General features: G+C 61.2%; 44 protein-coding genes and 3 pseudogenes. 28 read left to right on the plus strand and 19 right to left on the minus strand.

Features of this window, described 5'->3' with window-relative positions:
- The 4 genes and pseudogenes from ACI3K3_RS15895 to ACI3K3_RS15910 all read left to right on the plus strand — a co-directional run.
- Positions 1–132 (plus strand): annotated as a pseudogene (locus ACI3K3_RS15895) (IS110 family transposase); the annotation flags it as partial.
- Positions 133–416: 284 nt separating this feature from the next.
- Positions 417–892: pseudogene (locus tag ACI3K3_RS15900) on the plus strand (IS630 family transposase); the annotation flags it as partial.
- Between the two features lie 239 nt (positions 893–1,131).
- Complete coding sequence (locus ACI3K3_RS15905) at positions 1,132–1,938, plus strand: SDR family NAD(P)-dependent oxidoreductase (RefSeq protein WP_404915338.1); 807 nt, start codon at positions 1,132–1,134, stop codon at positions 1,936–1,938.
- 58 nt (positions 1,939–1,996) lie between these two features.
- A complete protein-coding gene (locus ACI3K3_RS15910; protein ID WP_404915340.1) occupies positions 1,997–3,043 on the plus strand; it encodes a hypothetical protein in 1,047 nt (348 codons plus the stop codon).
- A gap of 489 nt (positions 3,044–3,532) precedes the next feature.
- On the opposite strand, the gene ACI3K3_RS15915 is transcribed toward ACI3K3_RS15910, so the two are convergent.
- The 3 genes from ACI3K3_RS15915 to ACI3K3_RS15925 all read right to left on the minus strand — a co-directional run bounded on the left by ACI3K3_RS15915 (position 3,533) and on the right by ACI3K3_RS15925 (position 9,845).
- A complete protein-coding gene (locus tag ACI3K3_RS15915) occupies positions 3,533–6,100 on the minus strand; it encodes a beta-glucosidase (protein WP_404915342.1) in 2,568 nt (855 codons plus the stop codon).
- Between the two features lie 217 nt (positions 6,101–6,317).
- Positions 6,318–7,292 (minus strand): hypothetical protein, encoded by a 975-nt coding sequence (locus ACI3K3_RS15920; RefSeq protein WP_404915344.1) that lies wholly within the window; start codon positions 7,290–7,292, stop codon positions 6,318–6,320.
- Between the two features lie 3 nt (positions 7,293–7,295).
- On the minus strand, positions 7,296–9,845 hold the full coding sequence (locus ACI3K3_RS15925; protein ID WP_404915346.1) for a TonB-dependent receptor: 2,550 nt from the start codon (positions 9,843–9,845) through the stop codon (positions 7,296–7,298).
- Between the two features lie 239 nt (positions 9,846–10,084).
- Here ACI3K3_RS15925 and ACI3K3_RS15930 point away from each other — a divergent pair, with 239 nt between their 5' ends.
- On the plus strand, positions 10,085–10,687 hold the full coding sequence (locus tag ACI3K3_RS15930) for a TetR/AcrR family transcriptional regulator (protein ID WP_404915348.1): 603 nt from the start codon (positions 10,085–10,087) through the stop codon (positions 10,685–10,687).
- Between the two features lie 42 nt (positions 10,688–10,729).
- Here the strand turns inward: ACI3K3_RS15930 and ACI3K3_RS15935 are convergent, their stop codons facing one another.
- The gene (locus ACI3K3_RS15935; RefSeq protein WP_404915350.1) at positions 10,730–11,989 is read right to left on the minus strand and encodes an MFS transporter; all 1,260 of its coding nucleotides are present in this window, start codon (positions 11,987–11,989) and stop codon (positions 10,730–10,732) included.
- Between the two features lie 616 nt (positions 11,990–12,605).
- On the opposite strand from ACI3K3_RS15935, the gene ACI3K3_RS15940 reads away from it, so the two are divergent.
- From ACI3K3_RS15940 to ACI3K3_RS15955, 4 genes are all read left to right on the plus strand, one after another.
- Positions 12,606–13,481: an SDR family NAD(P)-dependent oxidoreductase gene (locus tag ACI3K3_RS15940; RefSeq protein WP_404915352.1), complete on the plus strand. Its 876-nt coding sequence runs from the start codon at positions 12,606–12,608 to the stop codon at positions 13,479–13,481.
- Between the two features lie 100 nt (positions 13,482–13,581).
- Positions 13,582–14,928 carry a hypothetical protein gene (locus ACI3K3_RS15945; protein WP_404915354.1) on the plus strand — a complete coding sequence of 449 codons (1,347 nt, stop codon included), beginning with the start codon at positions 13,582–13,584 and terminating at the stop codon, positions 14,926–14,928.
- Positions 14,929–14,944: 16 nt separating this feature from the next.
- Complete coding sequence (locus ACI3K3_RS15950; protein ID WP_404915356.1) at positions 14,945–16,375, plus strand: acyl-CoA reductase; 1,431 nt, start codon at positions 14,945–14,947, stop codon at positions 16,373–16,375.
- A 134-nt stretch (positions 16,376–16,509) separates the two neighbouring features.
- Entirely contained in the window at positions 16,510–17,037 is a 528-nt protein-coding gene (locus ACI3K3_RS15955) for a TetR/AcrR family transcriptional regulator (RefSeq protein WP_404915358.1), read from the plus strand.
- A gap of 537 nt (positions 17,038–17,574) precedes the next feature.
- Here the strand turns inward: ACI3K3_RS15955 and ACI3K3_RS15960 are convergent.
- A complete protein-coding gene (locus ACI3K3_RS15960; protein WP_404915360.1) occupies positions 17,575–18,774 on the minus strand; it encodes a LacI family DNA-binding transcriptional regulator in 1,200 nt (399 codons plus the stop codon).
- Positions 18,775–18,853: 79 nt separating this feature from the next.
- On the opposite strand from ACI3K3_RS15960, the gene ACI3K3_RS15965 reads away from it, so the two are divergent.
- From ACI3K3_RS15965 to ACI3K3_RS16030, 14 genes and pseudogenes are all read left to right on the plus strand, one after another.
- A complete protein-coding gene (locus ACI3K3_RS15965) occupies positions 18,854–20,167 on the plus strand; it encodes a carbohydrate porin (protein WP_404915362.1) in 1,314 nt (437 codons plus the stop codon).
- A 292-nt stretch (positions 20,168–20,459) separates the two neighbouring features.
- A complete protein-coding gene (locus ACI3K3_RS15970) occupies positions 20,460–21,185 on the plus strand; it encodes a gluconate 2-dehydrogenase subunit 3 family protein (protein ID WP_404915364.1) in 726 nt (241 codons plus the stop codon).
- Between the two features lie 51 nt (positions 21,186–21,236).
- Complete coding sequence (locus ACI3K3_RS15975) at positions 21,237–23,006, plus strand: GMC family oxidoreductase (protein WP_404915366.1); 1,770 nt, start codon at positions 21,237–21,239, stop codon at positions 23,004–23,006.
- 12 nt (positions 23,007–23,018) lie between these two features.
- The gene (locus ACI3K3_RS15980) at positions 23,019–24,362 is read left to right on the plus strand and encodes a c-type cytochrome (protein ID WP_404915368.1); all 1,344 of its coding nucleotides are present in this window, start codon (positions 23,019–23,021) and stop codon (positions 24,360–24,362) included.
- Positions 24,363–24,608: 246 nt separating this feature from the next.
- Positions 24,609–25,691, plus strand: a complete 1,083-nt coding sequence (locus tag ACI3K3_RS15985) for a PLP-dependent cysteine synthase family protein (protein ID WP_404915438.1) — start codon at positions 24,609–24,611, stop codon at positions 25,689–25,691.
- A 29-nt stretch (positions 25,692–25,720) separates the two neighbouring features.
- Complete coding sequence (locus tag ACI3K3_RS15990; RefSeq protein ID WP_404915370.1) at positions 25,721–27,100, plus strand: TldD/PmbA family protein; 1,380 nt, start codon at positions 25,721–25,723, stop codon at positions 27,098–27,100.
- A gap of 39 nt (positions 27,101–27,139) precedes the next feature.
- Positions 27,140–28,201, plus strand: a pseudogene (locus tag ACI3K3_RS15995) (metallopeptidase TldD-related protein); the annotation flags it as partial.
- Between the two features lie 40 nt (positions 28,202–28,241).
- Positions 28,242–28,601 carry a metallopeptidase TldD-related protein gene (locus ACI3K3_RS16000; protein WP_404915372.1) on the plus strand — a complete coding sequence of 120 codons (360 nt, stop codon included), beginning with the start codon at positions 28,242–28,244 and terminating at the stop codon, positions 28,599–28,601.
- Positions 28,602–28,835: 234 nt separating this feature from the next.
- Positions 28,836–31,145 (plus strand): TonB-dependent siderophore receptor, encoded by a 2,310-nt coding sequence (locus tag ACI3K3_RS16005; RefSeq protein WP_404915374.1) that lies wholly within the window; start codon positions 28,836–28,838, stop codon positions 31,143–31,145.
- Between the two features lie 4 nt (positions 31,146–31,149).
- Complete coding sequence (locus ACI3K3_RS16010) at positions 31,150–32,973, plus strand: ABC transporter ATP-binding protein/permease (RefSeq protein ID WP_404915376.1); 1,824 nt, start codon at positions 31,150–31,152, stop codon at positions 32,971–32,973.
- On the plus strand, positions 32,970–33,305 hold the full coding sequence (gene trxA, locus ACI3K3_RS16015) for a thioredoxin (RefSeq protein WP_404915378.1): 336 nt from the start codon (positions 32,970–32,972) through the stop codon (positions 33,303–33,305). Before ACI3K3_RS16010 ends, trxA begins: the two co-directional genes overlap by 4 nt.
- Positions 33,302–34,165, plus strand: coding sequence for a hypothetical protein (locus tag ACI3K3_RS16020; protein ID WP_404915380.1), 864 nt, complete (start codon positions 33,302–33,304; stop codon positions 34,163–34,165). The genes trxA and ACI3K3_RS16020 overlap by 4 nt, the downstream gene beginning before the upstream one ends.
- 46 nt (positions 34,166–34,211) lie before the next feature.
- Positions 34,212–35,165 (plus strand): helix-turn-helix transcriptional regulator, encoded by a 954-nt coding sequence (locus ACI3K3_RS16025; protein WP_404915382.1) that lies wholly within the window; start codon positions 34,212–34,214, stop codon positions 35,163–35,165.
- A gap of 123 nt (positions 35,166–35,288) precedes the next feature.
- The gene (locus ACI3K3_RS16030) at positions 35,289–37,304 is read left to right on the plus strand and encodes a M3 family metallopeptidase (RefSeq protein ID WP_404915384.1); all 2,016 of its coding nucleotides are present in this window, start codon (positions 35,289–35,291) and stop codon (positions 37,302–37,304) included.
- Between the two features lie 48 nt (positions 37,305–37,352).
- Here ACI3K3_RS16030 and ACI3K3_RS16035 read toward each other — a convergent pair whose 3' ends face one another.
- Both ACI3K3_RS16035 and ACI3K3_RS16040 read right to left on the minus strand, forming a co-directional pair.
- The gene (locus ACI3K3_RS16035) at positions 37,353–37,694 is read right to left on the minus strand and encodes a gamma-glutamylcyclotransferase (RefSeq protein WP_404915386.1); all 342 of its coding nucleotides are present in this window, start codon (positions 37,692–37,694) and stop codon (positions 37,353–37,355) included.
- Positions 37,695–37,777: 83 nt separating this feature from the next.
- The gene (locus ACI3K3_RS16040; protein ID WP_404915388.1) at positions 37,778–38,224 is read right to left on the minus strand and encodes a hypothetical protein; all 447 of its coding nucleotides are present in this window, start codon (positions 38,222–38,224) and stop codon (positions 37,778–37,780) included.
- Positions 38,225–38,353: 129 nt separating this feature from the next.
- On the opposite strand from ACI3K3_RS16040, the gene istA reads away from it, so the two are divergent.
- The 3 genes from istA to ACI3K3_RS16055 all read left to right on the plus strand — a co-directional run bounded on the left by istA (position 38,354) and on the right by ACI3K3_RS16055 (position 41,811).
- Positions 38,354–39,874 (plus strand): IS21 family transposase, encoded by a 1,521-nt coding sequence (istA, locus tag ACI3K3_RS16045; protein WP_404915390.1) that lies wholly within the window; start codon positions 38,354–38,356, stop codon positions 39,872–39,874.
- Positions 39,864–40,643: an IS21-like element helper ATPase IstB gene (gene istB / locus ACI3K3_RS16050; protein WP_404915392.1), complete on the plus strand. Its 780-nt coding sequence runs from the start codon at positions 39,864–39,866 to the stop codon at positions 40,641–40,643. The genes istA and istB overlap by 11 nt, the downstream gene beginning before the upstream one ends.
- 214 nt (positions 40,644–40,857) lie before the next feature.
- The gene (locus ACI3K3_RS16055) at positions 40,858–41,811 is read left to right on the plus strand and encodes a LysR family transcriptional regulator (protein ID WP_404915394.1); all 954 of its coding nucleotides are present in this window, start codon (positions 40,858–40,860) and stop codon (positions 41,809–41,811) included.
- A 218-nt stretch (positions 41,812–42,029) separates the two neighbouring features.
- Here the strand turns inward: ACI3K3_RS16055 and ACI3K3_RS16060 are convergent, their stop codons facing one another.
- From ACI3K3_RS16060 to ACI3K3_RS16085, 6 genes are all read right to left on the minus strand, one after another.
- On the minus strand, positions 42,030–44,021 hold the full coding sequence (locus tag ACI3K3_RS16060) for a TolB family protein (protein WP_404915396.1): 1,992 nt from the start codon (positions 44,019–44,021) through the stop codon (positions 42,030–42,032).
- A gap of 646 nt (positions 44,022–44,667) precedes the next feature.
- Positions 44,668–45,291, minus strand: coding sequence for a TetR/AcrR family transcriptional regulator (locus ACI3K3_RS16065; protein ID WP_404915398.1), 624 nt, complete (start codon positions 45,289–45,291; stop codon positions 44,668–44,670).
- Between the two features lie 73 nt (positions 45,292–45,364).
- Complete coding sequence (locus ACI3K3_RS16070; protein ID WP_404915400.1) at positions 45,365–46,789, minus strand: hypothetical protein; 1,425 nt, start codon at positions 46,787–46,789, stop codon at positions 45,365–45,367.
- 266 nt (positions 46,790–47,055) lie between these two features.
- Positions 47,056–47,553 carry a VOC family protein gene (locus ACI3K3_RS16075; protein ID WP_404915402.1) on the minus strand — a complete coding sequence of 166 codons (498 nt, stop codon included), beginning with the start codon at positions 47,551–47,553 and terminating at the stop codon, positions 47,056–47,058.
- A complete protein-coding gene (locus tag ACI3K3_RS16080) occupies positions 47,550–48,896 on the minus strand; it encodes a DUF1552 domain-containing protein (RefSeq protein ID WP_404915404.1) in 1,347 nt (448 codons plus the stop codon). The genes ACI3K3_RS16075 and ACI3K3_RS16080 overlap by 4 nt, the downstream gene beginning before the upstream one ends.
- 26 nt (positions 48,897–48,922) lie before the next feature.
- On the minus strand, positions 48,923–50,638 hold the full coding sequence (locus ACI3K3_RS16085) for a DUF1592 domain-containing protein (RefSeq protein ID WP_404915406.1): 1,716 nt from the start codon (positions 50,636–50,638) through the stop codon (positions 48,923–48,925).
- 199 nt (positions 50,639–50,837) lie between these two features.
- Between ACI3K3_RS16085 and ACI3K3_RS16090 the strand changes: the two genes are divergently transcribed.
- Entirely contained in the window at positions 50,838–51,353 is a 516-nt protein-coding gene (locus ACI3K3_RS16090) for a c-type cytochrome (protein ID WP_404915408.1), read from the plus strand.
- Between the two features lie 22 nt (positions 51,354–51,375).
- On the opposite strand, the gene ACI3K3_RS16095 is transcribed toward ACI3K3_RS16090, so the two are convergent.
- From ACI3K3_RS16095 to ACI3K3_RS16120, 6 genes are all read right to left on the minus strand, one after another.
- A complete protein-coding gene (locus ACI3K3_RS16095; RefSeq protein ID WP_404915410.1) occupies positions 51,376–51,915 on the minus strand; it encodes a TetR/AcrR family transcriptional regulator in 540 nt (179 codons plus the stop codon).
- Positions 51,916–52,020: 105 nt separating this feature from the next.
- The gene (locus ACI3K3_RS16100; RefSeq protein WP_404915412.1) at positions 52,021–52,674 is read right to left on the minus strand and encodes a cytochrome b/b6 domain-containing protein; all 654 of its coding nucleotides are present in this window, start codon (positions 52,672–52,674) and stop codon (positions 52,021–52,023) included.
- Between the two features lie 5 nt (positions 52,675–52,679).
- Positions 52,680–52,982 carry a high-potential iron-sulfur protein gene (locus ACI3K3_RS16105; protein ID WP_404915414.1) on the minus strand — a complete coding sequence of 101 codons (303 nt, stop codon included), beginning with the start codon at positions 52,980–52,982 and terminating at the stop codon, positions 52,680–52,682.
- Between the two features lie 11 nt (positions 52,983–52,993).
- Positions 52,994–53,449: a c-type cytochrome gene (locus tag ACI3K3_RS16110; protein WP_404915416.1), complete on the minus strand. Its 456-nt coding sequence runs from the start codon at positions 53,447–53,449 to the stop codon at positions 52,994–52,996.
- 47 nt (positions 53,450–53,496) lie between these two features.
- Complete coding sequence (locus ACI3K3_RS16115; protein ID WP_404915418.1) at positions 53,497–54,459, minus strand: sugar phosphate isomerase/epimerase family protein; 963 nt, start codon at positions 54,457–54,459, stop codon at positions 53,497–53,499.
- Between the two features lie 68 nt (positions 54,460–54,527).
- Entirely contained in the window at positions 54,528–56,948 is a 2,421-nt protein-coding gene (locus ACI3K3_RS16120; RefSeq protein ID WP_404915420.1) for a TonB-dependent receptor, read from the minus strand.
- Between the two features lie 392 nt (positions 56,949–57,340).
- Here ACI3K3_RS16120 and ACI3K3_RS16125 point away from each other — a divergent pair, with 392 nt between their 5' ends.
- Positions 57,341–57,664, plus strand: a complete 324-nt coding sequence (locus ACI3K3_RS16125) for a hypothetical protein (protein ID WP_404915422.1) — start codon at positions 57,341–57,343, stop codon at positions 57,662–57,664.
- Positions 57,665–57,671 lie beyond the last annotated feature (7 nt).

Genomic DNA, 57,671 nt, shown 5'->3' on the forward strand with positions numbered 1-57,671 from the left:
CGCGTCGGTAAGCTGCAGGGTCGAACGCGCCGGATCGCGATCGTCGCAATGGCGCGCAAGTTGTTGATCGCGCTCTGGCGCTTCACCGAGACCGGAGAAATCCCGGTCGGAAGCACGCTCAGAGCCGTATAGGAATCGCCGCAGGGAAGCCGTGGCGATGCGAGGAGCACGACCGTCTTCGTCAATGGTTACACCAGACTGCCGCGTGGCAGGTTGGTCGTGTTCGATCGGGGCCTTGCCTCGTGCATGAGGCATTATGGTTACGGGTTCCAGATCGGACCCGACCGCATGTAAGGTTACGCAGCCAAGGCTGCTGCACAGTGCCGCCCCAACTCGCTTGCAGAACGATAAATGTATCGCATCAACGGGATGAACGACATGCCGCCATAGCCTTGACAATCGAACCCTCATGTAAAGACGAGGCCCGGATCGGTCAAAAAACGCAGATCACCCGGCGCTGGGCCAAGCGCGGAACAAGACCCGTCGCGCTCCGTGATCTGCGCCGGGCTTCGGCATGGATCTTTGGAGCGATCTGTCCCGCAGAAGGCAAAGGCGCCGCGCTGGTCATGCCTCGTTGCAACGGCGAAGCAATGGACATGCATCTCGCCGAAATCAGCAGCCAGGTCGCACCCGGCGCTCGGCTGGATGGCACATGTCCGGCAAACTCGACATTCCGGCCAACATCACCCTCTTGCCGCTGCCGCCCAAATGTCCCGAACTCAATCCGGTCGAAAACGTGTGGCAGTTCATGCGCGATAATTGGCTCTCCAACCGCATCTTCTCGTCCTACGACAACGTCGTCGATCACTGCTGCCACGCCTGGAACCGCCTCATCGATCAGCCATGGCGCATCATGTCCATCGGCTTGCGCCAGTGGGCATATGGGTCGTGATCAGGGAGTCTTGGTATAAACGCCTCACATCGCTCCGAAAGATCGAAGAACCCGGATTTCGGGCCGTCGCTGTCCTTTGGTGTTGCTCCGAGGCGGTGAATCTCCTCACCCCCGTCGACACCACCGGTTTTCGAGGTTTCCAGTCAATATCGGTCCCCATATGGGAAGTGACCGCTCGCTTCATCTGAACCAGTAGGTCTCTTCAACACCCGGCAGACAGGGTGAAGCGGAGAAATGCCTTGGACCTGGAACTGGATGGACGGCGAACCCTCGTAACCGGCAGCAGCAGCGGCATCGGGGAGGGGATAGCCCGCGTGTTGGCACGGGAAGGCTGCAAGGTCGTCGTGCATGGACGGCATCGGGAACGCGCCGAGAAAGTGGCTGCGGAAATCGGCGCCGCAGGTGTCGCGCTAGGCGATCTGTCGACCGATGCCGGCGCCCAACGGGTGCATGAGCAGGCCGTCGCCGCCCTGGGCGGTCCGATAGAAATCCTGGTGAACAACGCCGGAGGCAGTTCTACCGACAGCACCACGCGGCCTCCGCTGGACGTGAAGATCGAAGAGTGGCTGGACAGCTATAACGGCAATACGCTCTCTTCGGTGCGCTTGGCCTTGCTGGCCGCGCCATCGATGGTCGAGGCGGGTTGGGGAAGACTGATCCAGATCTCCAGCGCGGTATCGCTTCAGCCCAACGGGTTGGGACCGGACTATTCGGGCGCGAAGGCCGCGCTCAACAACTTCACGGTCAGCCTTGCCGGCTCGCTGCGCAATTCGGGCGTGACCGTGAATACGGTGACGCCCGGCGTCATCATGATGGACAGCCTCCTGCAATGGGGCCGCGCCCAGTTCGGCGATGCGGGGATGTCGGTGGCTGACGTCACCCGGCACATGGCCGAGGCGGGTATCTTCGAGCTGCCCCCCGCCGGCCGGCTGGGCACACCAGACGATATCGCGCATGCGGTCTGCATGCTGGCAAGCCCCCGCGCGGGCTTTGTGACGGGATCGAACTACAGGGTCGACGGCGGCCAGGTGCGGGCGGTCCTGTGAAACACAGGCTAATCCGCGCCGCACAACAGTCAGCATGGAAGATCGGAACGGTAACGTCATGACAATCCAACCTCTTCGCGTCGTTCAGTGGGCTACTGGCACCGTGGGTCAGGCCGCCTTGCGACACTTCATCGGAAATCCCCATTTCCAGCCGGTCGGGGTTCTCGTCACCAATCCCGACAAGGTCGGCCGGGATGCGGGCGAACTCGTCGGCCTTCCCGCCATCGGTCTTGCCGCGACGGACGATGTGGAAGCGATCCTGGCGCTCGATGCCGATTGCGTTCACTTCGCGCCGCTGCTGCCCGATGTGGACACGGTGTGCCGCCTGCTTCGCTCCGGCAAGAATGTGGTAAGCCCGCTGGGCCCGGTCTACGCCAGCGAACCGTTCCGCGCCGATGTCGAGAAGATCGAGGCCGCATGCCGCGAGGGTGGCGTGTCGTTTCATGGCACCGGCATCCATCCCGGCTTCATCGGCGACATCCTGCCGCTCACGCTCACCCGCCTGTCCGACCGCATCGACCGGATTCAGGTCTTCGAGATCGCCGACAAGCTCAAGACGCCCTCGGTCTATATCGAGTACATGGGGTTCGGCCTTTCGCCGGACGAGCTGGCGGCGCGGCCCAATTGCATGACGGGCGCCATGCATGCCTTCGCGCAGTCGATGGCGTTCGTGGTGGAAGGCCTCGGGAAGCGGATCGGCGACGTTACGGAACGGCACGAGATCGCGCTGGCCACGCATGACATCGCCTATGAGGGCGGCGTCATTTGCGCAGGCACGGTGGCAGGACAGCACTGGGAATGGACTGCCTTGGTCGACGGCGCCCCGTTCCTCGTCTACCATCTCTACTACCGGATGGGCGAAGACATGACGCCTGCATGGAACCTGGGCGAAAGCCGTCACCGGATCCTGGTGGAAGGCGCGCCCTCGTTCGAACTGACGCTTGCGGCATCACCCGAGGCGGATGGCCACCTGCCGTTTCTCGGCATCACCTGGACGGCGTTGCTGGGTGCAACGGCGATCCCGGCGGTCTGCGCAGCCGCTCCAGGCTTCGTCACGCATATGGACCTCGGGATCGTCAAGCCTCTAGGTTTGGCTCGCGCCTAGTAGTTCTGGAATTCTCCGAGGCGGGTCAAGTGCGTAGGACCGCGTACATCGTTGCGGTCGGTTCTAACCCGCACCGCGGCTCACGCCATATGTAGATGCTCAGTTTCCATGACCGAGAGTCCACAGTTATTCGAGGCTGGCGGGGTCAAGATGGATTCCAAAAACGTTGAGCGAGCGATCCGTCCGCTCGCTCTCAATTGGTAAGCGCCGACGGAACCCGGCCTTGTGCGGATCGGGATCTACGTGAATTTCGCAGGGCATATGGACGCCTTGTTGTGATATCGAGCAGTCAAACGAGCGCTGTTATAGCGCACGCCGAGATGGCGGAGCGGTCGTTCGAGTGGAACGGCGAAGCGCGGTCGCGCGGCAAGTCATGCGCGGACTTTGGGACGCGTGTGCGCGGCATGACTATCGACCACCAGATGCGCGGCGAGGCTAGGTGAGACACTCGCTTCGATGTGCTTAAGGGAGCCCGGGAATTCCTGGTGCCTACAATTTAATAGTTCCTGCAGGAACTAGGTCGCTCGGCGAGGAGGAAGTGCCTATCAAGATGCGGTGTTCACCGGACGGCGTGATCCAGTCTTTCCTGTTTTCATCCCATACACCTAGCGGGTGATTGCTGGCAGCGGGGTCGATCGCGATGGACACCGTCTTGGCTGTTCCGGCGGGCAAGAGGATGCGCTGGAAACCGACGAGACGCTTTGGAGGTTGAGGTGCGCCTATCTCGCTGGCACTGGGAGGGAGTGCCACATAGACTTGGATCACCTGCGCGCCGGCGCTTTTGCCGGTGTTCTTGACACGAACTTTCGCGCGCCAGACTTTCTTGCGTGCGTTGTAGGATAAGCTAGGTTTGCTCTCCGTGAAGCTGGTGTAAGACAAGCCGTAGCCGAAGGGAAAAGCGACGCAGGGGTTGCGCCCGTTGGAAGGTTCGCATTGGCCGCTCAGGTTGGAATCGTACCAGCGATAGCCGATCGCGAGCTTTTCCGTATAACTCACTGTTTGCGTTTTTCCATCGCTTCCGACTACTCCCGGAAACTGTTCCGGGGTGATATTGTCGAGAAAGCCTTTGCCGGCGTATGAGAATGTAACCGGCAACTTGCCGCCCGGATTCTTGAGGCCGAATAGCAAGTCGGCGACGATGTTTCCGTCTTCCTGGCCGGGGAACCATGCTTCGAGGATTGCAGGCCCTGCAGGGCCCACCAGCGCAGGGTCCATTGCAACACTGGCATTGTCTTTGAGCACCAGCACCGCTTTGCCGGACATGGAAGTGCCGCTTGTCGACGGTGTGCCCAGCAAGGCCTTGATCATCGCTAGGGTCTGACTGTTCCTTGCCAGCGCGGCCCGCGGATCCTTGCCGGGGTTAAGCACGGCGATGACGTCGGATCGGTCCGCATACCAATCGAGTCCGTGTCCATCCGCGGCACTTCCCGCCAGAACCTTGCCACTTGGCACCGTGAATGTCGCGCGGTCGGCGCCTTCTTCGGATATGGTGCCCGCCATCAGAATGACGGCATCCGCTGCCGCCGCCTCGGTAAGTACCGCCTCAAAACTCGTGGAAGCGCCGTCGATGGTCGCTGTGCGGTTTTCATCGTCTATTAGAACGAGCTTGACGGCGGCACGCGTGTTTCCTTGCTGCTGAAGCGCGTTACGGATGCCTTCGATCGGTGTCACCGAATAGTGTGGGACCACGTCCGAGCTGCCTCCACCCGATCCCATCGGCTTACCCGTCAGCGCACCGCCGGCTACGGCTTGCTGCGCATAAGGTTGAGAGGCCTTGCCAATGACCAATACCGATCCAACATCGCGACGAATTGGAAGTGCGCCATTGTTCTGAAGCAACACCGCCGAACGCGTTCCGATTTCGCGCGCGGCGCGGCCATGGCCCTCAATGTCCATAGGGCGCTGAACGAGCGGCCGATCGAAGATTCCAGCCTTGAACATTTGCGTGTAACGGCGTTCGAGTGCTTGATCGAAATCGGCAATCACGAGATCGCCTTTAACCAGCGCATCGTTCAAATTCTTCGGGGACCACCGCATCGGCTGCGGCATTTCATGATCCATGCCGGCCTTCATGGCAGGCACCGTAGTCTTCGTGGCGAAAAAGTCGGGCTGAACGTAGCCGGTGAAGCTCCAGTCTTTGCGAAGGATATCGGTGAGCAATTCCTTGTTTTCGCAAGATCCAGTACCGTTCACGGTATTATAGGCGCACATGACCGATGCAGCCTTGCCGTCCTTAACGGCCATTTCGAAAGGCAGCAGATAAAGTTCGCGCAGAACCTGCCTGTCGACTTTCATATCGACTGATTGCCGATTGGTTTCCTGTTCGTTTGCAACGTAGTGTTTTGGCATGGCGATCAGGCCCTTGGCCTGGACGGCCTTGATTTCGGAGGTGGCCATGATCGCGGTCAGATAAGGATCTTCTCCGAAATACTCAAAGTTGCGGCCCAGTATCGGCAGGCGCGCCAAGTTCAGGCCGGGCGCCTCGAAAACGTGAAGGGCAAGGTCGTTCATATCATCCGCGATGATGCTTCCGTAGTTGGAGGCAACAGCCGGATCGAACGACGCAGCTACGCCGATGGCGGAGGGCAGAGCAGTTGCCTTGGCGGAGGAACTATGCGTGTATGCCGCTGCCATTGCCGGTCCAAAAATCCCTGCTGCCTTTGTGTCTACGATGGTGGGAGACACGCAATCGTTTTGGCCGACGCCCACGGGACCATTGGTTATGCGGAATGTAGGAATACTGAGTTCGGGTATCCCGCGAGCATGCCGGGCGCCGAAACAGTTGGGAAGCTCTGGCAGGATTTCAGGACGGCTGCCGGTAAGCTGTTGCATTTTCTGATCGGTTGTCATCGCGGCGATCAGTAACTTGGCGCGTCTAAGCGCTACCGCTTCCTTCGCTGCATCCGTTTTGGCAGTTCCCTGTTCCGCGACGATCGCATCTGCCATCCAGGATTTCTGCTCGGTCTTCTCCCGGCTATGCGCTGTAACAGGCAATCCGCTACAGAAGACCGCGCAGGAAGCCAAGAGCTGGATCGCTCTGCTGTTGATCTTAGCCATTTACGCAGTCCTTGACAAATTGATTGGCTGTTGGAGAGAGTGACCCTGGGTTTCGCATCAATATCAAAGCGGGAATCCTGCCTGAACCCCTGTAGTAGGTTCGGGCATGCGGGAGCAACGATCACCATGTGTGCTGAAACTTCTAAACCTAGAATATGCAAGAAGCATCCGGCGTCGCCTGCTAGGCATCTGGGCTGCGTTTGGTCAGGATCACTATTTACCGGCCAATGGATTTCTGGCGAATGATCCAAGACGTGTTAGTGCAAAGTGTACATCTGGATCCAACGAATGTTCTTGCCGCCACGTCGTCATTACGGAGGCGCCATTGCATCCATGCTACCGCTACGTCTGCCATCGGTCCACCGTGCGGAAGTGCGAAAGTACCTTCATGACCGACATTCATGCTACCGAAAAAGACCGGTTGCTTTTCTATGGCGTCGAACGCTTCATTTGCAACTGGCCATGCAACATCCGACTTGCCCCCGACCAGAAGCAGGACCGGGGTATGGATGGCCCGCAGGCGATCTCGGTGCATCACGAGCGGCGGATTGTCGGGCAGAACCGGAAAGATTCCGCTGTTATGGATCATCACCGTGCGGATGCGGGGGTCTTGCGCCAGAAGAATAGCCAACATGCCGCCGCAACTATGGCCGGCGGCGGCGACTTGGGTCGGATCAATCCGACCGTAGTAGGGACTGCCCGTGTTTGCATTTTCGCTCAAGGCCCAATCAAGCGCCTCGCGAAGATCCTTGATAGACACCGTCATCGGTCGGGGCGTGGCAGCGCCGGGCAGAGGTAGTGGGCCGGTGAGCGGCTTACCTGGCGCTATCACGAGATAGCCGTAGGAAGCAATCTGAGCCAAATGGGCACGAGCACTCGCCCCATCATTGGAACAGCCGCCGTTACCCCAGATGAGCACGCCCAGCTTCTTGGATCCGAGCGTGCTCATGTCGGCGGGACGATAGATGGTGGCGTTGGGGAGTGCCAGGTCGAGTTCCATGCGGGCGGGATAGGGACCGGAGCCGCGAAGCTCCGGTGTCAGGTTCTGCCGGTCGAGACGTTCGGATGTCTGGTGGATCATGTCCCACAGACCCTTTAGCTGCGCTTCCCCATCCTCTGGCGCCGCTGCCGTGGCAGCGACCGCCGAGGTCGCCAGAACCATCAGCAGGCCCGCTACGGAACTCCGCTTCATAACCTATCGTCCGCCAAAGGCGTAGCGTACTAGAAGACCAACTTCTCGCCTCGGTGTATAACCGATCTGGAAGTAGTCTGTTTGAGGACGTCCGAAGATCGCGGCGGCACCACCTGCGGATACCGGAGCGACCGGGTTCACCGACAAAACCTGTTGGGTGTTTAGCACGTTGTTAGCGAAAAGAGAAATCTCCCAGCCGTTTTCGGCGTCGCGGACACCGGCGAATAGATTGAGAAGACTGTATTTGTCGATGACCATTATCTGAGTGGCATTCGGATTGTCAGGATAATAGACAAAGTTACCACGGATGAAAGCGTCGGTACGATCCGATAGCGGCGCTGAATATTCGGACTGTACGGTCAGATTCCAGCGCGGTGTGCGGGAAATGGACTCGCTGGAGCGGCACCTTGCGACCATAACGCCGGCATCGATAAAGTCCTGCGTGGTCGGCACGATAGTGTCGACGACACCGTCGAAATTGCCATCGTTGCAAGGAACCAACGCATCATCCAGTTGGGCCTTGGACCATGTGAAGCCAAGATCGACGTTCCAACGAGGGGTTACCTGGAAGCCGAGCTCGACATCGATACCTTTGACCTTCGCATCAGCATCGGCGGTGAACTCGGAGGAGTTGATATTGCTCGCGAGCGGATTGTTTGGATCCGTCACTGCGAGATAACGAGTTGACTGCGTAAGGAAGAAGAAGTTATCAAACTTCTGCTTGAACAAAGCAACGTTCAAACGAACACGCCGGTCGAAGAAACTGGACTTGAAGCCCAGTTCATACGTGGTTGAGCGCTCCTGGCCGTGGAAAATAAGGTCTTCGATCGAGCCCAGGTCGGGCCCGCCCGCCTGCGTGCAGCAGGTGAGCGCGCTTGTGATGCCGATGGCCGGTCCCGCGGAACGGAAGGCGGAGCCGACATTACCATAAGCCATGAAGTCAGGCGTGAACTTGTGGGAGAGCGAGACATTGTAAAGAAGCGGCTTGAAGGTCTTGCTACGATCGAGATTCTGTAATTGCCGGCCTGCAATCGGTAGATCGCATACCGAGGGCGCTCCAGTATAGACCGGACTCGCCACTGCACCTGTCAGTGCTGGGCTGAGAGCGCCCAGAGCAGAGCAGGGTAGCAGGCCGCGCGTCGGATTGTTGAGAGCGTTGAAGCCACCGAGGAGATCGAGGGTAACCCGATCGCGCCTCTTGAAATCGATGTACCGAACCCCTCCCGAGAGTTCGGTCCGTGATCCAAGATGGGCGGTGAGGCTTGCGAAAGCCGACTTTTCGGTCACGATGGGATCGATCGTGATCGCGGTTCGCAAGGTGTATCGGTCGAGCGGGTTCTGCACTACCGGTGCACCGGGGCGCCCGAAAGCGCCGGTGAGGAACTGGGCAACGCCGTCCACATCGGTATGGGATTTCTCACGGTCGTAGAACCCGCCGATCGTATAGTCGAAGATATCGAAAATGCGCTCTTCCGAACTAAGTCGGAGCTCATGAGACGTTTCCTTCGCATCGGAAATCGCGGTCTGATAATACTCGACTCCCGGCAGGACATTGGCGGCATCTTGAGTCGAGGCGGTATTCGACCGGGTTCTACGATATGATCCCACGTAGTTCAGTTTTTGACCGCCGAAACGCCATTCAGCCTGGCCGACAATGAAATCTGTGTTCCCATCTTCGATATCGGGCCGATCAGTAATGCCCAGCCGCTGGCTGGCCGTGATTGGCGCTTCGTCCGTAGAAGAACCGAATTTGGCGACCTGTTTGAAAGTGCGACTATTTCTCCAGGCGCCCTGATACATGATTTGCGCTTCGAAGTCGGGCGTGGGTTCGAACAGTAGCGTTGCCCGCACGGCTTCGTTGCGCACGAGTGGATCCGCGCGATAGTTGATGCTGGTGACGCTGTTGGCTTCGTTCTGATCCACCACCCCGGCCACTCGCAGCGCCAGCACGTCTTTGATGATCGGAACACCGACAGCGGCTTGAACGTTCATATTCCCGCGCGATGAGGCGCTCATATTCAGGAAACCACCAATCTGATCGAGATCGGGCTTTCGCGACGTAATGGTGATGGCCCCGGTCGGCGCGGAACGGCCTCGAAGGGTTCCCTGCGGACCTTTCAGAACTTCGACCTGCCCGATATCGAACAAGGTTCGCGTTACTTCGGGGCCCCGTCCGGTAGGGGCGTCGTTGAGATAGAACTGGACGACGGGGCTGGCATTCGAGGAAAGAAAAGTCGGAACGCCGCGAAGGCCCGAGCTCGCGCCAAATGCCCCGCTGGCACCGGATGATGAACCTTCTATGCTTAGGCCCGGAACGATCTGGGCGATGTCGGAAGCGTTGTTGATGCGAAGCTTCTGGATTGTGTCTGCAGCCACGGCGTTCACCGTCTGCGGGACGTCCTGCAGACTTTCTCCTTTTCGCCGCGCTGTAACAACGATGTCATTGATCGATATCGCCGCCGGTGTCTCTGACGCCGTGTCTTGCGCATAACTGGGTTCCGCAAGCGCTGCGCATGCAACACCTGCGAGCAAAATCGCTCGATGACAGTACATCCTCAATCCCCTTATGTTCACACAGGTGAACTGTTTTGTATTTGTAAACGTTAGGGCAGTCTATAACTAACGAAAAACTGCTGCTGAACCTGTTTGCATTCTACAGTGGAATGTAAAATAGGTCCGATAGACCGTCAAGCAAATGTGTGTATGGTTGTTCCCGCAGCTGTCGTTGATGCGGGGAAGTGATTTCGAAGCGGAAATGGCTGTCAAGGAACTGAAAGAAAAGAGTAAAATGAATGTCGAAGAGTGAGCAGTCGGCGCGACGAATGTCCCGCCCCCACGATGCCCGCGCAATGCGTTCCCGTGATGCATTGCAGCAGGCATTTTTGAGGCTGCTGTCCAAGCGACCATTGAACGAGATAACGATTCGGGACATAACGAATGAGGCGGAAGTTAGCTATCCGGTGTTCTTCCGCCGATATGCAGGCAAGGATGAATTACTGCAAGATATCGCGGCGGGAGAAGTGCAGCGGCTTCTTACACTGACACTTCCTATCTTTGACACCAACGCAGAACAGATGTCGCTAGAGGCGCTTTGTACGTACGTGTCTGACCATCGCCTGCTCTGGAAGCAACTGCTCACGGGAGGAGCTGCGACAGCAATGCGGGACGAATTTTTACGTATCGCACGCGAACTCGGCTTATCCCGCAGAGAGCACAATCCAGGATTGCCAGTAGAGTTAGCATCGTCTTTCGTCGTGGCAGCGATTTTTGAGATACTTTCCTGGTGGCTGGCTCAACCTGAAGATTATCCCATTGATAATATCATCAAGTTTCTTACCGCTCTTGTAGTTCGGCCTGCGATGAGTCAGATCGATGCGGCGGCCTATCCTATATGAGGCCAAATCGGCTTGTACGACGAATTACTTTTAGACGCGAATTCAATGGGCAGTGCCCTCGTGCCAGTTAGGATATTCTTTCAGTCGGAAGAGCAACCCGCCGCAAACGAAACTGCTACCGATTCCAAACACGAGCAACGGGTCGTAATGCCCGAACTTGTCAAACACCGCACCTGCAGCGATTGAGCCAAGTCCGCCGCCGATGCCTATGATACTGGTCATGACGCCGAAGACCTTGCCATAGTGAAGCGTACCTGCATAGCGAACGGTCAGATAGGCACAGATTTGCAGCTTGGTGCCCATCGTATAGCCGATGATCATCATGGCTATTATGGTCAACGTGGGTGACCGCGTGGCGTCGATCAGAATTCCGTAAGCCAATGCCGGAACAGTAAGACTGATGACCCCGATCGTTCGCGCATTCCAACGGTCTGTCATCCAGCCGGTCGCGAGTTTGCCGATGATCCCTGCAACGCCCGCCAGGCTTGCCAGCCACGCAGCGTGTGATCGTGTGATTCCGCTTGCCGTCAGAATCGGCACCTGGTGGATCATGATCGCTGTCCCGATGAACATTGTCAGCAACGTCGATGCGCCTATCCGCTGCAAAGGGCGGCTGCGCAGAGCCTGAGCAAGCGTGAGTCCGTAACCTGAAGGCGCTGGGTCGCGACGTTGCTGGGCCCTGTTCTGCAGCCTTTCACGATCGCTGGCGTCGTACAGGAATGCAACGGCGAATATGAAGCAGGGGGCGGCCCATCCTAATCCCAACCAGATATAGGCCTGCCTCCAGCCAAAGTCATCGATCAGCCATTGCGCCAGTGGAGGCACTGCAATCTGGGCGATTGCGGTGCCGGTAAGCGTAACTCCCAGGGCCAGGCCGCGACCCGCTTCGAAAGCGCGGGAGATTGCGGTAGTCCAGACCGTCGTTTTCACGCCAAGACTGACCACTCCGTAAATCAGCCATATAAGCATCCACTGTGCGAGCGATCCGCTCGCCAGACCGGCGAGAGCGATCGATCCTCCGGTCAGGGCAATGGATGGCAAAGCCATCCGGCGACTTCCGTAACGATCGACCACAGCGCCGATCGCTGGTGATAGTAGCACCATGAGTATGCCAGGAATGACGCTGACAATGGATATTTCGGCGCGGGCCCATCCGAATTCGCGTCCGAGTGGCTCCATGAAGAGCCCGAGGGAATAGGATGAAAGCGAATGGAGCGAGAACCCCATTGCCGAGGCTACCACCAGCGGCCAGTGCAAACGCCACTCGGCGCGAGCGGCCTGGTTTGCGGATCGGTCCGACATGGATTTCTCAGTTGCTCACTGCAGAAGCGGATCGCTGCAAATTCGAGGCCCCGAAGCGCGTCCGTTGTCCCAGCATCGGCAGACAATTTCTTGGTTGTTGGTAGAGTGGCAATGAGGCTGAAACCCGAAGAATTGGCGGCCAATTCATTCCAGCCTCGAGGCTCGACGCCGAAGCCGTCAAACCATTCATCATGCATGCGTTTCGCGGCGTATCTACGCGATATGGAAGTGTCCTGGAATTGACGATGGCCCGCGATGTATCTTCGAGGATTGCGGCCACTTCCCCGCTTTCACCCCGCTGCGGCGCCTCCAGTCTTGATGCACCATCGAATGCAGGTGGTGGCGCCTTGTGCCTTTTCGTCATCTCGCCTCTCCAGTCATTTTTTAATGCATTATGATGAGCGACTGCCGTGAAATCTTCGAAAAACATCGAGGAATTTTGGACAAAATTGCGTGTTTGACCATCCTGTGTTATTTGAAGATACAGATAGAATGCACAATCTGGCGGGTTCAGCAAGTCGATTCGTGCTTTGCATAAATATTACAGTGCAGTGAGCTTCGTTGGTCAGATGAGGAGGGGTAATCGATGGAAGCAGTAAGCTCCCAATCGTCACTTGTGGTCGTTACCGGCACGGCCGGTCTCGGTCATGAGGCGGCAGCAGCCTTCGTGCGTGCCGGTCATCGCGTTATCGTAGCTGGACGGAGCGCCGAAAAAGGGCAGATGGCGGTGCGTTCGCTGTCGGAGGTTTCGCACGGTTCGGATGTCAGGTTTGAGCTGCTCGACCTCGCGAGCCTCTCGTCCGTAGCGGCTTTCACCGCTGCCTTGCGGGATCGGGGCGAAGCAGTGGACATCTTGGTGAACAATGCTGGAGTTATGACACCGCCGGCCCGCCAGGTAACCGCCGAGGGTCATGAGCTCCAGTTCGGCGTCAATCATCTTGGCCATTTCGCGGTAACGGCCGGCTTGCTGCCCTTGCTGCGACCGGGTGCGCGTGTGGTCAGCGTCACCAGCCTGGCCCAGCATTATGCGAAACTCGATCTCGATGCGCTGGATGATGTGGCGCGTTACAAGGCCGGACCGGCCTATTGTACGTCGAAGCTGCTGCAGGCCATGTTTGCCGTGGAGTTGCAGAAGCGGAGCGAGGCAGCGGGCTGGGGAATCTTGAGTCTGGCGGCGCATCCGGGGTTCGCATCGACCAACCTGTTCCAGGGAGGGCAGGGCCGCGCGAGTCTTCGCAGCTTGTTCTTCACGCGGTTTATCGCGCCTCTGATAGGTCAGCCAGCGTCCGGAGGGGCGCTCCCGATCATTCACGCGGCGACGTCTCCCGAAGTGGTTGGAGGGCGCCTTTACGGTCCGAAGGGCTTCAAGGAGATGAAAGGGCCGCCCGGCGAATGCGAGTTTGCCCGTTCGGTGCACGATGCGACTTTGCGAACGAAGATCTGGGACTTGTCCGAACGGCTGACAGGATATCGCTTCGGCGATGCGACCTGACGGACGAGGGATCCTCTTGCGTCATGTGTAATTTTAAATAACATAACGGCAATTCGAGAGACTCGCGCAAACGCGGCTCCGCTTGGAAGAGGATAAATGCATGGGAACTGTAACCGACAGCCTGTTGGCGCACATGCCCACTCGAGCCGGTTTCGATTTGGCGTTCGAGGACGTTCGAGACGCGCAGGTCGCCGCGATGAACGAGCGGTTCGAGGAGCAGTCCGAGAGGATCAAGGTCTTGGCTATGCGGGCCAAGGACGTTGGGATTTCCGCCATCTCAAGCCGGGAAGATGCCGTGGCGCTGCTGTTGCCGCACACAGCCTACAAGTCGTACCCCGAAAGTTTCCTGCTCGATGAGAAGTGGGACAAGCTGACCCGTTGGCTCGGCACGGTGTCCGCCCATCCGACCAACAACGTCGATCTGTCGGAGATCGAGGGGATCGATCAGTGGATCGTTCGCCTTCAGGATGCGGGACATTATGTCTCCTGTTCCAGCGGCACGACAGGCAAGTCGGCGATGCTGAACTCCTCGGGGGCCGATATTGCGCATGGAAGCCAGGACCTTGTGAACGCGGTGCTTTGGGGCGCCGACGTTCAGGACAACCAGTCGCGGCGCTTCTTCAGCACAGGTCCAGTAGCTGCGGTGCCCAAGAATATCGCTCTGGGCTTGGGGCTTTTCCAGGCTTTCGCGCGTACCGACGTGGCGCCGTTCATCTCGCCGGCGCCGCCTATGACGGTGGGCTCGATCACCGGCGCCATCGTCATGCGCAAGCGGATTGCCGACGGGGTAGCCACCCCCGGCGAGATCGCTGCTTTCGAGGAATCGGCCGCCCAGCGTCAGAAGGCCATGACCGATGCCATCGATGCCGTCGTCGATGCGATCATCGCCGCGCGCGAGGACGAACAGTTCCTCATGGGCATGTGGGCAGGCCATTATCAGGTGGCAAGGATGGTGCGGGATCGCGGCTTTTCCGCGAAGGATTTCAACCCGCGCAACGCCCTGTTTTGCAGCGGAGGCCTGAAGCGGGCACAGTTGCCAGACGATTACCGAGAATTCGTCTACGAGACTTTCAACATTTCGTCCGAGCGCACGTTTCTTTCCTACGGAATGCAGGAAATCCAGTCGAATATGCCTCAGTGCAGCCATGGGCGGTATCACATCCCGCCATGGCTCGTGTGCCTGCCGCTAAACGAGAACGGAGACGAATTGCTGCCCACGGACCAGGGCCAGATCGAGGCGCGTGCCGCCTTCTTCGACCTTTCCATGGAGGGCCGCTGGGGCGGCGTCATCTCGGGGGACAAGATCGAGGTCGATTTCGGGCCTTGTGCCTGTGGCCATGCTTCGCCGTCCATCGCCGATACCATCACCCGCTACGCCGACATCAAGGGCGACGACAAGATCGGCTGCGCCGGCACTGTCGACGCCTATGTCCGCGGCCTTTCCTGACCTGGGAGATAAGCCCATGAACATGCACAGCGATCCCGCCGCCATTTCGGAAACACAACCGGATTCGGCTCCCTTCTTCATTCGCGGCGCGCTTGTCGAAGGCGCGGATTCGGTTCATCGTTCGCGAGATCTTGGCGTTGCCTTCGCGACGCCAAAGCTGGACATGGACCTTCTCGTTTGCCCGCGTACCGAACTGCCGCCGCTGCTGGACACGCCGATCGCCGAAATCATCGATTTTCTGGCCGAGACCGGTCAGCGACTGGTCGATCCGAACAACCCCTATGTCGGCGCATGTATCGAGCGAATGGCGAAAGTGAGCCTGCAACCGCGCGCCATGATCGAGTTCACGATGCGCAACGCAGCCGAGTATCTCGATCCGCGGTCGCTGCGCGAAGTGGTGGAACAGAACTTCCCCGATCCGCAGGCGCTGGACACGTGGATTCCACATACCGACCACCAGGGGCGCCGCAGTTTCATCCGCGCTTATGCGCCGCGCCTGATCCATGTGCTGCCGGGCAACGCTCCCGCTCAGGGCATTCGCTCGATCGCGCAGGGCGCGCTGGTCAAGGCGGTGAACGTCTTCAAGATGGCCTCCGCCGATCCGTTCTCGACCGTTGCGTTTCTGCGTACCATGGCGGATGTCGACCCGGACCATCCGGTCGTGCGTTCGATGTCTGCGGTATATTGGCGGGGCGGCGACGAAGCGGTAGAGCGCGTGCTGTTCCGTCCGCAGTATTTCGATAAGCTGGTCGCCTGGGGCGGCGGCGACGCCATCAACAATGTGATGAAATACATCGGGCCGGGATTCCAGCTGGTGTCGTTCGATCCCAAGACTTCGATCTCAATGGTCGGACGCGAGGTCTTCGCTTCGGACAAGGCGCTTGCTGAGGCCGCCTGGCGCAACGCCTTCGACGTGGCGATGGCCAACCAGGAGGCCTGCGTGTGCAGTCGCTTCACTTTCATAGAGGCGAGCCCGGAGGACGCGGATCGCTATTGCGAGGCCTTGGCTGCCGAAATTCGGGTCGATCATATGGGCGAGGGAGCGCCGCGCCCGCTTGAATCGGACCTGCGCGAGCAGATCGACGGGCTGCGCATGATGGACGAAGACTATGCGGTTTTCGGGGCGAGCGACGGGCGGGGTGTGGCGATACGCTCGGAGGAGCCGGTCGACTTCCATCCGCTGCGGAAGACCTCCAACGTGGTCTGCGTACACTCGCTGGAGGAAGCGGTGAAGTATGTCAACGTCGCCACCCAGACGGTCGGCGTCTGGCCTTTCGATCGCATGAAGGGCCTGCGCGATCGCTTGGCAAGCGCAGGCGCGCAGCGGGTAGTGCGGCTGGGCGAAGCGGGGCCAAGCGCCATCGGTAATCCGCATGACGCGATGTATCCCCTCCATCGGTTCGTACACTGGATGGCGAACGAGGATGGCTGCAACGGGGACGACTGAGGCGAGCCCCTGTTGAACGTTGCCTCGGCAGCGGCTAACGGGAGGGATAAAGATCGAGAGGAAGCTTGGCCAGACCCCGCACGACCACGCCTCGGATACCTGACGATGCCCGCGCGCAGCGGTCGTTGGAGGCGATGCGTGCCGCCTTCCTGAATTTGATCGCCGAACGTCCGCTCGACGATATCTCCATCAAGGAGATTTGCGATGCGGCGGGACTCAGCTATCCAACGTTCTACCGCCGGTTCTCCGGGAAGGACGAGCTTCTCGCCAGCATTGCCACCGAAGAAGTCCGTCAGTTGCTCACTTTCGGATTTACTGCGCTGGAGGCACAGGACGAGCGCGGCGGCAACTCGGCAGCGGCGATGTGTTCCTACGTTGCGGACCATCGCGCCTTGTGGCGTACGCTGCTGACTGGCGGTGCGGCGGACGCGATGCGGCAGGAATTCATGCGCCGGTCGCGCGATATCGCTGAAAGCCGGCCGCGCAGCAACCCTTGGCTGCCGGTAGATCTTGCCGTGCCGTTCGTGACAGCCGGTGTCTTCGAGATACTCGCCTGGTGGATGAAGCAGCCGGATGACTATCCCACTGCCAATGTCGCCACTCTTATAGAAGTTCTCATTCTGGAACTGACGGCACGACCTCGCAGCATCGAGCTGTCCTGACGTCAGGAGAAGTGCAGATACTCACCGTGCCTGTGTGCTGCGGAGGCCGCAAAACTGCCGTTTGACGTTTCGGTAGATTTCAGGCTTGCGATTGATTTTGCAATGTTGGTTACTGAGATTGGCGTGTCTCAAATATGCCATCGTACCTATCTTTAATTGGTTGGTGTATTTCATCTTTAAATGAAAAAATTAACGATGGGATGTGATTTTAACTCATCGCGTGAGTTTTGTCGTCCATTGTATGTCGAGCCCTATCGATTTTACTGTTTCCGGATCGTTAGCGATGGGAAAGTGTATCTTAAGTCGAGAGGGGCATTGCACTGGACAATGATGCGCCACCTGTCTTTTCAAAATTCCAAACCAGCACCGAGGTCGGAGGTTACAAACCAGTTCTAGCGGAACCGAAGCAATGGTTTGCCAGCATTGTGCTCGGTCGCCGCGTGGGCGTTGACCGCCGACACTTCCTGCGTTGATCCTTGCCTGATTAACTTTGACTGGACGACATCAGATTGCGAATTCGCTTGTTTCGATAAACTTTCAGATATTCTCTGCGGTGAAGATCTCGAATGCCAGTAGATGCTGCTGTCGTCCTTGATCCGGGTGAGTTAAATTTCGCGCCATCACTTCGACAGCAGATTTCGCCATGGTCTTTGCCGGGTGGGACAGGACGACCTCAACGACGTCGTCCGCCAATGCGGCACGGGTTTCTTCGGTCAATTCGTTGACGACGACGATGGGCAGCCGGTCTTTTTCAAGCGTCCGCAATGCTGCGATGACGCCGCCAACGCCGCCTCCTGCGACATAGATGCCTGCAATGTCGGGCTGGGCTTCCAGCAGGTCAGCGGTGATCGAGAAGGCCTGGTCGTTGTCTTCCAAAGTGGCGCTCGTCTGGATCAGTCGGGCATCCGGGGCATGTTCGCGCAGATAGCTGCGAAAGCCGGCCTCCGCGAGATCCTGGCTGACATAGCGGGCGCTGCCCATCAGAACGGCGACTTTGTAATCGGCTTCCGCGCGGTGCCGATGCGACAGACCATGAATGAACCAGGCGGCGGTGCGTCCCTTCTTGAGATCGTCGATGCCGATATGGCCGGCTATCCCTTGGGCGCTGAGTCCGGTCACGAGCGTGAATACCGGCACGTCGTCCGCCGCGAGCATATCTACGGCATGGTTTATCTTTGGATGATCTTGGGCAACGACAGCCAGCGCATCGACCTCGCGGCTGAGTGCCATGATGTTCTCGGCCACGTTCTCAGGCGAAAGATCGTCCAGAAAGCGAATGCTGGGGCGGCCGTGGATGATCGTGCTGGCGCGGGTCGCTTCCGCCAGCCGTTCTCCCCACATGCGATATTCCTGCTGTGCGGGAAGCTGGAGCAGGAAGCCGAGTCTGCCGACCGGTCGCGAGTTGGCGACGCGATGACGGAGAGCGGCAAGGCCACGAAATCCGATCCGTTCAGCGGCTTCAAGCACGCGATCGGCGGTGATCTGACGCACGGGGTCGCGTCCGTTCAGCACCCGATCGACCGTAGAGACGCTGACGCCGGCGGCACGGGCAAGGTCGATTATCGTAGGCCGGGAGACAGGCCGCATACCAGAATCTGTCACAGAGAATCTCACAAAATGAGAGTTCGTAAGAGATAATATGAGAGGTAATTCCACGCAAGCTTGAAGATGGCGGCCCCAAGCGAAAGAGGAAGCCTCCAGGCGGCACCTGTCGGCCGCGTCATCCCCTATACTCATCGGACTTCACGCCATGCGCTCTGTTTTTTTCGCCAAATGCGCGGCGAACCTTCGATCCTGCCGCATACTTGCCTGCCTGTTGGCCGCAGGACCGGGAACCGGCCTCGTCCCCGCCACAGCGTTTGCTTCCGAAACGAGGGAGGAAAGCGCGTCGTCCGACCAGGCGGCGGAGAACGAGGGCAGCCGAGTCGCAGCGAATCCACTCCGCGCCTATTGGGCGTGGAAGGACCGCCTAAAGCGCGACGGCTTCGACTTCGTGATCAACTATACGTCGGAGGACCTCATCGCGGTGCGCGGCGGGAACAGCGACGCGCTCGTCCATGCGGGGCAGGCCTCATTCACCGGGCAGGCGGACATGGAGCGGCTTGTGGGATGGAAGGGGGGAGCGGTCACGCTTTCGATCTCCCATCGCGACGGGCAGGGGATCAACACGCGGTCGGGGATCGGGGCCCTGCTCGGGCCTCAGGAAATCTTCGGACGCGGCAATGTCACGCGCATCTCCCAGTTCTGGATCGATCAGAAGCTGGGGGACCGTGTGTCACTTCGGGTGGGGCGCAGTAACCCAGGCAGCGATTTTGAGGAGTTCGATTGCGACTTCATAAACCTGTCCTATTGCGGCAACCAGGTCGGGAACATCGTATCGGACTATTGGTACAATTATCCGATCAGCCAGTGGGGCGCGATCGCCAAAGTGGCGACCGGATCGGCGACTTACGTCAAGGTGGGCGTCTACCAGGTCAACCCGCGCAATCTGACGACGGGATTTCTCGATGTCCTGAACCCTTCGGGCGGGACTGGAGCGCTTGTCCCGGCAGAGTTCGGCTGGTCTCCCCGCGTCGGCAGGAATGGTGCGATTTCGGTGAAGGTCGGCGGCTGGTACAGCACGGCGGCCCGTGACGACGTCTATCTGGACCGGGAGCGCGCCCCGGCGGCAGCAAGCGGGCTGCCCTTCCAGGAAAGGGATGGCTCCTATGGCGGCTATTCCAGCGTGGTTGCGCGCTTCCACACGCATGAAGGCGGCGATCGCAACGTCAAGATCTTCTTCAATGCGACTCTGGCCGACGCCGCGACGAGCATTGTCGATCGCTCGCTGGCGGCCGGAATGGTCTGGACCGGCCCTTTCGCCGCGCGTGCCCGGGATCAGGTGGGTATCGCGATCAGCGCCAACCATCTCAACCGGCGGCTGGCCGATTACCGCCGCGAACGTCTTTCCCTTGGTTTTGCGGCCGGCTTGCCGGGAACAAGCGAGAACGCGCTCGAGCTGTTCTATGGTGCGCAGGTGTCGCGCTTTCTTCAGATCCGGCCGGATGTGCAATGGCTTCATCGGCCCGGTGGCACCAAGGCCAATCGCGATGCGATCATCGTAGGGGCGCGAACCGCGGTCAGCTTTTGACTTACGGGCCTCTCAAAATGAGAGATTCTTTCATTCCACCTAAGTCGCACGACGATAGCTGCTTGTCACGCCGTGGAGGCGCAAATATGGGCGAGGCAGAAGAGATGAACGGCCATCGGAACCCTTGCGGGCCCTTCCGGTCGCGGGTCGTTCGCGAAACGGATCGACACCATGTCCCGGTATCGGCGTGTCCCGTCGCCGTGCGGCCCCGGCCTGCGCGATGCGATGCGGCTGCGCCGCGCCTGGGCGCTTTGAGCGAGATGTCGGCCGGGGTGAAGCAAAGGGCTGTTCGATGAAACGAAGGGAAATCCTCTCCTCGCTGGGCCTGGCCGTCGGCGCGGTGCCGGCTGCCAAGCTTCTCGCCGAAGAAATGCAGGGCTTCCCGCACGACATGGCGCTCGACAAGGCCTTCATGCCGGTCCCTGCGCCGCAGGGCGGAAAACCGCAGGTCCTGGTGCGCGAAATCGATCGGCGCACCGTTGCTGCCGTGTTCGACAGGCTGATCCCCGGCGACGAGCTTGGCCCCTCGGCAAGCGCGGCGGGCTGTGTCGATTTCCTTGATGCACAGCTGGCGGGGGCATTCGGCAGCGGCGCGATGCTCTATCGTTCCGGCCCGAAGGCGCCCGGCGAGGACGAACTGATGCAGAAGCCGCAGTTCATCGCCACCCCCCGCGAGCGCTACGAAACCGGTCTGCGCGCACTCGAAGCTTATGCGCAGCGCAGCCACCAGGCCTCGTTCGCCGATCTGGCCGCAGAGCAGCAGGACGCGATCCTCACTGGCATGGAAGCCGGCACGATCGAACTCGCGCCCGAAGTGAACACCAGGGCCTTTTTCGAACTCATGCTGTCCAACGTGCGCGAGGGCTACTTCGGCGACCCGATGTACGGCGGCAACAAGGACATGGCCGGCTGGAAGATGATCGGCTTCCCCGGCGCCCGCTATGATTACCGCCTCTACGCCGACCGTACCGGCGAGGATCTCGGGCTCGAACCCGTGAGCCTCATTCCCAAGGACTGACGCTTTTCCACCGACGCGGTCCCAGGCGAAATTCGAAGAAAGCAAAACGACATGGCAAGCAAACGGCCCAAGGCAGACGTGGTTGTGGTGGGGCTCGGGTGGTCCGGTTCGCTCATGGCCGAGGAACTCACCCGCGCCGGGCTCAACGTGGTCGCGATCGATCGCGGTCCGTGGATCGACACGTCCACGCACACGCCACCCGCCGTCGATCCGGACGAACTGCGCTGGGGCCAGCGCAAGGAGCTGTTCTCGCCTCCGCGCGACAATACCGTGACGTTTCGCAACCACGCGGGGCAGGTCGCCGCGCCGCTGCGCGATTTCGGTATCTTCGAGATGGGCGGCGGCGTTGGCGGTGCGGGCTTCCACTGGGCGGGCATGGCCTGGCGCTTTTCCCCCTGGGATTTCGAGGTCCGCTCGAAGACGATCGAGCACTACGGCCGCAAGAAGGCCGAGGACGGGGAGATGCAGCTTCAGGACTGGGGTGTTACTTACGACGAACTGGAGCCGTTCTACGACCGCTGGGAGCGCATCGCCGGAATCTCCGGGCAGGCGGGCAATATCAAGGGCGAGATCCAGCCGGACGGCAACGTGTTCGAAGGCCCGCGCAGCCGCGACTATCCCACCCCGAAGCTCAAGACCCTGCGCATGATGGAGCTGTTCAACGACGCCACCACGCGCATGGGCCTGCACCCCTTCACGATCCCCTGCGCCAATATCTCGCAGCCTTATGTGAACCCGCTGGGCGTCACCATGGGCGCCTGCACCTATTGCGGTTTCTGTCTGGCCTATGGCTGCGGCAATTTCTCGAAGTCCAGCCCCCAGGCGTGCATCTTCCCGGTGCTGGTGCGCCGGGCGAACTTCAAGGTCATCACCAAGTCGGTCGTCACCAAAGTGAACAAGGCGGCGGACGGCAAGACCGTCACCGGCGTCACGTTCATCGACGAGCATGGCCGCGAAGTGGAGCAGCCCGCCGACATCGTCTGCCTCACTGCTTTCCAGGTGGACAACGTGCGCATCCTGCTCAATTCGCGCATCGGCAAGACCTACGATCCCAAGACCGGCGAAGGCACGATTGGACGCAACTTCAGCTTCCAGACCGTTTCCGGCACGGACATGTGGTTCGAGGACGAGCAGATCAACCCGTTCATCGGCACCGGCGGTCTCGGTTCGCAGATCGACGACTACAACGGCGACAACTTCGACCATTCGAACCTGGACTTCATCGGCGGCGCCGGCATCCTGACGCTCTCGCGCGACGGCGCCCCGATCGCCAAGGCCGGTAACCTGCCGCCGGGCACGCCGCGCTGGGGCAGCGGTTTCAAGAAGGGCTACGCGAAGTATTACCGCAACTACGGGACGATCTTCAACCAGGGCTGCTCGATGCCGACGAAAGCCGCGTCGCTCGATCTCGATCCCACTTACCGCGACAGGTTCGGCGTTCCGCTGCTGCGCCTGACCTACGACTATGCCCAGAGCGATCGTAACATGGCGAAGTACACGATGGACCGCGCCGTCGAGATCGCGCGCGAGATGGGCGCAGCCCATGTTTCAGGCTTCAACTTCGCGGACAAGGCTTTCTCCACCGCTGTCGTCGCCTCGGATCATGTGATCGGCGGCGCGGTGATGGGCGATGATCCCGCCAGCTCGGCCGTCAATCCATGGCTTCAGAGCTGGGACGCACATAACCTGTTCGTCGTCGGTGCCTCGGCGTTCCCCAACAACGCCGGCTACAATCCGACCGGGACCGTCGGCGCCCTGGCCATTCGCACGGCCCAGGCCATTCACCAGACTTACCTGCGCAAGCCCGCGCCGCTCGCCTGAGGCTGACCTTTCATGGACTCCACCGCTGAAGCGAGACCCGCGCGCAACTGGAAGCGCATTGCCCTGATCGCCAGTGCCGCCGTACTGGTCGGCGCCGTCGGCGTCGGCGCCTGGGCGCGCAGTGCCCTCGATACCTCGCGCTCGGCCGTCGCCGAAGACAGCATCGCGCTGGCCGATGTGAAGATGGCCGATCCTGCCGCCGTCAAGCGGGGCGAATATGTGATGCGCGCCGCCGATTGTGCGGCTTGCCACAACGGGTCCAAGGGCGCGTTCGCCGGGGGCTACCGCTTTGACACCGACTTCGGCACGATCCTTTCCTCGAACATCACGCCCGACCGGCAGACCGGTATCGGCGGCATGACCGAGCGGGATTTCTTCGATGCGGTGCGCCATGGGCAGGGTTCGAAGGGCTTTCTCTATCCCGCCATGCCCTACACCGCCTATGCCAAGCTGACCGACCGCGACATGCATGACCTCTGGGCCTACATGTCGACCGTCAAGCCTGTTTCCAATGCAGTGGACGAAAACGGGGGCATGATGTTCCCCTTCAGTATCCGCCTGGCGATGGCGGGCTGGGACATGCTGTTCTACGACCGCAAGCCGCTGGCACCGACGCCGGGCAAGTCTCCCGAGTGGGAGCGGGGGCGCTATCTTGTAGATGGGGGCGGGCACTGTTCCGCCTGCCATACGCCGCGCAACCTGCTGGGCGCGGAAAGCACGGGGCGCTATCTTCAGGGGGGACGCATCGGGTACTGGTATGCGCCCGATCTCACCGGCAACGATCACTTCGGGCTGGGCAAGGCGTCCGTCGAGGACATCGCCGAGTACCTCAAGACCGGTGGCGACACGACTGCGATCGCCGCAGGCCCGATGGCCGAGGCGGTGGAGCATTCGCTCCAGTATCTGTCGGACGCGGATATCAGGGCCATGGCCGTCTACCTCAAGTCGCTGCCGCCCTCGGACAGGAAACGTCCCGAGGCGATCCCGGCGAGCAGTCCCGCAATGAAGCGGGCGGCGCTGCGATATGAAGTCAACTGCTCGGCCTGCCACGGCGTTCGCGGCGAGGGCATGGGCAACATGACTCCGGCCTTCGCGGGCAATCAGGGCCTCCAGTCGGACGATGCCGCCAGCGCGATCCAGGTCATGCTGGTGGGCGGACGGGCCGCATCGACGCACAGCAAACCGACCGGGGCAGGCATGCCCTCGTTCGCCTGGAAAATGGACGACCGCCAGATCGCCGAAACGCTGGACTACATCCGCAACAGCTGGGGCAATGCCGCCAGGCCGGTGAGCGAGAGCGACGTGGCGCACATGCGCAAGGAACTCGAAGCGGCAAAGAACCTGCCGGCCAACTGAGGGAACGCCCACCGCCGCCATCTCGAGGCGGCGGGAGGCGTTCCGATGACGAGGCGATCTTGCACTCTGGGTAAAATCATCGCGCGTGTCAGCGCAAGGCACGGATGCAAGGGCACGGTAACCAGCACGAACCAGGTAGGTTGGAGCAGGTGAAGCCGGCATGTGCGGAATGGGTCGTAAGCGACGGGTGCAGCTGCTGCTTGGCGCATCGATGCCATCCGCGCAGGCAGGAGCCCTGCCATGCTCATGACACGGGCCTGTCGCCGGGCGTGGCTGTTCGAGGCGCTGCGCAAGATCGAGGCCGACTTCAACCGGTCGGCGGACACGCACCTCATCTCGTTGGACGTGCCCGCGCTGCCGGGTGTGACCCTCTATCTGAAGGACGAGAGTTCGCATCCCACGGGCAGCCTGAAGCATCGCCTGGCGCGGTCCCTTTTTCTTTATGCCCTGTGCAATGAATGGATCGGTCCGGACACGACGGTGATCGAGGCTTCGTCCGGCTCGACAGCGGTGTCGGAAGCCTATTTCGCGCGCCTGTTGGGGCTGCGTTTCATCGCCGTGGTTCCGGCTCTTACCGCCGCGCCGAAGCTGGAAGCCATCAAATTCCAGGGGGGCGAAATTCACAGGGTGGACGACCCGCGCACGGTTTATGACGTGGCGCAGAAGCTCGCCGTGGAAACGGGCGGGCATTATCTCGACCAGTTCACATATGCCGAACGGGTGACCGACTGGCGCGGAAACAACAACATCGCCGAAAGCCTGTTCGCGCAGCTTTCTCAGGAACGCCATTCCGTGCCCGACTGGATCGTCTGCGGCGCCGGAACCGGCGGAACTTCGGCGACGATCGGCCGCTTCATACGGTATCGGCGCCACGCCACCCGGCTTTGCGTGGCAGATCCCGAGCAATCGGTGTTCCATCGCAATTTTCAGGATCCCACGGTCGAGACCCTTCCGGAGGGGTGCGCGTCGCTTATCGAGGGAATCGGTCGGCCGCGTGTCGAACCGAGCTATGTCCCCGGCGTCGTGGACCGGATGCTGGCGGTGAGCGATGCGCAGAGCATCGGCGCCATGCGCGCGGTGGCGGAAGTCCTGGGAAAGCGCGTGGGAGGCTCCACCGGCACCAATGTCTGGGCGTGCCTGCAACTTGCGCGTGAAATGACCGCGGCGGGGAAGCAAGGCAGCATCGCGACGCTGATCTGCGATGCGGGCGAGCGCTACGACTGCACATATTACAATGATCGCTGGCTGGCCGGTCGGTCGGTCGACTGGCGGCCCTGTGCCGCCGATATCCGCGCTGCCTTCAGTGTCGCCGGCAGATCCTGCGTTTGACGGCTTGAAAGCCGGAGGAGTTTACAGACATGCGTCATACCACAGCGTCTCCCGCCGAAGACGGTTACCTGATGCACAGCGAGGCGACGCTGGCCGAGCTTGCCGAAGCGGCGATCGCGCATGTGGCTGCGCTGGGAACGAGCGAGGCGATGGTCGTTGTTGCCGAGAACGGCGGGATCACCGCGCGCGCCAGCAACGGTCGCGTGGAAAAGGCCTATCGCGACGGGAGCCAGTCGCTGGCGATAACTGTCTACAATCGTCACCGCACGGGCCGGGCGAGCACGCAGGCTCTCGACCGGGCATCCGTTTTGCGCACGGTGGAGCAGGCAGTCGCCATCGCCGGGCAAGTGCAGCCGGACGCGGAGGCGGGGCTTGCCGATCCTGACTGGGTCACTCGAAATCCCGTGCGCGTGCCGCTGTTTGCGCCATCGGGCTACGATGCGATGCAGATGGCCGGCGATGCGCTTGCCATTGAAAGCGGCGCACTGGCAGCAGGCAGCGGCGAGCGTGTTCGCGTGGTGGACGCAGGCGCCTCCAGCAGCGACAACCGCTGGGCGCGAGCGACGACCCAGGGTTTCCGGGACGCCGGAAGCGCCTCCATCCATCACCGCTGGTGCGTCGCGATCGCCGAGCGCGACGACGCTATGGTCCGGGACTACTGGAGCGCCAGCCACCGACATATCGGAGAGCTTCCGACATCTGCCAGCATAGGCGCCGAAGCGGTGCTGCGCAGCATTCCGCGCCTTGGCGCCGAGGGACTGGTAACGCAGAAATCCCCGGTGGTGTTGGATGCGCGCATCGCGTCCGGGCTTTTGGGGGAGCTTTGCAATGCGCTGAGCGGGGGCGCGCAATACCAGGGGCAAACCTTCTTACCCGATCCCGTGGGCCAACAGGTCATGGCCGCGCATCTCACGCTCTCGGAGAATCCCTTCGAGCCTTTCGGTCTTGCCAGCGCGGGGAGCGATAGCGAGGGCGTTGCCGGCAGTGCGCGCGATGTCGTGCAGCACGGGGTGGTGGAAGGGATGTTCCTGGATTCGCTCGCCGCGCGAAAGATGAACCTGCGTTCGACCGGCAACGCAGATGGCCCGACCAACCTGACCCTGAAAAGCAATCTGGCCGAGCCGGAGGAAGACCTCGCGGCGCTTTGGCGCAAGATGGGGCGCGGGCTGTGGTTGACAGAGTTCATCGGGGGCGGCGTCAACCCAATTACGGGCGCCTACTCCAAGGCGGCAAGCGGCTTCTGGATCGAGAACGGTCAGGTCAGTCACCCCGTGCACGATTTCACGGTGGCGGGCGATCTCAAGCGAATGCTGCGCGGGATCGTCGCCGTCGGCTGCGACGTGCATCGGGAAGGGCGCTTTCGCACCGGGTCCATTCTCATCGACGAAATGCAGGTTGCCGGTCGCTGACGCATCGCGCCTCCGGTACGCAACATCAAGGAACATCCCATGCCGATCGCCTCTTCTCCAACGGAAGCCCGCTGGTCTCGCATCTCTCAGTCTCTGCTGGCCCCCAACGACCTCGACGAGCAGGCCATCGATGCCGCTCTCGGTGAACTCGGCGGTGCCGGAACCGATTTCGCCGATCTCTATTTCGAGACGACCGCACACGAGGAATGGCGGCTCGACGAAGGCAAGGTGACGCGCGGAACCTTCTCCATCTCGCAGGGCGTGGGCGCACGCACCGTGGCTGGCGAACAGAGCGGATTTGCCTATTCGAGCGACATGTCGCCCCGCGCCCTCATGGCCGTGTCGGCGGCAGCCCGGAGCATGCAGAGTTTCGGTCAGGATGCGCAGGTACGCGGAGGTGCGGCGATCCGGAGCGACTTGGCGCCCAACGATCTCTATTCCGTCATCTCGGCCGGCGGCAATCTCGGAGCGCCGGAGAAGATCGCCCTGTTGCAGCGGCTGGACGAACGCGCGCGCGCGGCCGATCACCGGATCGTGCGCGTCACCGCCTCGCTGGCGCTGATCGACACCGATGTGCTGGTCTGCGCGACCGACGGCACCAGGGCGGCCGACGTTCGCCCATTTGCAAGGATCGTCATGAGCGTTCTTGCGCAGTCGGGCGACAAGAGGTCCAGCGGCCGGGCCGCCCGTGGCGGGAGAATGGCCCTGGCCGACATCGACGACGCCATGATCGACCGGATGATCCGGCGCGCCACCGGCATGGCGATCGCCAATCTCGATGCGAGACCGGCACCCGCCGGCGTGATGTCGGTCGTGCTGGGGCCGGGGTTTCCAGGGATACTCCTGCATGAAGCGATCGGTCACGGCCTGGAAGGCGATGCGCACCGCAAGCGGTCGTCGGTCTTCGTCAGCCACATGGGAGAGCAGGTCGCGGCGCCGGGCGTTACCGTGATCGATGACGCCACGGTGCCACGCCACGGCGGCTCCCTCAACATCGACGATGAAGGTACGCCCGGCCAGCGCAACGTCCTGATCGAGGACGGCAAGCTGGTCGGCCTCATGCAGGACCGTATGAATGCGAGACTGATGGATTGGCGGATGACCGGCAACGCGCGTCGCCAGTCCTATGCCCCTGCCGCGCATGACGAATACGTTTCTGCAGGCGGGAGAACATGCGCCGGAAGAGATAATCGCTTCCGTCGGCAACGGAATCTACGCGACGGAGTTCGGCGGGGGGACGGTGGATATCACCACAGGGCAGTTCAATTTCGCGGCGGTTCAGGCCTACCTCATCGAGGATGGCAAGCTGACGGCGCCGGTGGAAGGTGCCACGCTGATCGGCGTGGGACATGAGGCTCTCAAGAAACTCTCAATGATCGGAACCGACCTTTCCCTTGACGACGGAGAGGCCATGTGCGGCAAGGATGGGCAATCGGTAATCGTCGGCGTCGGTCAGCCCACCGTGAGAATCGACGAGATGGTCGTCGGGGGAAGTAACTGAGGTTCGAAGGATGCGACATAAATGTGCGCGAGTACCAGATTGCACTCTCAGGCAAACGGTCTCGCGCGGTCCGGCAAGACAACATTCCTGCGATTGGGCCTTCTGTCATCCGGGTGGGGTGGCGAAGCGGAAAATGCCGGGATGATCGATCGCGCTGCATAGCCATACCCCCAGACGCCTGCATTTTTATGACATCCGGGGGTTTCTATGAGAAATGCTTATATAGTTTCACTGTTGTCGCCCGCAGTTGTCCTGCTTGCCTCCCCGGCACAGGCGCAGGAGCCGGCCGCGCTGCGCGAATACAACTTCAAGGTTTCCGGAGGTTCGCTGGCAAAGGTGATCGAGGAAATCTCGTCGCAGGCGCGCGCATCCATCACGACCGACATAGCAGCGGAAGAGGACGTGCGCGTAGAGGGGGTTTCCGGGTTATATACGTTGCGCAGTGCGCTGGAAACGGTGCTTGCGGGAACCGACTGGGTGCTCGAGAACGGTGCGCGCAACAGGTTCCGCATCGTTCGGCGGGACGGCGGTGGCGGCGACATCGTGGTGGTGGGGCGGCGCGAGGACTTCGCAAGGACATCTTCAGGCCTGCTGACCCGCACGGATACGCCCCTGCGGCAGACTCCCGGCACTGTGGATTCCGTCACCGAAGAAGTGCTGCAGAGCCAGAACGCGATTTCGGTGAACGAAGCTCTGCGGAATATTCCCGGCGTCATATTCTCCACTTCGAACAGTCGTGCCGAAGCAATCATCGGCGGGGAACCGACGGGCAACATAACTTATGTAAACGGTCTCAGGGCCAGCGCTTTGGGAGCCAATCCGCCGGTTACGGACGTTGAAGCGATCGAAGTGCTCAAAGGGCCCGCTTCGATCCTGACAGGCTCCGCGCTTTCCGGGGGCGTCGTCAACTTCGTACCCAAGCGCGCGACGGGCAAGCGCGGCGGTGACGTCAGTCTGGGCGTGGGTTCCGGTCAGGAATTCCTGGCGAGTGCCGACGTCGGCGGCACGATCCTGAAGGATCAAGGGCTGTTCTGGCGTGTGGCGGGATTGTCGCAATATGCAGATCACCTTCCCGGCGGAGGCAAGCGCGTGTTCCAGCGGGTCATCAATCCCATGATCGGGTTCCGGTCCGAAAGTGTAAGGTTCGATGGCACCTTCCAGTACTACGACAAGCGCACCCCCTCGCTCCTCTCTGCCTCGTACGATCCGGCTGGCGGCTTCACGGACTATGGCGACCGGCTCAACGAGGAAATGGGATCGCGCGTTAAGTCGCGGCGCGCCTCGTACAGCCTCGAAATCGATCTCGCTTCCACGAGCGGGTTCACTCTCACCTTGCGAAATCGGGGGCTTTACCAGAAGGCCGAGCGCAGCACACAAGCTCAGGTTCCTTATGTCTACGACTATATGGGCATGGGCGCATATGTACTGAACTTCTCCGACTTTTCTAAAGAGAAGCAGCTTAGCGAATATATCGATCTCTATGCCAAGTTCGCCACCGGCCCGGTGGAGCACCAGCTGATCCTGGCAGGCGACCTGATGCACAACAACGCGACGCGGGTCACAGTTCAGGACGTCGGCTTCGCAGACAGCGTAATGCCGCCGCCGCTCGGCTACCCCGGCGCGTTGCCTCTGCTGCCCGTCCCGGAAGACACCGGGGGCAGCTTTACCAAGATACGCCAGTATGGCCTGGTCGTGCAGGATCAGATGACTCTCGGCCGCCTGCATGCTCTGGCTGCCCTGCGCAAGACGTTCTACAAGCAGGCCCCCTATCGCAGGACCGCGCAGGGCGAGCTTATTGCCGGGGGGACGGATTTCGACCAGCAGAAGCTGCTGTTCAACGGCGGACTGGTCTATGATGTCACCAAGGCGGTTTCCGTATATTTCAGTTACAGCAATTCGTTCAACGCGACGGACAGTTATTATCGCTATGCGTCCGGAGAAGTTCTGCCACCCATTACGCGAACGCAGTATGAAGTCGGTCTGAAATCTGGCCTCTTCAACGATCAGGTCACGGTAAACCTGTCGGCATTCAAGTTCTCGACCGACAATTCGCAGCTCCTCGACCCGGCTAATCCGGCCTTCTACGTCACCGGTCCGGGAACCAAGGGCAAGGGGGGTGAGATTTCGGTGTCGGGATCGGTTACGCCGTCGCTCAAACTTCTGGCCGGCTATACCTATACCCGCAACAAGCAAGGCGATGGCCGCCCCGGTATTGCCGCTCCGCGACATGTCGCCAACCTGTGGGCCATCAAGACATTCAGGATCGAAAAGGACAGCATCGATCTCGGGCTCGGTGGCAATTACAACAGCAGCTTTTTTGCACAGGATCTGCTCGGGACATCCTATCCCCTGCCATTGTATCGGGTGGACCGCGAGTTTCTCTCGGTCAATGCAAGCCTTGGCTACACGCACGGACGCTTCAGTGTGAACGCCACGGTCAACAACCTGCTCGACCGCCGGAATTACCAGCCTTCAAGCTCGATCGGCCAAGTGCTGATCGAAACGCCCCGCTCCTTCCGCATCAACCTGCGAGCAAAGCTCTAATACGATGACGATAGATGAATCCCATTCGCTTGCCGATCCCGTGGACATTCGCCTGGCCGAAGGCGAACCCCCGCCGGAGAACCGCGGAAGGACGGTATGGCCGGACGTCCGGCATGCGTTCGGCCTTGCGAAGCAATACTTCGCTAAGGATCCCTTGGTCGGCGGCATTCTCTTCGCGATCAAGCTGGGGATCGGCGCCGGGATAAGCTATGCCACGGTCAACGTGCAATTGACCATGGCCTCGGTGACGACCGCGCTGGCGGCGCGCAACGGCGCCGTCATTCCGGGGCTGCTCATTACCGCGATCGCGACTTTTGCCGGCGTCATCGTGGCGGCGCTGCTGGGCGACTGGGTGCGTTATACACTGCGAATCCGCGCCCGTAGCGTGCTCACCGGCTCGCTGCTGGGCAGATGGCTCGACGGCAACCGCTATTACGACCTCGAACGACGTGCGCGCCTCGATCATCCCGAGCAGCGTATCCAGGAAGATGTGTTCATCTATGTGGAGGAGATGCTGGCGATCGTGCCTGGGCTGATTGGCTCGCTTCTGCCGCTGTTCCTCTATTCGGGCAAGCTCTGGACGATGTCTCCGCCAGTTCCACTGAACGGGATCGGTCTGCCCTTCACGCTGGAGGGGTATCTGGTCTACTCGACCGTTGGGTTTGCGCTCCTCTGGACGGTCGTTACCCATCTCGTCGGTGCCAAGCTCACCACGACGGAGATCACGCGGCAGGGTCTCGAAGCGCAGTTCCGTCAGGAAATGGCAGGTGTGCGTGAAAACAGCGAGGCGATCGCGTTCCAGAAGGGCGCCGTCTTCGAAGGCGCGCGGCTCGACAGCACGTTTCAGCTCATCAAGGAGAACTGGCGGCGCTATACTTACGCCAACTTGCGCGTGACGTTCGCCACCCAGATTCCTACATTGCTGTTCCTGATGGGGCCTGCGGCGCTTTGCGCGCCCTTCGTCATCAGCGGGCGGATGCAGGTCGGCGATATCCAGTTCGTCGCCGCTGCGATGATCGCGGTGTTCAGTGCCGTCGGGGTCGTCATCCAGTCCTATCGGCAACTCGCCATCCTCCGTTCGGCCGTTTCCCGTCTGCGCTACTTCGACGAACTTCTTGAGGGGGCCGCACGCCCGGACGGCATCGCCGTGGTCGCAAGTGCCGACAATGCCTATTCGACCCGCAACCTCGTGATTGATCGCCCCACCGGCGAGCCCATGGTCGAAGTCGAGGATATCGTCATCCGGAAAGGTGCGCGCATTCTGGTCAAGGGACAGTCCGGCGCGGGCAAGAGCACTTTCCTGAGGGCTCTTGCCGGCCTGTGGTGCCATGGCAGCGGCACGGTGGCCGCCCCGGCGGACATGCGTGTCCACTTCGTTCCGCAGCGCAGTTACATGCCGGACGGCACTTTGGCGAGCCTCATGGCCTATCCGGCCGACCCCGGTTCGGTTTCCGACGAAACCTTCCGTATGCTGCTGGATCGTCTTGGCCTTGGGCAGCTATCGCCGCGCCTTCATGACTACGCTTCCTGGCGCCGGATACTCTCGCCGGGCGAACAGCAGCGAATTGCAGCGGCGCGCGCGATCTTGGCCGCGCCGGACTTCCTGTTCGTGGATGAGGCCACCAGCGCGCTCGATATGCACTCTGAGGCAATTTTCTACACGCTGCTGGCAGAGCGCTTGCCGGACGCCGCGATTATATCGGTCGCACACCGGCCGACCGTGGAGGCCTATCACGACAGGGCGATCGAATTCGCGCAGGGCAAGGCTCGGCAGTTCGCCATCGACCGCCCCGGATCGCCCGGTGACACGCAAAGGAACGACTCGTGAATCTGATCAAAGACATCTCGACCGACGTCTTCGAAGACGAGGTCATGCGCTCGCCGATCCCGGTCTTCATCGATTTTCATGCAACGTGGTGTGGACCGTGCAAGGCGATCATGCCGATGCTCGAAGATGTCGCCAGGGAGTATGAGGGCGAAGTCAGGATCGTGAAGATCGATATCGAGGCGGAGCCCGAACTTGCCACAAGGTTCGGCATCCGCGCTGTGCCGACATTCGTCCTCATCCATAAGGGCGAGGAAAAGGAAAGGCCGCGCGGGATACTGACCAGGGGCAACATGTCCGCGCTGCTCGAAGGCTATCTGGAGGGCGGCCAGTGACTGGCGGTGCATTTCTGGGCAACCTCGCGCTGCGTGACGAATTGCTCGCCGATCTCAGCGGTGAAACGCAGCGGGTCGGCGGCTGGCTGACGCCGGGCACAAGCGGACCCGATGCCGCAGTGGGAGCCGCAATGGGCTTTCATCCTGCTTTCACCGCGCTTGCGTCCGAACTCGCGCAAGGGCTGCGCTCCGACGACGATCGGGCCTTCGCGAAGGCACTGCTGGGCGCCATCGCGCCCGGAGAGGACACGGCAGACCTGGTCCGTCGCTGGTTCTTGCAATCCTGGGACGCTGCGCCGGTAGCCATCCGGGACGGTCTTGTGGGGCAGGAGCCGCTGGCGGCCGCCGCCGCTGTCGCGGAACTAGTGGCAGCCAGCCGGGAAAGCCCCGTGGCTGGCAAAGTCTGGCGTTCGGCGCGCGCCGCCTTGGGTCGCATCGTCGATGTCGTTCCCCAGACCAGCGATTATCTGCAAGTTCCCTTGGCGTTTGCGTTCGATCTCGATCTGGTTCCCGGCGCCGTGGCCGATGCGATTTCGGCGTGGAGTGCCGCCATTCGCGGCGCCAGCAATCGCGTGACGGGCTGGACGGATGACATCGCCGCCGAAGCAGGTGGGCTCAACCAGAGCTTCTATGAACGGGCGGCGGAGAAGGTTCAGGGCATCACCGATCGCGAAGAAGCGGTTCGCCAGGTCACGACCCTCGTTCAGCAGTACTTTTCCGAGTCACCCCGCGCGCAGGAATTGACGGCATTCCACAAAGAGTGCTGGGAAGCGTCCGAAAAGCGGCGAAACGCTTGGCTTGCTTCTGCCCGTCAGACCCTGATCGCATTGTCGGAATGCGATTCCGGGCGAGTCGGCTAGAGCGGTGACGAGCGGCGGGCCGGGGCAACGCGGGACACGGCGTGACATGCGATATCTTCATCCCCAGATATGGGAGCGGAATGCCGGGGACGGACAGGCCGCTGCAGACATGGTCGATTGCCGCGTCGCTCTGGAACGCGTTTTCGGCAGTTCGGACCGCAGCTCGCCATGCGGCCCTGGCGACGCCTACAGACTAAATACCGTTCATCGAGACCTGGCGCAGATTTACCGGGTGGCGGGGGAGGGCATGACTTACCGGTCGGTGCCGCTGGCCGATGGCAGCATCGCAAACCTGAGCGTGCACATCCTCATGCCGTCTGTCGGCAATCTGCGCGTCAACCAGATGAAGAACACCCGCGTCGTCGGACCGGGCGATATCATGCTCGTCTGCGACTGGGCGCCGTTTCAGATATCGACGACCGATGAATTCGACATGCTGGTGATCAACCTTCCCGGTTGGTGGGGCTTTCAGAACATCTTCGCCACCCAGTCCTCGCTCGACGATCTCTATCTGCCCGGTTCTCTCTTTGCGACGCCGGCCACTTACGTCCTGGCCTGGACGATCTACGAAGCCGATGTGGGGCCGCGCGAAGTCTCGGCCTCCGTCGCGACTTTGGCCCAGCTTCTACGGATCGCGCTTGAAGTTACCGCGGAAGATCAGTGGGCGGCGCCGCAAGTCGGGCGGATCGGCCGTATACTCCAGTTCATATTCCAGAACGTGGATCACGAAAACGTCTCGCCGCAGGATGCGGCCAAAGCCCTGAAGTGTTCGTTGCGCACGATCCACAAGACGTGCGCCGATCACGGCACCAGCTTCAACAACCTGCTCATGGAAGCGCGCCTATCCGTCGCTTCCTACATGCTCGCCACCACAGGAAGTCGTATTTCCGATGTGGCATTCGCCAGCGGCTTCGCCAGCCTTTCCCATTTCTGCCGGTTGTTCAAGAAAAGGGTAGGCGAGTCCGCCTCCGAATATCGGCGGCGGTACCAGAAGCACTGATCGGGAATCTCGCTCCGGCAGACCGGAATTTCAGTGAGGGATCCATGTACCTGGAAGAGATCATCCAGAAAGAGGACCAGGATGAAAGTTGCAGCACAATCGGCACATGACGCGCGCGAAAGATTGATTGATCCGTTCATCCTGCCTCCCTTCGAAGACTTCACTCCGGACGCGATACTGGCCGCTCTCGACCTAGCGATCGATCGTCATCGCCATGCGATCGACAGCATCGTCGAAGCGGGAGGCGGCAGCTTCGAGGACGTATGGCTTCCACTCGAGCGCGCTGAAACCGCGATGAATGCGCTGTGGTCGGTAGTGTCGCACCTCCGGGACGTGGCGGATTCTCCAGAAACGAGGGCGACGTTCAACGAGGGGCAGGGAACACTCGTGAACCATGTCGTGGGCGCCAACCAGAACCCCGACCTGTTCGCTGTTCTCGCACGGTTCTGCGAAAGCGAGGATTTCCGACGGCTTCCGGCGGCGGATCGCGTGGCGGTCGAGCGGTCCGTGCGGGATCGCCGCCTTGCGGGCGTGGCTCTCGATCCGGAGCAAAGAGAGCAATATCGCGAGATTTCCCTTCGGCTCTCCGTGCTGGCTTCCCAATTCAACGCTGCCGTCCTCGACGCTACCGAGGCCTGGTCTGAACATGTCACGGACAAGGCGACGCTTGCCGGCATTTCTGCCGAAGACATGGCGCGCTTTGCACTGGCTGCGCGCGACCGTGGGCTGGAAGGCTGGTGCATCACATTGCACCAGTCGAGCGTCAGCGCGGTCATGTCCTTTGCCGAGGATCGCGAGCTGAGACGGCGGATCTACCATGCTGCCGGCACGAAGGCCTCGGATCAGGGCCCTTATGCGGGTATCCATGACAATTCTGCGGCCATGGCGGAAATACTTGTCCTGCGGCGTCAGGTCGCGGCACTGCTGGGATTTTCGAACCCTGCGGAATGGTCGCTTGCCACGAAGATGGCGGCGTCGCCCGAAGACGTCGTTTCCTTCCTGCGCGACCTTGGCGATCGGGCGCGCCCCGCCGCCCTGCGCGAGATCGAGGAACTGCGGGAATTCGGCAAGGAAGAACTGAAGCTGGACGCGCTTGAGCCATGGGACATCGCCTTCGCCAGCGAACGTCTGCGAAGCCAAAGGTATACTGTCGATGAGCAGGAAATTCGCGCCTACTTCCCCATCGAAAGGGTATTCGAGGGGTGGGAAGGCCTGTTGAAGGACTTGTTCGGGGTGCGCCTGGCCCTGAATTCGGAAGCCGTTTCGTGGCATGAGGACGTTCGCTACTTCGATGTCTTCGATGAAGATGGCAAACTTCTCGCGGGCCTCTATCTCGATCTCCATGCCCGCACGGGCAAGCGTGGCGGGGCATGGATGTCTCCCGCACGGCCCCGGCTTCGCGACGGCAACCGAAGCGGAATGCCGGTCGCCTATCTGACCTGCAATTTCGCGCCGCGCGCTGGGGATGTACCGCCTCTGCTCAGCCACTGGGACGTGCAGACGCTGCTTCATGAGACGGGACATGCGCTGCACCAGATATTCACGCTGGTAGATCGGCCCGCAATCGGGGGAATCCGCGGCTTCGAATGGGATGCCGTCGAGCTTCCGAGTCAGGTCATGGAAGATTTCGCCTGGAACCGGGACGTGCTGACGGCGATGTCAGGCCATTACGAAACCGGCCGCCGTCTGCCTGACGATATTTACGAACGCCTGTTGGCGACCCGCCACTTTCAATCCGGAATGTCCCTCGTTCGCCAGATCGAACTCGCTTTGTTCGACATGCTCTTGCATCTGGCGGAAGAGCCTGAAGAGCCCATGGCGGTGCTCCAGCGTGTGCGCGACGAGGTCTCCGTGGTCCGGCCGCCGGAGTGGCACCGGTTCCCGCATTCCTTCTCGCATATCTTCGCGGGAGGCTATGCGGCCGGCTATTACAGCTATCTTTGGGCCGAAGTCCTGGCGGCCGATGCCTTCGAAGCATTTGCGCGAAAGGGCGTCGTCGACAGTGCCACCGGCGATCGGTTCCGCGGCGAAGTCCTCGCCCGCGGAGCGTCGCGTTCGGCGTCCGAAAGCTTCCATGCCTTCATGGGACGAGAGAGCGACCACTCCGCGCTGCTGCGGAGACGCGGTCTGGAAGTATGACGTTGTTGAGGCGATGACCTTTGAGGCCTGGCCGCGACGACGAGGGCGTTAATCCTTCGTTTGGTCTGCGGCGTAGATCCAGGCCTCGACGGTTCCTTCGGCCGTGGTGACGAGAACCTCGTAGCGCCGATATTCTTCGCCTTCGAAAGCGTCCAGATATGCCCACTGCTTCGGCAAATCCGGCGATTCAAGAAGATGCACGGCGATCTCTTCTCCGTGTTCGTCCGGGACGAACGCGGGGTATCCCATTTCGCTGCCCCAACCTTTGTTGACGAGAACGCCCTTGATGGTGCCGGTAAGCCATCTTCCCTGAAGCGAAGCCACATGGTGGTGATTGGGGCGGCCGGGAGCGAGCGTGCCGTAGGTGACGAGACGACAATCGATATTCATGATCGTGCAGGTATTCCAGCTTCCGGGAAGTGACAAGGTGATTATGGCCTATCGGGTCGTGACTTTCCCGAGCACCGCATCGATCACCGTTCGATGCGGCCGTCTCCGTCTAGATAGCCATGGCGTCGCAAGTCTGGCATCGTCATCGCCGCGATGAAGGTCAGGCCGCAGATTGCCGCGACATAGTAGAAGTATGCGCTTTCCACGCCCGCGCCGCGCAGGCTCAGAGCGACGTACTCGGCGGTGCCGCCGAATAGCGCATTGCCGATCGCGTAGGGAAAGCCGACGCCCAGAGCGCGGACTTCGGCAGGAAACATCTCCGCTTTAACCAGCCCTGCGATCGGCGTGTAGAACGCCGCGATCGTGAGGCCGGCGATGATGAGCGCAAAGGCCGCGATCGAACTTTGCGCGTTCTGGATGCCGTAGAGGATGGGCACGACCAGAACCGTTGCGGCGCCGGTGAAAACCCGCATGTGGACGCGAATTCCCAAGCGATCGCTCAGCATTCCGAACAGCGGCTGGAGTATCATGAAAACGACGAGCGCAGACTGTTGATTGCCACTGAGATGTGACCCGGGGGGCGTATAAATTACCATTGAGAATTGACCCATGTTTCCCTCGCCTCTGGCTGCCAGTCGGAGGGTCGTGGAGTGATCAACATGGACTTACTCAGTGTGATCCGCCGGTGGCATTTCCGGCAGAAGATCTCCATTCGGGAGATCAAGAGGCGGACCGGCCTGTCCCGCAACACCATCCGCAAATATCTGCGTTCTGACGCGATTGAGCCGAGCTTCAAGGTTCCGATCCGGCCGAGCAAGCTCGACCCTTACGCCGAGAAGCTGACGGCCTGGTTGCGAGTGGAATCCAAGAAGTCCCGTAAACAAAGGCGGACCGCCAAGCAGTTGCATGCTGATCTGGTAAAGCTGGGATACGATGGCTCTTATAACCGGGTTGCCGCTTTTGCCCGACGATGGCGGATGGAGCTGCAATATGAGCAGCAGACCAGCGGGCGTGGAACATTCGTGCCTTTGGTTTTCAAGCCTGGCGAGGCGTTCCAGTTCGACTGGAGCGAGGACTATGCCGTGTTGGACGGCAAGCCCACGAAGCTGCAGGTCGCCCATACCAAACTGGCGCATAGCCGCGCCTTCATCGTCCGCGCCTATCTGCTGCAGACCCATGAGATGCTGTTCGACGCGCTGACGCAGGCGTTCCGGGTGCTGGGCGGCGTGCCCCAGCGTGGGATCTTCGATAATATGAGGACCGCTGTCGACAAGATCGGGACCGGGAAGGCTCGGCAGGTCAACGCAAGGTTTGCCGCCATGGCCAGCCACTATCTGTTCGAGACGGATTTCTGCAATCCGGCTTCAGGTTGGGAGAAGGGTCAGGTCGAGAAGAACGTCCAGGACGCTCGGCGCCGGTTGTGGCAACCGATGCCAAGTTTTCCGGGCCTGGCTGAGCTGAACGCCTGGCTGGAAGAGCAATGCATCGCCCAATGGAGCGATATCCAGCATGGCGTCATGCCCGGCACCGTGGCCGATGTGCATGCCGAGGAAGTTTCCTGTCTGATGCCGCTGGGCCAGCCCTTCGATGGCTTTGTCGAGCAGATCAAGCGCGTGTCGCCGACCTGCCTCATCGCCTTTGACCGCAACCGCTATTCGGTACCTACCTCCTTCGCGAACCGACCGGTCAGCCTGCGGATCTACCCTGATCGTCTGGCCATAGCGGCCGAAGGCCAGATCGTGTGCGAACATGCCCGGCTCATCGAGCGCTCCCATCACAAGCCGGGACGCACAATCTATGACTGGCGGCATTATCTGGCGGTGATCCAGCGCAAGCCCGGCGCCTTGCGTAATGGCGCCCCTTTCCTCGAGATGCCCGAAGCCTTCCGGCAGTTACAGGGCCATCTGCTCATGCGCCCTGGTGGCGACAAGGAGATGGTCGAGATACTTTCTCTCGTTCTGCATCACGACGAGCAGGCCGTGTTGAGCGCGGTCGAGTTGGCTCTGGAGGCCGGTGTTGCCACCAAGACCCACGTTCTCAACGTGTTGCATCGCCTTATCGACGGCAAGGCGCCTCCAGCTTCGCCGATCGATGCGCCTCAGGCGCTGCGCCTGGCGCAGGAGCCCGAGGCCAATGTCGTTCGCTATGACAGGCTGAGGGATATCCGCCATGCGTCATGACCCCGCCAGCGCCGCGGTCGTCGTCATGCTGCGCAGCCTCAAGATGTTCGGCATGGCTCAGGCCGCCGACGAACTCATCGAGCAGGGCGCGCCTACCTTCGATGCTGCTGTGCCGATGCTCGCTGGACTCCTGAAGGCAGAGATGGCCGAACGCGAGGTCAGGTCCATCGCCTATCAGATCAAGGCGGCCCGCTTCCCGGCCTACAAGGATCTGGCTGGCTTCGACTTTGCTGCCAGTGAGATCAACGAAGCCCTCGTGCGCCAGCTTCATCAGGGCGACTTCATGGAAAACGCCGACAATGTCGTGCTGATTGGCGGGCCCGGAACCGGCAAGAGCCATATAGCAACGGCACTGGGCGTCCAGGCCGTCGAGCATCACCGCAAGAAGGTCCGCTTCTTCTCCACGGTCGATCTGGTCAATGCGCTTGAGCAGGAAAAGACCATGAACCGATCCGGCCAGCTGGCAGAACGCCTGCTACGTCTCGACCTGCTCATCCTCGACGAGCTGGGTTATCTGCCCTTCATCCTATCGGGCGGAGCCATGCTCTTCCACCTGCTCAGCAAGCTGTATGAGCGCACCAGCGTCGTCATCACCACCAACCTGAGCTTCAGCGAATGGGCTGGCGTGTTCGGCGATGCCAAGATGACCACCGCGCTACTCGATCGGCTCACTCACCACTGCCACATCCTGGAAACCGGAAACGACAGCTTCCGCTTCCGTGCCAGCACCGCTGCGCCCAAAGCCAGAAAGGAGAATCCAGCATCTTGAACCTGCCGGGATACGGCAGCACATAACCCATACCCACCCGGGTCAATTCTCAATGGAAACCCCGGGTCACATCTCAGTGGCAATCAACATTCCTGCCCATTTTCCGACCCCATGCTGATATTTCTCGAATCCTTTACTCAACCATTTTAGTTGAGAAAACGCGAAAATATGGCATTAGGTCATAACTTTCGTTCATGAGCTTTCAGGGTTGCCGATGCATATTCCCGTCCGTCCGCTGCTGTCCGTTCTCGCGGTGGCCGAACATGGCTCCTTCAGCCGTGCGGCCGAAGCCTTGGGGGTAACGCAGCCTGCCTTGTCCAAAAGCATCAAGATGCTCGAACAGGCGATAGGCGGAGAAGTGCTGACCCGCAGCGCCGCAGGATCGCAACTTACCGCGCTGGGCAAGATCATCGTGCGCGGGGGGAAGAACCTGCGGATGTTGATGGAGGGGCTCGACCGGGAGGTCGAAGCCTATGGCTCCAATCTTTCGGGGCCCCTGCGGATCGGCGCTACACCAGGCGTAATGGCAGGACTGGTGCCGGAGGCTCTGGCGCGCACCGCGCAGGCGGAAAGCAAGCTCGTCGCTACGGTGACAGCGGGCCTCGACGATATCCTCGCGCCGGCACTGCGGCACGGCGAACTCGATCTTGTCGTCGGAGCCTTGGAAGAGCTGACGCCCGGCGAAAGCGAAATCATTCAGCACCGGATCATGGATGACGCATTCCTGCTGGCGGTCGCCGCGGACGGGCCACTTGCCGAGGCGCGGAAAGTCTGGCTTGGAGATCTGGTCGACCGGCCCTGGGTCTTGCCTACCGTCAACACCAGTTCGTTTAGCACGCTGAGTGCGATGTTCATGGCGGCCGGCCTGTCATGGCCGGCGAATGCGATCTCCACGAACTCGGTGGCCGTGCAGGAGCGGCTGATCTGCAATGCGTCGCGTATCGGTTTCGTATCCCGGACGGAACTGGTGGGGCGCAGCCTGCCGTTCAAGGTTCTGCAACTCGCGGAAGCACCACCGCAGGCGGTGGCCCTGAAGCTTCGCAAGAACACCGTCCTGTCACCCGTAGCCGAACTGTTCATCGAACAGCTGAAACAGGTGGCAAGTCGAATGGATGAACGCGGTCAAAACATAAACGGCTTAGCGACACCTCGGCATCGGGCGCTTTAACAGGAATGCGCGCGCCAGCATAATAGCGGTCTTTCAATGGTACCGGTCTCCGGCCCCAGAAGCTCACGCCTCCTTTGCCCAAGCGGTGGCGTCGGGGCCAGCGGGCAGCACAGCCGGGCAATCCGGATCGTTCGCTGCTCGGAACACCGCATCCGCAACATCTTGGCCTACCGTGATCGGACCAAACATATTCCAATATCGGTGCTTTAGCTCCTGTCCTAGCTACCCGGTAGGGGCTTTTTGTAGACTTTGCCGTCCAAGGTCGTCACCAGGTCCCCCTCCAGCGGTTCCCCGAGCGGGCTCAAAACAAAGCCGCCAGGCTCCGAAGTCTTCTTCGTCATCGAATGACTGCCGTTGGAGCGGAGATCGGAGTGCCAGATGATACGCGCGGATCCATTCGACTTCACCAACTCGGCGGTCTCGGTGCCGTCGATGATATGTTCGCCATCATCGGTGTAATGCAAATAGTTCGCTCCCACATAAGAGATCCGGCCGTTGGCATCCTTACGGATTTCGACGCGGGCTTCTCCGCCACGTTGCCCCGTCATCGTGAACTTGCCCGCAGGAACGGATGGATATCGCTTTGGCATGGGATCGCCCGGCCGGTAGCGCGTACCCCACGGCACCGTGATCGGTTGTGTCGTCACCCTAAGGTTCAGTGACTGCGGGGATCGGTCTTTCAGCTTGGCTATCATCAACCGGGATTTTCGTCCACCCGGCTCGGTTGAAACGGGGCAGGGCAAAGGATTGGGTTCTCCGCAATCCGGTGCGTTCACGAGTGCTTGCCAGAATACGACGTTCGTTCCATCGGGGGACCATGCGGGATCGGCCCGCGCGTTCCAATTCGGATCGCTCGGGCTTCCCGGCGCACCGCCCCCGGCGTTCAGCTGCTGGCCTGTGTACAGGCCCCGGTCTCCATCCCGGTCGATCAGGATAGGCTGGAAAAAGCGCCGCATGCCGTTTCGATAGCCATACCGTGCGCTGAGCATGACCATCCGTGTCAGTTCATCCGTAAGGGGGGGAAGGCCTTGCATCGCACCGTAATACATATGTCGATCGACGGTGCGGTTATCCAGCACCACGAACCACTTGTCGTCGGGCGACATCAGGATCGGGTCCGCGTAACCGGGAGCTCTAGTCAACCGGTGCGAATGTCCGGAAACGAGATCAGTTATAAACATATCGACATTTCCGGACTCGACTATGCCCATGCCGACTGCACTCCTGCCGTCGCGGGTCCAGCCGCGGGCTTCTCCGATCGCGCCTTTCACGGGATTGCGGATCAGACGGCCCGGTGCCTTAGGATCTTCGCGAAACGCAGCGAATTCGGGATTTGTCGCGTTCGTGAGAACCCAGACATCTTCCAACTCGTAGCGCGGCGCGAGAGGGAGACCGTTACGGGGCGACGGGTTGAACGCCAGTCTGCCGACCAGGCCATGCTGGTCGATATCGGCCCCGGTTGCAATCATGTGGCTCCACATGAGATGTTCGCCATCGGGGTTCAGGCGCAGCTCACGCATTGATCCGCCGGGGCCGGACCCGTCTGAAGTCGTATTCCAACGGATCGGGTAGATCCGGATACGCTCTGGCGTGCACTGGTCGTCGACCAGTTTGTAAGGGCCGCAATCGACGACATTCGTGCCGGCAATCATCTTGGTATCGCCCGGAAACGCCTGGGGATGATCCAGGCTCAGCCATTCGGAACCGGGCGGAACGCGCCGGCCGTGTTCGTTGGTGGAGGCTGGATTGGCATCTGCGCGGGCAGCCTTCGGCACCCCGCAAGTAAGGCATTTCCATGCATCGCCATTGGCGAACTTCGCGCCGTCTGTCTTGATGGCGATAACCTGGGGGCCATCGTAGATGCCGCCCGGACCCGGCGATGCGGGCGCGCCGGCGAACTGGACGGCGAGCAGTACGTGTTTCGCATCGCCAAGGTAGGCCGGTCCTTCTATGATCCCGTCATCCGCAGCGGTCATGCACCCGGTGCCGTTGGGATTGATGGCCTCGGTACAGGCGCCTGCGCTGTCTGATGGACTTGCGGGCGGCAGCGGCAAGGAGGAGACGACAACGGATTCAGGTTTTGGCGCAGGATTGGTGGCATCCGTCGCCGCACTGGCAGTGATGCCTGCGCTGAGGCAGGCGACAGCGATCGAAATTCGAGCAGTGGGGCCGAGCTGCCGTCGAAGGCTCAAGGTCAAATCACGGTTCATGTAGGTCTCTCTATCCTGACATTTCCGATGCAGGCTCGGCGTCACCCGGGTCTGGCGATGTTTAACGGTAGTTCGGCAGTCGTCCGGATTCCCGGAGCGGCCGCGCAGAGCGCGCGCACCATGTTCACCGGTCTATGCGCGCAGCGAGGTTGGGAAATGTGGCTTGGCGTTCCCCGGCCGGAATGGGAAAGCGGATGCTGATGTCAAACGGCGTGTTGCCTTTCACTGTCACGCGTCAGCCCTGCCAGTGACCACCACGACGCGATTGCTTGCCACCTGCACTCTCCATTTTGCTTCCGCATACCCTTTCTTGTTTCAGGTGTTTCTGGATGAAAGAAAATCCAACTACGACACTTTGTGCGATAATGTGGCGCACAAGGAGCGCCGTGTCCAGCCTCTGGATAGGCGTAGCTCAAGCGCGATCCGTATCGCGTGGAAATGCGCCGTCCCGGTGAAGTGAAAAATGAAAATTCCGGTCCCGGGCGCGTTAAGTCGCTTGATCAGCGATCCGGTTTCCCTTGCAGGACGAGAGCGCCACACCTGCAAGCTTGGTGCTGAATCCTGCCGAGGATCTTCTAGATGTTGATCGCTGTGAATAGCACGTGCCACTTGCGGACGCTGGTGTTTCGGGCAAGCTGGCCCGTAATCAATCGGGCGCGATTATCGAAGTTGAAAGCAGGCGGAAAAGAACTTTGGCCATTTCCGAAACTGTATAGGTTCGTTCCGGTTGCCCCACCCACCAAGCGAGAGTTTCCGCGATAAGCGTGGCTGCGCAAATCGTGCCAAGATTTCGCGGGAGCCATTCGTTGATTGGTGTTTCGGATTCTGCAACGATCATTGACACCCTCAGCCATTCCTCTCGCATGGCTCCACCGGCACCGCCGTTGAGGAGTATAGACCAGAGCAGACGGTGCTCGTCGACGTAAGTGCAGAGCCCGCAGAAGCCTGCCTCGTAGTCTTCGGCATTCCGGATGGAGAGGGCGAGCCGGTTGAGGCGGGCAATCTCGTCCTTGGCGATGGTGTCGAGAAGCGCTTCCTTGGTCTGATGGTGTCGGAAGAACGTGGCATAATGTACCCGTGCTTCAGTGCAGATTTCGCGGACGGTTATCTGATCGAAAGGCTTTCGTTGCAGCAGTGTCAACATTGCCTGCCGTAGCGCTGTCGCAGAACGCAGAGCGCGTGGGTGTTGTGATCCGGCCGACGGCGGGGGGACGGCTTTATAGGTGACTGTAGTGCCGCGATCGCGATTCGGCTCATTTTTATCCGTCATTGCATCCTATCTGACGCAAAAACCAAGAGTGGGGCAAGCGCCCGGCACAAGCAGAGGTACGCCACACCGGTAGTTATTTGTTGGCAAACTCGTATCGTCCACCGGCTTTGAGCCGAACCTGCTGCTCCGGAGGTATATAGGCCGCGATTCCTTCGATTTCATAAGCCGCCGAGATACCCTCGAATTCTTCTGTCTGGGGGTTCTTGAGGCCATCGGCGGCCCGTCGGACTGCGTTGTACATAGCGGGCGTGTTGAAGCCGATCGTGTTTTCGTAGTCGGACGAGCGGAAGAACGCCGCGGCGAGATATTCGCGCCAGTCCCGATACCCGCCGAGCGTCGCACTCATGCCGCCGGACTGCGTGAATTCGATCCGCATCTTCGCCTCCGCCAGCGTCCAGGTGGTTGCCGGGCCTTCGTGCATGACGAGTTTATCCAGCATGTCAGTGGTAACGACGCCGTTCACGATCCGGCCTTTGAACCGCGCGAAATCCTGGGAGAACTCAGGGTCCCCGTTCACGCGGAATGTGAAGTCGGGAAGGACGTTTTTGGACGTGCCGTCGCGGCGCATGGGATCGGCGCTGTAGAGGATGGTGACCGCCACGTCGTCGTCGTTGCGATCATCGTCGATGCCGCTCACCTCCACAAGGATCGAAAGCCCTCCGGCGCGGCGCAGTTCGTTGCCGATCATCGGCAGGAAGCCGTCGCGGCGCCAGCCGGCGACGCAGCCCTGAATCACGAAGAGCTGGTTGTCGATGCCCTTGCGTCCGTCCGGCGAAACGAAATTGCGATGCGCCCGCGTGCGGGAAGGCGGCGGACCGGAGCCATCGTCGCCGTCGAGGTCGAAGCCGCGGACGGTGGCGGCCACCGGCTCTGCATGACCGGGGTCGGCAACGATGCCGGGCAGCATCGTCACATTCATCTCGTCGGGACCGCGGAAAGGAAGCACGGTCGTATTGGCACCGCCCTTGCCGGAAAGCGCGGCGCGCTGCTCTGCAGCGCGCGTCGGCGACATCAGCGCGAAGTATTCGTCCTGCGTGGGTTTGCGGTTCATCCTGGGGCACTGATCGGCCTTGCTGTCGGCGATCGGGGCGAACCAGGACACGACGAAAGCCCTGCTTGTGCCGCTGCGCGGCGCAGCGGGAAGGCGGGCGGACTGGGTGATAAGCGGGCGCGGTTCGGGCTGCGGCTTGTAGTTGAGCCATTCGATACTGTCGAAATGCAGACCGATCGCCTGCTCCGGAGCACCGTCCACTACCGGGCAGGCCAGCCGGACCTGGTTGAGACTGTATTCATAGTAAGCCGGAATGTCGGCTGGGCGGGGACCATGCTCCTGAGGATGGCGCTCCATTTCGGAGGATTCCGCGAAGACCAGTTTCTCGATCCGGGTTCCGCTGCGGCACAGCTCCATGAGGCCGGGCAGAGCCGGGTTCCGTTTGTCGATCGCCAGGGAAAGGGAGGAGGGGCCTTTTGCGGGCGTGAGCGGACCGGAAAACTTCAATCCGCTTTCCTTGCCGCTGATGCCGCGGATTTCCCGCAGGGTGGGACGGTCGCTCCAATAGTTCGCTTCGGCCCTGATCCAGCCCTTGTAGGGTTTGATCGCGGCATTTCCCCTGATCCCCGTTATCTTGAGGTAGCTGGGACCGATATAATACGCTGCCGCGGGTTGGGCGGTCAGAAGGAAGGCGCCGCAGAGGACGGCAGACCACCGGACCTTCCGTGCGAAAGCGGATCTTTTGAGCGGGGTTTTCGGACAGCTGGGCATTTCTATCGCGCCTCTTTCCGGTCGGGGCCTGGTGCGACATCGATCAGTTCGATCCTGTACCCGTCGGGATCGGTGACCATCATGACCTGCGTCGTGCCATGCGCCTTTTCCACGGTGCCCGGCTGAAATCCGGCTGTGCGCAGTCGGTCGCGCACCCGGTCGAGATGTGCGACCTGGAAGGCGATGCGATCGAAGCCGTGGCCGTGCTCTATCGCGCGACCGGGCCCCGCTTTCTCGCTGAGGAGCATGATGCAGGGCTGGCCGGGGTCGGCGCCGTAGCCGACGAGCTGATCGGGGCTTTCCGGAGGGCCGAAGCGCATGCGGATCTTCATCCCAAGCCCCTCGGTGTAGAAGCGCGCCGATCTTGCCGGATCCGAAACGTAGATGGCGGGGCCGACCATCGTGCCGGTCACGGCAGCGGCGTCCTGCGCGCGCGCAAGGGGGGGACCGGAGGCGACCATGGCCAGGCAGGCCGGCAGCACGGCGGCCCGCACCCTCATGCCATGACCTCTGCAATGGGCTGCGCGGTGTGCATGGCGCCGTCACCCCAACTCGTCACCGGCATGCCGAGGACCTGCTGGATCGTGAGGCCTACGCGGGAACTGGGATCGCCGTTACCCGATATGTGCTGGCCCGATTTCCACCTTCCGCCGGCGCTTCCGGCGACGAGGATCGGCAGATTGTCGACGGAATGAATCTTGGCGAAGTTGCTCTCGGACGTGGCGAGGACCAGACTGTGATCGAGCAGGGTTCCATCGCCTTCCTTCACCGAATCCATCATCTTGAGCATGCTTGCGAAGACTTCCATGCTACGCTCGATGAAAAAGGTCGCTTGCGGCTGATAGCCGAGCTTCTCGTCGACGGGTTCCTCGTGGGTCAGTTCATGGAAGGATACCGGCTCTCCAGCCTTGCGCAAATTGGAGCCGGCATTCGACAGGGCCATGCTGAAGACGCGCGTCTGGTTGCAGGCGAGTGCCATGACCAGCAGCTGGCCCAGCAGGTCGTGGCTGCGCGTGGCCATGTCCCAGGTCGGCCCCAGCTCGAACTTGCCGGGTTCCTGCGGCAGGATGCAGGCTTCGGCGGGCAGCGGCTTCTGCAGGAGTTGGCCGAGCTGCTGCTCGACCTGCCGTACCGATGTGAAATATTGGTCGACCCGTTGGCGGTCGGAGCTTCCCAGCGCGCGCATCAGGTCATCGCGTTCGTCCTTGACGGAACTCAGTACGCTTTGGCGCAGCATGATCTCGGGATCGGGCCTGAACTCCGCCTTGTTGGGATCTTGGAACTCGGGGCCGAACAGGCGGCGGTAGAACTGAACGGGATCGATCTCGCTGGGGTTGACGGTCGATCCGGCGCGCATGCTGTAGCTGACACTGGATTGGCCGCTACAGGCGAGTTCGAGCGAACGGAACCGCGTGCCCTTGCCGATATGGTCGGAGACCAGACAGTCGAGCGTGGGCAGCTCCGCCGTTCCGCCGGAGACACCGCCCTTGAGAGGCGCGCAGCCCGAGAGCGTTCCCATGACGCCGGACCAGTGGACCAGGTTGGGCTTGCCGTCGAGAATGCAGTTGAACTTGGAAAAGACGCTCACTTTGTCCCGGAAAGGCTCGATCGGCTTGAGCTCGGCCTTGAGATCATAACCATGGCCGAGCCGGTCGGGGAACCAGCGTGCGGTATTGACGCCGCAGCCCCAGAACCAGGTGCCGAACCGTACCGGGATCGGTGCGCCGGTGGCCAGGGCCTCCCCCTTGCTGTCGAGGAAAATGTCGAGCAGCGGTAGGCCGATCGCTACGGCAGAGCCCCGCAATATTCCCCTGAGTACCTTGCGCCTGTTCCAGTCGGTCATCGGATTTATCCTCTATCAAGGCTGGATTATCGTACCGCCACCTTGGTCTGCGCCGGAGCCGGGGCGCGTACCGTCGAGAGTGCCGGGCTTATCGCGATCGCGCGCATGAGGCCGGGCACGCGGTATCCGTCGGCGCCGAAACGCGCGATGGCCTGCTCCAGCCAGGCGGAGTCCTGGGGCGACGCTTCCCGGCCGGTTCCATACTCGTAGACGCGCTGGACCAGGCAACTGGGCACGTCTGGGCTGTCGTGGAGCGCTTGCGACAGTCCGGACAGCCCAACATAGGGCTTGCCGTCGAACGTGCCGCTGGCGTCGATGACCGCGTCGTTCTCGTGGCTGCGGAAGTCGCCCAGCGCGTCGAAGTTCTCGATCGACAGGCCGATCGGATCGGTCAGGGCGTGGCATCCTGCGCAGGCCGGGTTTTCCTGGTGGACCGTCAAACGCTGGCGCGCGGTCTTGTAGAGGGGGTTCGAAACGTCCTGGACGATCGCGAAATCCACGTTCGGGGGCGGCTGCGGCACCGGCTGGCAGAGAAATTGCTCGCGAACGGACTTGCCGCGAATGGTCGGCGAGCTGCGGCCCTCATGGGTAGGGTCCAGCATGAGGAAGCCCGCAAGACTGAGAATGCCGCCGCGATGGCTGTCTTGCGGAAAGGTGTAAGGCGCCCAGTCGCTCATGCCTTTGACGTCCACGGGAACCTTGTAGAGCGCGCCGAGAGAGCGGTTCATGAACGTCTTGCGAGTGGTGAACAGGTCGCGATAATCGCCGTTTTCGGTGATCAGCAACTGGACCAGCGTACGCAAGGTCTGTTCGCGGGCATCGTTTGCAAGGTCGGAGTTGAACTTGGGATAGAGCGCCTGGTCCTTTGCGAGACCCTGAAATTGATCGTACCCCATCATGTCGGAAAAGAACGCCCGGACGCCGTCCTCGAAGCGGGGGGAACCCAGCAGGCGATCGACCTGGCCGCCGAGCACGGCTGGGTCGGAAAGATTGCCCCGACCGGCGGCATCGAGCAGCTCCCGATCCGGTGGGGCGTCCCACAGCAGGAAGCTGATCCGGGTCGCCAGAGAGTAATCGTCGAGACGCATTGCGCCGGTTTGGCGGGCATCGGGCACGGCACGTTCGACCCGGAAAATGAAGTTGGGTGAGATCAGCATCCGGGCGAGACCGATCTCCAGTCCCTTGCGGAAACTGCCGCCGATCCGGGTCGCCTCCGCGGAGAGAGCGAGCAGGGCGGTCATTTCCGTTTCGCTGATCGGGCGCCGATAGAGTTGACGCCCATAGTCCGCGAAAAAGGTCTGTGCGCACGCGCGGTCGAAACCCGCGCTCACGGGAACGGTGCAGGGTATGCGCGTTTCGCTGCGGTTGGGGGCAAGCATTTGCGCGGAAATTTCCCTGGCGCGCAATTCGTACTGCTCGACGCCCGAAGGCGTCACGGTGACGTGACCGGCCCCCACGGCAAGCAGGCCGGCCTCGCGCAGAGGCGGTTCGAACCGTCCGGGCACCTTGATGCCAGCCCCGAAAGCCTGGTCGATCGCGCGGAGATATTGCGCTTCGCTGAGGCGGCGGAAGCCGGGCTCCGAACCGGATGCCACGGCCTCGACACCAGGCTGCGCCGTTACGCGTTCGGCGGGGGCGAGGCCGACCAGGCCGACGGTTCCGATCGCCAGCGCGCCAAGCCATGCCGAGCGGGATATCAGGCGGCGTTTTGCAGCCGCCACGCCGCGGCGCGTTCCATACACGGAATTCTGCCGATGACCTGAAAGCAAGCCTCGTCTCCCAACAGCGCGTCTGGTTTTGTCACCGGATCGCGGCGCGTTCGTGTGGAAGAAATTGCTCTCCCGATCACAAGTGCTGAGCGGTTGCTTAGCGCGTCAATTAGGGTATCGTCAAGCGGTGAGTAGCGCGGCGGAAGTCGGCGGGAAATTGGAGAGGAAGTGCATGAAATCGCCTTTGTTGCGATCGAACGGGATCGTTCCCGCGGCGGCAATCCTGTTGCTGGCCGCATTGTCGGGCACTTCCGGCAGCGCCGAATCCGCGCCGGATTCGGCAAGCGCAGTGCCGACTGTGGCGACCGGGGGCGAAGACGCGGCGGGCATCGTGTTCGAGCGGCAACAGGTGATGGAACAGCTTTCGAAAGACAGCGAGGCTCTGGGCGCGATCGTTGCCGGAACCGGGCCGCGCGATCAGCTGGGGCAAGTCACCCGCGCGCTGGCGGATGGAGCCAGGGACTCCGTGCAGAGCTTTCACGCGCAAGTACCCGGCGGGCGCAGCAAGCCGGAAGTCTGGTCCAACAATGCCGATTTCGCCAGGCGGATGGAGGATTTCGCCCGCAACGCGGAGGCGATGGCCAAGGCGGGGGAAAGTGGCAACATGGCCGGGGTCACGGCGCTCATGATCGATGCGCTGCCGTGCAAACAGTGCCATGACCTCTATCGCGAGCCCAAGAAGCCGTGACGTCACCCGATGGTAAAACGCTCTAGCCGGCGCTCTTGGACCCCATTTTTTCCAACCATGCGTAAATGGCCTTGCGCGCGCTTGCGAAGCGATCCTCATTGAAGCGCCCGGAAAACGCCAGGCCTCTGGCAACGGCCTCCAGAATGGCAGCAATCTCCTCCGGGGTGGAATCGGGCAGGGGGAGACGGCGGGCGCTTATTTCCTGGCGAACGATGCCGGCGACCCGATAGTTCAACGCCTGCCCGAAATCCGCGATGAGGTCGTGCATCTCCTTGCGGTGGTTGGCGAGCGCGAGGAATTCGATCTGCATAATCGCGCTGGCCGGGTCGCTGTTCATTTCGAACAATCGGGCAAGGGGTTCCCTTCCGGCCGCTATCCGGTCCAGGTGCTGAAGGTAAAGCTCCGTCGAAGACTTGAACAGGGCCTCGAACAGGTCGCCCATTGTGCGGAAATAATAATGGACGAGTTGCGGCTTGAGACCGGCGCGCTGGGCTAGCTTCCGGGAGGTGACTTGCGCATAGCCTTCCTCACGCATGAGGTCGCCCGCCGCCGCCAGCAGCAATCCCCGCGTTTCGGAATCCTCGCTCCCGATCCTTCTGTTCGTTGTCATGCTTTAGACTGCTAGCGGCAAGCCGCCCGGAAGGCCAGTCCGGCGCGGGGCCGTGTCCTAAAGTCCGAACCCTTTACCGACTTGCCAGGCTAAGACGACGGCGATCGCCGCTGCAGCAGCAAAGCGTATCGGGCCGGCAGCGACCATCTTCCCGCCCTGTCTCGGTGCATGACGCGTGCGGCCCGAGATCATTGGACCCACCAGATTGCGGCGGGCAAAGACAAGATAGAAAACAATCGCGGCGATATGGAGCGCTATGAGCCCGAGCAGGACGTTGAAGCTGTAGGCGTGGATTTTCGCAGCGAGGCGGGCCTGATCGAAAGACAGCAGGAACGACAGAGGCCCGGAATCGAGCCCGTCCACGTCGGTCGCGAAAAGGCCGCTGGTGATCTGCACCGTCAGGGCGAGCAGCATCGCGATGACGTTGTAGGCCCCCAGCGGACTATGTCCCAGCGGCGGCTCGTGTCCTTGACGCAAGTGGGCGATGACTCCGGCGGGGCTGCGAACGAAATTGCGGAAGCGCGAGGTGTTCGTGCCGACGAGCCCCCAGATCAGCCGGAACGCGAGCAGCGCCACCCAGGACAACCCGAACAGGTAATGCCGGTCCATCATCCGCTGCTCCGCGCTCCACCAGGAAAGCACGAAAAGCCCGACCATGATCCAGTGGCCAAGCCGAGTGGGCAGGTCCCAGACGGGAACCTTCGGTGCCATCGCGTTCACCCTTTTCTGGCGAAGGAATTGCAGACCGCCGCCGCCTCGACCGCGGCGCCGGACAGCATCTGGCACGCGCCGCAGCCTGCGCCTGAAGCGGTGAAGAAGGCGCAGGCGCCGCAACGCTTCTGTGGGTCCGGCGCAGGGGAGAGGTATCCCAGCGCCCGCCGCCTGCTGCGCTGGCTCAGCGAAAGCGAGGCGGGATCGGTGCAGGCTGCGGGCGCCTGTGCGCGGGCTTGGCCACTTAGCGCCGCCGCTGCCGACAAGGCCAACAGCCGGACGGCGTCACGCCGGGTGGATACCTTCATTTCGATCCCCTTCAGTCGCTTTCGGTCCGGAAGCTGTCGTGGCAGGCCTTGCAGGCAGCGCCGAGCTTGCGCATCTCCGTGCGGACGAGAGCGGAATTGCCCGAAGCGGTGGCCCGCTCCAGCACTTGTGCCTGACGGGCAAATGCGTCCTGTGCGCTCTTGAATTTTGCCGGTTGGGTCCAGATTTCCGGCCTTGCGGCTGTCTTGATGCCGGGGGTTGGGCCGGAGCCGCGTGGATACCAGCCGTATTGCCTGGCAGAGGCCTCGCGTATGTGGCGCGCAGGCTGGACAAGAGCGCCCGGCGAGGCGTCGCTGCGCCTGAGCGCATCGTTCATCGCCTTGAAAGCGGCGCCGAGTTCGCGATATCCGGCGATGCGGGTGCGAACGGGATCGCCCGGCGCCGCAGCAAGGGGAGACAGGCCGATGGCAAGCGCAACAAGTGCCAGCGGCAGATGCGGTCGCCGCATCCTGCTGCGAGGGGGCAATGACGGTGAAAGCAGCCGTTTGAGGACGATCATGCCTTCAGGTCCTTCAGGAATGCGAACGCGGTTTCGGCGGCCGCGATGCGAGAGGTTTTGAAAGGCGGTTCCTGCTCGACAAGGAAATGCCGGACACCTGCCGCATAGGCTGCGGGCAGGATGCGCGAGAGGTCCAGACTGCCTGCGCCGATATCGGCAGGCACCATTTTCAGGCCGTAGTTCCGGGGGCTGTCCGCTGTCAGGTCCTTGATATGGAGCAGCCGTGCCCGTGGTGCCATCCTCCGCAGGAAATCCACGGCATCGAGGCCAGCGGCGGCCACCCAGCCAATGTCGATCTCGAAGCTGACGAGATCGGCCTGGGTTTCCTCCCAGAGAATGTTCCAGCCGTTCGTCGAGCCGATCGGTGCGAACTCAAGATTGTGATTGTGGTAGGCCACACGAAAGCCGGACGACTTGAGCGCGGCGCCCTTCTCATTGAGGATCGCGGCGGTCTGCTTCCAGATATCGATGCCGGCTGTCGTCACGGAACGGGTGATGGCGGCTTCCATTCCCTCGCCTGCCAGGGGCCGGAATCCGGAAGGCAGCATGAGGAGGGGGGCAACTGCCCATTTCGCACCCAGCGCTCCAAGGGCATCGGCGATCCGGCCAGGCTCGCTTCCCAGCGAAAGGCCGCTCAGGCCGGTGCCTTGGACAAGCGGCAGGTGAAGGCTGGCGATCTGCAGCCCCGCCCGCGCGGCGGCTTGGGAGAGTTCGGCGGGCTTTCGTCCGTAAAGACCGGGTAGCTCGATCTCGCGAAAGCCGATGGCGGCCAGTCGCGTGAACGTCGCATCGAGGTCCTTGGCGACTTCCGGGCCGAGCATGTAGAGCTGGATGCCAACGGGCAGCCGCCGGCGCTGGAAGAATCCCGAGCGGACGGCCGCGGATAGCGACTTGGGCAGCATTGCCGCGCAGGCCGAAAGCGTGAGTCCCGAGATCAGCGTTCTTCGGTCGAATTGCATGCTTTCCTCATCACCGATTATCAAAAATCCTGTAGCGCACGCCGGCATGACCGGCGTGCGCTGGAGCGTCATCGCGAGCCAAAGGCCACGCGCAAGTTTACGCCGAACTCGCGGGCGGGCGTTACGGTCACATTGGTGTAGCGGCTGGTGAAGGTCGAAGAGGCGGTGCCGACCGGGGTGGTGAAAGTGGGCGCTCCAAGCAGGATATCCACTGTCCCGGTACTGAGCGGGCTACTGTCGCGGGACACCAGCTTGGTCAGATTGGTGATGTTCTTGCCGTAGAATGAGAGTTCCCAACTCCCGTTCGGATCGCGGAGGCCCGCATAGAGATTGAGCAGGCCGTAGCTTCCGACGTCGTCAAACGGGTTGTCCGGATCGTTCCTGGTCTTCCCACGCCAGGCGAGCAGGCCTCGCAGATATCCATCGGCCCATCCGCTCAGGGGAAGGGCGTATTCGGCTTGGGCGGAACCGCTCCAGGGTGGCAGGAACGTCGCCGATCCGCGGGTCGAGGGGCATTCGGCGAGGTGTTCACCGCCATAGGCTGCCTGAAGCTGGGCCAGGGTGGGCACCACGATATCCGGCAATCCGTCCGATCCCACGGTTCCGGTCGCATTGTTCAGGGCATCGGTACAGGCCACCAGGGCATTGCCGATCATGCTCTTCGAGTAGTTGAGCGTCGCGGAAAGGTTGAACCGGCTGGACGGACGGAACGAAAGTTCGCCTTCGATGCCGTTCACCGTCACCGGCACCGCGCTGATGAAGTTGAACTGACCGCGCGTCAGCGCTCCGGTGGCATCGACATTGACGAAATAGATGCCGGTCCCCGCGCGATAGGGATAGTTCTTGAACTTCTGATGGTAGGCGGTGACGTTGAACAGCAGGCTCTTGTCGAACCAGTCCGATTTGAAGCCGAGCTCGTAGGACTTGGACGTTTCCGATCCGAAGGCGGTGTGCGCGATCTCGTTCGGGGAATAGGAAACCGAGAAGTCGCCGATCGCCCTGACCGGCGGCCTCCATGACGAGCCGGTCGCGGCATAGACCATGAAGTCGTCCGAGAACCGATGGCGGACCGTGGCGTTGTAGATGGTCTGGTTGACACGCGCATCGTTCTCTGTGCCCGGCGTCTGGATGCATGAACCGGCCGCGTAGGTTGCCGGGGTACAGCCGATGTAGAGCCCCTCGGCGTCGTTGACGTACTTGATCCTGCGCAGACCTCCTGCGATTTCCGTAGCCTCGCCAAGATGCACCGTCAGGTTTCCGAAGAACGAACTTTCCGTTTCGCCTGCAGGAGGAAGATAGATCGAGGTATTGTTGACCGAGGGCGGCACGGGTAGCGGGAAAGTGATCCCCGGCGCGATGCGGCCGTAGAATCGCAGGACCGACGGGCTGTAGTTGATGGTGTCGGACGAGCCCTTGTTCCGGAAGTAACCGACGACATAGTCGAACATCCCTGCGACGCGGGCCTGGTTCTGCAGCCGGATTTCGTGTGTCGTTCCACGCGAAGCCGTCCAGGTCTCCTGGTTCGGGGCCAGGCTGGGGAAGAAGTTCGCCGTGTCGGCCGGGGTGATGGCGTGGAACTGCGAGGTTTGCCGCGATCCAACATAGATCAGGCTTTGTCCGAGCACATCGATTTCAGCATCCCAGCCATAGAACTTGAACAATTGAGATACGCTGCGGGGCCGTGCCATGACCGAAAGGCGGTCCTTCAGCGTTATGGTTCCGTAGTTTTGCGCGTTGGAGGAGGGGATGGACGAGGGATCGAAGAGAGCGGTCGATTCCATCTGGTCGTATTGCCGCGCCTCGGCCTGCAACGCCTGATAGATAAAGCCCAGCTTCAGGAAGTCCGTCGGTTCTGCCAGGACGCTTGCCCGAATAGAGCGCGTGCGCCTGAAGGGATCGAGGTCGTTGTTGATGCTTCGGACACGATTTCCGCGGTTGTAGTCGTATAGGCCAGCAATGCGCACTCCGAGCTTCTCGGAGATGATCGGCACATTTAGTGCGGCCTGGAGGTTCTTTGCCGAAGCCGAGCCGGCCGAGCCGCTGACATTCGCGCCTGGCTGCGAGAGTTCGGGCTTACGTAGGCCGACGGTGATCGAGCCCGAGGGCGTGGCCTTCCCCCGGAGCGTGCCTTGAGGGCCGCGCAGAACTTCTATCTGCCCGATATCGTACATTGCCTGAAGTACCAGGTTGGACGATACTGGTGCGTCATTGTAGTAATACTGTATGGTTCCATTGTTGCCGCTGACGTTGACGTCGTGGTTGACGCCGCGCATTGACGAACTTGAACCGATGCCATTGGCGTTCGACACCAGGGCAAGGCCAGGAACGACGCCGGTGATGTCGCGAAAGTCCCGGATGTTCAGCTTGTCTATCTGATCCGATGTCACGGCGTTGACGACCAGCGGAACGTCCTGAAGGTTTTCCCCGCGGCGCCTCGCCTCGACGATGATGACATCCTCGATCCTGACTTCGTCGGCAGGCGGCGACATATCTTGAGCGAAAGCGGAACCGGAATTGGCCAAGACGAAAAGACTCGTTCCCCCGACCACGAATGCACGAGATGCAATCATGAACCCTCCCCTGTTTTCCTCGGATGCTTCCTGCTCCAAGTTATCTGTTGTGCTATAGTGTGTCGCGCATTATGTCCACAAAAACTGTGCGGGTGCTCAGCGCCAAAAGGGATCATTCTGGTTCGAATGGATAAACCGCAAGGATAGCGTGGAATGGGCCGCGAATTCAATAATACGCCCATGCTTCCAGCTTGATGGAGCATGGCTTAATTTATGAGATGCAATGATGCATAAAAATCGGTGCGATCGACGCAGGGGCGCGAGCTGCCACCCGAAGAAGGCTCACGAATAAGAAGGGAGAGAATATGTCAATGCTTCGTCAACTCATGAGCGCAGGGGTTTTACTCGCTTCGACCTGTGCCGTTTCGCCGATTATAGCGACATCCGCTGCCGCAGAGGCGGCAGCAACGGCACCGGCTTACACTACCGATAACTCCACCATCGGCGATCTGCTCGACAACCCTGAAACCAAGGTGGTTATCGTCAAGCATTTGCCCGATCTGGTCGGCAATCCCCAGATCGAGATGGCGCGGGGAATGACGCTGAAGCAGATCCAGTCCTATTCCGCGGACAGCGTGACAGACGAAGTTCTGGCCAAGATCGACGCGGATCTTTCGAAGATCAAAAAGAAGTAAAACAGGC

It is taken from the genome of Novosphingobium sp. ZW T3_23 (assembly GCF_044987305.1).
Taxonomy (GTDB): domain Bacteria; phylum Pseudomonadota; class Alphaproteobacteria; order Sphingomonadales; family Sphingomonadaceae; genus Novosphingobium.

Excerpts from the sequence above, each read along its gene's own strand:
- ACI3K3_RS16110 (WP_404915416.1), bottom strand. The coding sequence starts at position 53,449 with ATGCGGCGACCGCATCTGCCGCTGGCACTTGTTGCGCTTGCCATCGGC.
- ACI3K3_RS15930 (WP_404915348.1), top strand. The coding sequence starts at position 10,085 with ATGTCGAAGAGTGAGCAGTCGGCGCGACGAATGTCCCGCCCCCACGAT.
- ACI3K3_RS15975 (WP_404915366.1), top strand. The coding sequence starts at position 21,237 with ATGGCAAGCAAACGGCCCAAGGCAGACGTGGTTGTGGTGGGGCTCGGG.
- ACI3K3_RS16120 (WP_404915420.1), bottom strand. The coding sequence starts at position 56,948 with ATGTCGCCGCCTGCCGACGAAGTCAGGATCGAGGATGTCATCATCGTC.
- ACI3K3_RS16000 (WP_404915372.1), top strand. The coding sequence starts at position 28,242 with ATGACGAATACGTTTCTGCAGGCGGGAGAACATGCGCCGGAAGAGATA.
- ACI3K3_RS16105 (WP_404915414.1), bottom strand. The coding sequence starts at position 52,982 with ATGAAGGTATCCACCCGGCGTGACGCCGTCCGGCTGTTGGCCTTGTCG.
- ACI3K3_RS15950 (WP_404915356.1), top strand. The coding sequence starts at position 14,945 with ATGAACATGCACAGCGATCCCGCCGCCATTTCGGAAACACAACCGGAT.
- ACI3K3_RS15920 (WP_404915344.1), bottom strand. The coding sequence starts at position 7,292 with ATGAAGCGGAGTTCCGTAGCGGGCCTGCTGATGGTTCTGGCGACCTCG.
- ACI3K3_RS15925 (WP_404915346.1), bottom strand. The coding sequence starts at position 9,845 with ATGTACTGTCATCGAGCGATTTTGCTCGCAGGTGTTGCATGCGCAGCG.
- ACI3K3_RS16040 (WP_404915388.1), bottom strand. The coding sequence starts at position 38,224 with ATGATACTCCAGCCGCTGTTCGGAATGCTGAGCGATCGCTTGGGAATT.
- ACI3K3_RS15910 (WP_404915340.1), top strand. The coding sequence starts at position 1,997 with ATGACAATCCAACCTCTTCGCGTCGTTCAGTGGGCTACTGGCACCGTG.
- istA (WP_404915390.1), top strand. The coding sequence starts at position 38,354 with ATGGACTTACTCAGTGTGATCCGCCGGTGGCATTTCCGGCAGAAGATC.
- ACI3K3_RS15960 (WP_404915360.1), bottom strand. The coding sequence starts at position 18,774 with ATGAGTATAGGGGATGACGCGGCCGACAGGTGCCGCCTGGAGGCTTCC.
- ACI3K3_RS16010 (WP_404915376.1), top strand. The coding sequence starts at position 31,150 with ATGACGATAGATGAATCCCATTCGCTTGCCGATCCCGTGGACATTCGC.
- ACI3K3_RS16065 (WP_404915398.1), bottom strand. The coding sequence starts at position 45,291 with ATGACGGATAAAAATGAGCCGAATCGCGATCGCGGCACTACAGTCACC.
- ACI3K3_RS16115 (WP_404915418.1), bottom strand. The coding sequence starts at position 54,459 with ATGCAATTCGACCGAAGAACGCTGATCTCGGGACTCACGCTTTCGGCC.
- ACI3K3_RS16035 (WP_404915386.1), bottom strand. The coding sequence starts at position 37,694 with ATGAATATCGATTGTCGTCTCGTCACCTACGGCACGCTCGCTCCCGGC.
- ACI3K3_RS15915 (WP_404915342.1), bottom strand. The coding sequence starts at position 6,100 with ATGGCTAAGATCAACAGCAGAGCGATCCAGCTCTTGGCTTCCTGCGCG.
- ACI3K3_RS16060 (WP_404915396.1), bottom strand. The coding sequence starts at position 44,021 with ATGAACCGTGATTTGACCTTGAGCCTTCGACGGCAGCTCGGCCCCACT.
- ACI3K3_RS16025 (WP_404915382.1), top strand. The coding sequence starts at position 34,212 with ATGCGATATCTTCATCCCCAGATATGGGAGCGGAATGCCGGGGACGGA.
- ACI3K3_RS15955 (WP_404915358.1), top strand. The coding sequence starts at position 16,510 with ATGCGTGCCGCCTTCCTGAATTTGATCGCCGAACGTCCGCTCGACGAT.
- ACI3K3_RS15970 (WP_404915364.1), top strand. The coding sequence starts at position 20,460 with ATGAAACGAAGGGAAATCCTCTCCTCGCTGGGCCTGGCCGTCGGCGCG.
- ACI3K3_RS15935 (WP_404915350.1), bottom strand. The coding sequence starts at position 11,989 with ATGTCGGACCGATCCGCAAACCAGGCCGCTCGCGCCGAGTGGCGTTTG.
- ACI3K3_RS15980 (WP_404915368.1), top strand. The coding sequence starts at position 23,019 with ATGGACTCCACCGCTGAAGCGAGACCCGCGCGCAACTGGAAGCGCATT.
- ACI3K3_RS15990 (WP_404915370.1), top strand. The coding sequence starts at position 25,721 with ATGCGTCATACCACAGCGTCTCCCGCCGAAGACGGTTACCTGATGCAC.
- ACI3K3_RS16080 (WP_404915404.1), bottom strand. The coding sequence starts at position 48,896 with ATGACCGACTGGAACAGGCGCAAGGTACTCAGGGGAATATTGCGGGGC.
- ACI3K3_RS15945 (WP_404915354.1), top strand. The coding sequence starts at position 13,582 with ATGGGAACTGTAACCGACAGCCTGTTGGCGCACATGCCCACTCGAGCC.
- ACI3K3_RS16100 (WP_404915412.1), bottom strand. The coding sequence starts at position 52,674 with ATGGCACCGAAGGTTCCCGTCTGGGACCTGCCCACTCGGCTTGGCCAC.
- ACI3K3_RS16075 (WP_404915402.1), bottom strand. The coding sequence starts at position 47,553 with ATGAGGGTGCGGGCCGCCGTGCTGCCGGCCTGCCTGGCCATGGTCGCC.
- istB (WP_404915392.1), top strand. The coding sequence starts at position 39,864 with ATGCGTCATGACCCCGCCAGCGCCGCGGTCGTCGTCATGCTGCGCAGC.
- ACI3K3_RS16055 (WP_404915394.1), top strand. The coding sequence starts at position 40,858 with ATGCATATTCCCGTCCGTCCGCTGCTGTCCGTTCTCGCGGTGGCCGAA.
- ACI3K3_RS16125 (WP_404915422.1), top strand. The coding sequence starts at position 57,341 with ATGCTTCGTCAACTCATGAGCGCAGGGGTTTTACTCGCTTCGACCTGT.
- ACI3K3_RS16090 (WP_404915408.1), top strand. The coding sequence starts at position 50,838 with ATGAAATCGCCTTTGTTGCGATCGAACGGGATCGTTCCCGCGGCGGCA.
- ACI3K3_RS15985 (WP_404915438.1), top strand. The coding sequence starts at position 24,609 with ATGACACGGGCCTGTCGCCGGGCGTGGCTGTTCGAGGCGCTGCGCAAG.